Source organism: Solimonas flava DSM 18980 (assembly GCF_000426685.1).
Lineage (GTDB): Bacteria > Pseudomonadota > Gammaproteobacteria > Nevskiales > Nevskiaceae > Solimonas > Solimonas flava.
The window spans coordinates 285,752-343,422 of sequence record NZ_AUFV01000007.1; the positions used below are offsets into that span (position 1 = coordinate 285,752).

The 57,671-nt window shown below is 68.9% G+C and carries 46 protein-coding genes and 1 pseudogene (2 of these 47 running past the window's edge); 29 read left to right on the forward strand and 18 right to left on the reverse strand.

Annotated elements, in window-relative coordinates; all coding sequences use genetic code 11:
* Positions 1-344: the 3' end of an acetyl/propionyl/methylcrotonyl-CoA carboxylase subunit alpha gene (locus K343_RS0108740; protein ID WP_028007742.1), read on the forward strand. 1,663 nt of this gene lie to the left of the window's left edge; the window shows 344 of its 2,007 coding nt (coding positions 1,664-2,007); its start codon lies off the left edge, out of view; the stop codon is at positions 342-344.
* 170 nt (positions 345-514) lie between these two features.
* Here K343_RS0108740 and K343_RS23335 read toward each other — a convergent pair whose 3' ends face one another.
* Positions 515-1,378 carry a DUF7687 domain-containing protein gene (locus tag K343_RS23335; protein WP_028007743.1) on the reverse strand — a complete coding sequence of 288 codons (864 nt, stop codon included), beginning with the start codon at positions 1,376-1,378 and terminating at the stop codon, positions 515-517.
* The gene (locus K343_RS23955) at positions 1,365-1,643 is read right to left on the reverse strand and encodes a helix-turn-helix domain-containing protein (protein ID WP_211226192.1); all 279 of its coding nucleotides are present in this window, start codon (positions 1,641-1,643) and stop codon (positions 1,365-1,367) included. Before K343_RS23955 ends, K343_RS23335 begins: the two co-directional genes overlap by 14 nt.
* Between K343_RS23955 and K343_RS23960 the strand changes: the two genes are divergently transcribed.
* Positions 1,642-2,553: a DNA adenine methylase gene (locus K343_RS23960; RefSeq protein WP_084615792.1), complete on the forward strand. Its 912-nt coding sequence runs from the start codon at positions 1,642-1,644 to the stop codon at positions 2,551-2,553. The two genes, K343_RS23955 and K343_RS23960, sit on opposite strands and share 2 nt — an antisense overlap.
* 252 nt (positions 2,554-2,805) lie before the next feature.
* Here K343_RS23960 and K343_RS0108750 read toward each other — a convergent pair whose 3' ends face one another.
* Positions 2,806-3,951, reverse strand: coding sequence for an acyl-CoA dehydrogenase family protein (locus tag K343_RS0108750; protein ID WP_043112340.1), 1,146 nt, complete (start codon positions 3,949-3,951; stop codon positions 2,806-2,808).
* A gap of 98 nt (positions 3,952-4,049) precedes the next feature.
* Between K343_RS0108750 and K343_RS0108755 the strand changes: the two genes are divergently transcribed.
* On the forward strand, positions 4,050-5,744 hold the full coding sequence (locus tag K343_RS0108755; protein ID WP_028007745.1) for an AMP-binding protein: 1,695 nt from the start codon (positions 4,050-4,052) through the stop codon (positions 5,742-5,744).
* Between the two features lie 21 nt (positions 5,745-5,765).
* On the opposite strand, the gene K343_RS0108760 is transcribed toward K343_RS0108755, so the two are convergent.
* Complete coding sequence (locus K343_RS0108760; protein WP_051278078.1) at positions 5,766-6,875, reverse strand: BMP family ABC transporter substrate-binding protein; 1,110 nt, start codon at positions 6,873-6,875, stop codon at positions 5,766-5,768.
* A gap of 353 nt (positions 6,876-7,228) precedes the next feature.
* Between K343_RS0108760 and uraH the strand changes: the two genes are divergently transcribed.
* From uraH to K343_RS0108825, 13 genes are read left to right on the forward strand one after another with little or no spacing between them, the layout of a single operon-like run.
* Positions 7,229-7,579, forward strand: coding sequence for a hydroxyisourate hydrolase (gene uraH / locus K343_RS0108765; protein ID WP_028007747.1), 351 nt, complete (start codon positions 7,229-7,231; stop codon positions 7,577-7,579).
* The gene (gene xdhA / locus K343_RS0108770; RefSeq protein WP_043112341.1) at positions 7,579-9,048 is read left to right on the forward strand and encodes a xanthine dehydrogenase small subunit; all 1,470 of its coding nucleotides are present in this window, start codon (positions 7,579-7,581) and stop codon (positions 9,046-9,048) included. The genes uraH and xdhA overlap by 1 nt, the downstream gene beginning before the upstream one ends.
* The gene (xdhB, locus tag K343_RS0108775) at positions 9,045-11,387 is read left to right on the forward strand and encodes a xanthine dehydrogenase molybdopterin binding subunit (RefSeq protein ID WP_028007749.1); all 2,343 of its coding nucleotides are present in this window, start codon (positions 9,045-9,047) and stop codon (positions 11,385-11,387) included. Before xdhA ends, xdhB begins: the two co-directional genes overlap by 4 nt.
* Entirely contained in the window at positions 11,384-12,466 is a 1,083-nt protein-coding gene (gene xdhC, locus K343_RS21485) for a xanthine dehydrogenase accessory protein XdhC (protein ID WP_051278079.1), read from the forward strand. The genes xdhB and xdhC overlap by 4 nt, the downstream gene beginning before the upstream one ends.
* Complete coding sequence (locus K343_RS0108785) at positions 12,463-13,995, forward strand: ABC transporter ATP-binding protein (RefSeq protein ID WP_028007750.1); 1,533 nt, start codon at positions 12,463-12,465, stop codon at positions 13,993-13,995. Before xdhC ends, K343_RS0108785 begins: the two co-directional genes overlap by 4 nt.
* Complete coding sequence (locus K343_RS0108790) at positions 13,982-15,043, forward strand: ABC transporter permease (RefSeq protein WP_028007751.1); 1,062 nt, start codon at positions 13,982-13,984, stop codon at positions 15,041-15,043. The genes K343_RS0108785 and K343_RS0108790 overlap by 14 nt, the downstream gene beginning before the upstream one ends.
* Entirely contained in the window at positions 15,040-15,966 is a 927-nt protein-coding gene (locus K343_RS0108795) for an ABC transporter permease (protein WP_028007752.1), read from the forward strand. Before K343_RS0108790 ends, K343_RS0108795 begins: the two co-directional genes overlap by 4 nt.
* A gap of 13 nt (positions 15,967-15,979) precedes the next feature.
* Entirely contained in the window at positions 15,980-17,188 is a 1,209-nt protein-coding gene (locus K343_RS0108800; RefSeq protein WP_028007753.1) for a urate hydroxylase PuuD, read from the forward strand.
* A 40-nt stretch (positions 17,189-17,228) separates the two neighbouring features.
* Positions 17,229-18,551, forward strand: a complete 1,323-nt coding sequence (gene guaD, locus K343_RS0108805; protein ID WP_028007754.1) for a guanine deaminase — start codon at positions 17,229-17,231, stop codon at positions 18,549-18,551.
* Positions 18,548-19,294, forward strand: coding sequence for a GntR family transcriptional regulator (locus tag K343_RS0108810; RefSeq protein WP_028007755.1), 747 nt, complete (start codon positions 18,548-18,550; stop codon positions 19,292-19,294). The genes guaD and K343_RS0108810 overlap by 4 nt, the downstream gene beginning before the upstream one ends.
* Positions 19,291-20,223, forward strand: coding sequence for an allantoinase PuuE (gene puuE, locus K343_RS0108815; RefSeq protein WP_028007756.1), 933 nt, complete (start codon positions 19,291-19,293; stop codon positions 20,221-20,223). Before K343_RS0108810 ends, puuE begins: the two co-directional genes overlap by 4 nt.
* Positions 20,220-21,965: an allantoate amidohydrolase gene (locus tag K343_RS0108820; protein WP_028007757.1), complete on the forward strand. Its 1,746-nt coding sequence runs from the start codon at positions 20,220-20,222 to the stop codon at positions 21,963-21,965. Before puuE ends, K343_RS0108820 begins: the two co-directional genes overlap by 4 nt.
* 8 nt (positions 21,966-21,973) lie before the next feature.
* The gene (locus K343_RS0108825; protein WP_028007758.1) at positions 21,974-23,260 is read left to right on the forward strand and encodes a M20/M25/M40 family metallo-hydrolase; all 1,287 of its coding nucleotides are present in this window, start codon (positions 21,974-21,976) and stop codon (positions 23,258-23,260) included.
* Positions 23,261-23,289: 29 nt separating this feature from the next.
* On the opposite strand, the gene K343_RS0108830 is transcribed toward K343_RS0108825, so the two are convergent.
* Positions 23,290-24,312, reverse strand: a complete 1,023-nt coding sequence (locus K343_RS0108830) for an adenosine deaminase (RefSeq protein WP_028007759.1) — start codon at positions 24,310-24,312, stop codon at positions 23,290-23,292.
* A 101-nt stretch (positions 24,313-24,413) separates the two neighbouring features.
* On the opposite strand from K343_RS0108830, the gene K343_RS0108835 reads away from it, so the two are divergent.
* From K343_RS0108835 to K343_RS0108870, 8 genes are all read left to right on the forward strand, one after another.
* Positions 24,414-25,349 (forward strand): alpha/beta fold hydrolase, encoded by a 936-nt coding sequence (locus K343_RS0108835; protein WP_028007760.1) that lies wholly within the window; start codon positions 24,414-24,416, stop codon positions 25,347-25,349.
* A gap of 49 nt (positions 25,350-25,398) precedes the next feature.
* Positions 25,399-26,505, forward strand: coding sequence for a purine-nucleoside phosphorylase (locus K343_RS0108840; RefSeq protein WP_028007761.1), 1,107 nt, complete (start codon positions 25,399-25,401; stop codon positions 26,503-26,505).
* A gap of 9 nt (positions 26,506-26,514) precedes the next feature.
* Positions 26,515-28,074, forward strand: coding sequence for an adenosine deaminase family protein (locus tag K343_RS0108845; protein WP_028007762.1), 1,560 nt, complete (start codon positions 26,515-26,517; stop codon positions 28,072-28,074).
* Positions 28,075-28,121: 47 nt separating this feature from the next.
* Entirely contained in the window at positions 28,122-29,246 is a 1,125-nt protein-coding gene (locus K343_RS0108850; RefSeq protein ID WP_084615783.1) for a nucleoside hydrolase, read from the forward strand.
* Positions 29,247-29,803: 557 nt separating this feature from the next.
* Positions 29,804-32,317: a TonB-dependent siderophore receptor gene (locus K343_RS0108855; protein WP_084615784.1), complete on the forward strand. Its 2,514-nt coding sequence runs from the start codon at positions 29,804-29,806 to the stop codon at positions 32,315-32,317.
* A gap of 217 nt (positions 32,318-32,534) precedes the next feature.
* Positions 32,535-33,668: a purine nucleoside permease gene (locus tag K343_RS0108860; RefSeq protein ID WP_211226193.1), complete on the forward strand. Its 1,134-nt coding sequence runs from the start codon at positions 32,535-32,537 to the stop codon at positions 33,666-33,668.
* Positions 33,665-34,543 (forward strand): cupin domain-containing protein, encoded by an 879-nt coding sequence (locus K343_RS23340; RefSeq protein WP_028007766.1) that lies wholly within the window; start codon positions 33,665-33,667, stop codon positions 34,541-34,543. The genes K343_RS0108860 and K343_RS23340 overlap by 4 nt, the downstream gene beginning before the upstream one ends.
* Before the next feature lie 27 nt (positions 34,544-34,570).
* Positions 34,571-36,472 (forward strand): solute carrier family 23 protein, encoded by a 1,902-nt coding sequence (locus tag K343_RS0108870; protein ID WP_028007767.1) that lies wholly within the window; start codon positions 34,571-34,573, stop codon positions 36,470-36,472.
* A 37-nt stretch (positions 36,473-36,509) separates the two neighbouring features.
* Here the strand turns inward: K343_RS0108870 and K343_RS21495 are convergent.
* A pseudogene (locus K343_RS21495) lies at positions 36,510-37,414 on the reverse strand (IS1 family transposase).
* Positions 37,415-37,499: 85 nt separating this feature from the next.
* Here K343_RS21495 and K343_RS0108880 point away from each other — a divergent pair.
* Positions 37,500-38,504, forward strand: coding sequence for a P63C domain-containing protein (locus K343_RS0108880; RefSeq protein WP_028007768.1), 1,005 nt, complete (start codon positions 37,500-37,502; stop codon positions 38,502-38,504).
* Here K343_RS0108880 and K343_RS24435 read toward each other — a convergent pair.
* From K343_RS24435 to add (K343_RS0108915), 8 genes are all read right to left on the reverse strand, one after another.
* A complete protein-coding gene (locus K343_RS24435) occupies positions 38,494-38,751 on the reverse strand; it encodes a hypothetical protein (RefSeq protein ID WP_154662489.1) in 258 nt (85 codons plus the stop codon). The two genes, K343_RS0108880 and K343_RS24435, sit on opposite strands and share 11 nt — an antisense overlap.
* 240 nt (positions 38,752-38,991) lie before the next feature.
* Positions 38,992-40,077 (reverse strand): purine-nucleoside phosphorylase, encoded by a 1,086-nt coding sequence (locus K343_RS0108885; RefSeq protein ID WP_028007769.1) that lies wholly within the window; start codon positions 40,075-40,077, stop codon positions 38,992-38,994.
* 26 nt (positions 40,078-40,103) lie between these two features.
* Positions 40,104-41,207 (reverse strand): BMP family ABC transporter substrate-binding protein, encoded by a 1,104-nt coding sequence (locus K343_RS0108890; protein ID WP_245585150.1) that lies wholly within the window; start codon positions 41,205-41,207, stop codon positions 40,104-40,106.
* 48 nt (positions 41,208-41,255) lie between these two features.
* Positions 41,256-42,320, reverse strand: a complete 1,065-nt coding sequence (add, locus tag K343_RS0108895) for an adenosine deaminase (RefSeq protein ID WP_051278082.1) — start codon at positions 42,318-42,320, stop codon at positions 41,256-41,258.
* A gap of 7 nt (positions 42,321-42,327) precedes the next feature.
* Positions 42,328-43,773: an adenosine deaminase family protein gene (locus tag K343_RS0108900; protein ID WP_028007772.1), complete on the reverse strand. Its 1,446-nt coding sequence runs from the start codon at positions 43,771-43,773 to the stop codon at positions 42,328-42,330.
* Positions 43,774-43,796: 23 nt separating this feature from the next.
* Positions 43,797-44,639 (reverse strand): 5'-methylthioadenosine/S-adenosylhomocysteine nucleosidase, encoded by an 843-nt coding sequence (locus K343_RS0108905; protein ID WP_245585151.1) that lies wholly within the window; start codon positions 44,637-44,639, stop codon positions 43,797-43,799.
* A 42-nt stretch (positions 44,640-44,681) separates the two neighbouring features.
* Positions 44,682-45,779 (reverse strand): purine-nucleoside phosphorylase, encoded by a 1,098-nt coding sequence (locus tag K343_RS21500; RefSeq protein WP_043112342.1) that lies wholly within the window; start codon positions 45,777-45,779, stop codon positions 44,682-44,684.
* A 47-nt stretch (positions 45,780-45,826) separates the two neighbouring features.
* Positions 45,827-46,831 carry an adenosine deaminase gene (add, locus tag K343_RS0108915; protein WP_028007774.1) on the reverse strand — a complete coding sequence of 335 codons (1,005 nt, stop codon included), beginning with the start codon at positions 46,829-46,831 and terminating at the stop codon, positions 45,827-45,829.
* 281 nt (positions 46,832-47,112) lie between these two features.
* On the opposite strand from add (K343_RS0108915), the gene K343_RS0108920 reads away from it, so the two are divergent.
* Positions 47,113-48,168, forward strand: coding sequence for an isopenicillin N synthase family dioxygenase (locus K343_RS0108920; RefSeq protein ID WP_043112344.1), 1,056 nt, complete (start codon positions 47,113-47,115; stop codon positions 48,166-48,168).
* An 8-nt stretch (positions 48,169-48,176) separates the two neighbouring features.
* On the opposite strand, the gene K343_RS0108925 is transcribed toward K343_RS0108920, so the two are convergent.
* A complete protein-coding gene (locus tag K343_RS0108925; protein ID WP_028007776.1) occupies positions 48,177-48,992 on the reverse strand; it encodes a hypothetical protein in 816 nt (271 codons plus the stop codon).
* Between the two features lie 3 nt (positions 48,993-48,995).
* The gene (locus K343_RS0108930; RefSeq protein ID WP_028007777.1) at positions 48,996-50,315 is read right to left on the reverse strand and encodes a M20/M25/M40 family metallo-hydrolase; all 1,320 of its coding nucleotides are present in this window, start codon (positions 50,313-50,315) and stop codon (positions 48,996-48,998) included.
* Between the two features lie 236 nt (positions 50,316-50,551).
* On the opposite strand from K343_RS0108930, the gene K343_RS0108935 reads away from it, so the two are divergent.
* Positions 50,552-51,946 (forward strand): 8-oxoguanine deaminase, encoded by a 1,395-nt coding sequence (locus tag K343_RS0108935; protein ID WP_028007778.1) that lies wholly within the window; start codon positions 50,552-50,554, stop codon positions 51,944-51,946.
* An 80-nt stretch (positions 51,947-52,026) separates the two neighbouring features.
* On the opposite strand, the gene K343_RS23345 is transcribed toward K343_RS0108935, so the two are convergent.
* Together K343_RS23345 and K343_RS0108945 are read right to left on the reverse strand one after the other, a co-directional pair.
* Positions 52,027-53,037 (reverse strand): cupin domain-containing protein, encoded by a 1,011-nt coding sequence (locus tag K343_RS23345; RefSeq protein WP_084615785.1) that lies wholly within the window; start codon positions 53,035-53,037, stop codon positions 52,027-52,029.
* A gap of 67 nt (positions 53,038-53,104) precedes the next feature.
* Positions 53,105-53,560: an Lrp/AsnC ligand binding domain-containing protein gene (locus K343_RS0108945; RefSeq protein WP_051278083.1), complete on the reverse strand. Its 456-nt coding sequence runs from the start codon at positions 53,558-53,560 to the stop codon at positions 53,105-53,107.
* A gap of 124 nt (positions 53,561-53,684) precedes the next feature.
* Here K343_RS0108945 and putA point away from each other — a divergent pair, with 124 nt between their 5' ends.
* The gene (gene putA / locus K343_RS0108950) at positions 53,685-56,795 is read left to right on the forward strand and encodes a bifunctional proline dehydrogenase/L-glutamate gamma-semialdehyde dehydrogenase PutA (RefSeq protein ID WP_028007781.1); all 3,111 of its coding nucleotides are present in this window, start codon (positions 53,685-53,687) and stop codon (positions 56,793-56,795) included.
* Positions 56,796-57,016: 221 nt separating this feature from the next.
* A protein-coding gene (locus tag K343_RS0108955) for a DUF885 domain-containing protein (RefSeq protein ID WP_245585152.1) crosses the window boundary here: on the forward strand, positions 57,017-57,671 show its start. The gene runs 1,109 nt beyond the window's last position; the window shows 655 of its 1,764 coding nt (coding positions 1-655); the start codon lies at positions 57,017-57,019; its stop codon lies off the right edge, out of view.

Sequence of the window (57,671 nt, forward strand, 5' to 3'; positions counted from 1 at the left end):
GCGTGCAGGCGCGGGCGCGCTACGTGCGCGACGGCGACCAGCTGTGGCTCGACGCCGACGGCATCGCCGCCGGCTTCCGCGATCTGACGCTGGCGCCGGTCGAAGGCGCCGCCGCCGGTTCGGACGGCCGCCTGCTCGCGCACTCCGACGGCAAGGTCGTCGCCGTGCACGTCAGCGCCGGCGAGACTGTCGGCAAGGGTCAGACGCTGGTCGTGCTCGAAGCGATGAAGATGGAATTCCAGCTCGCCCTGCCGGTCGGCGGCCGCGTCGAAAGCGTCCACGTCCAGCCGGGGCAGCAGGTCAAGAGCCGGCAGCTGCTGGCGCAGTTGGTGCTAGCGGAGTGAATGCCGGAAGCAGGAAGAATCAATGAAGGCGGAAGAACGGGACGGAAATCATGATTTATTGCGCCCATGCGATCTTCTACTTCAAGCAGGTCTCCTGCCGGCAGGAAACGCTATCTTTTGCACGAAAATGTCTGCCTTGACGCCCCGCAGGGGGGGGCGTCGACCGAAATCTATTGTGGGGCGCGTTCCCGGCGATGTAACTCAGTGACCCAGCTGCGGACAATCTGGGGCAAACGCTCAACCACTTCACGGCCGAAAATCACTTCATCCAGGTAGCCCATGTGAAGCATGTCGATCATTCGGCAGAGGTATGACTTCCCACAATCCCACCAAGTAAAGTAGTCGTCGACGACGAGCAAGTGCTGGATCTTGCGACCTGCCGTTGTATGAAGATCTTCGAGTTCTAAACCGTCGAGCAGAGTCTCATAGACGCCATCAGCAACTCGGCTGCCGAACGTCGTTGTGTAGTAGTACTCTTTGATTTCCCAAATTGCTACGGGATTCACAGCCGATGGAAACGCCCCGTCGAATCGGCGCGCGAGCGTTCTAAGAGGCTGTCGATTATGAGTAACGGTCGTCAGGCTGTGGGGGTCATAGTCGCAGGGGGCATCGCCGATATTTAGGGCAACGAGCATGTTGACGATGCACGTTAAAAAGGCATGGTTTTTCTTCTCGCCTTTTTGTTTATTCATTGGAAATGGGCAGTTGAATGTAGATCGTCCTCGTAGCCGCTTGAACAGAGCCTCAGCTTGCTCTTTGTTCATTAAGTTCTGCCGGACCTGATTATTCAGGACGTCAGCTCTAAATGAGAAATAGTTGAGCAATGTTCTCCCAAACTCGGTGGCGCGTCCGTGCGCGTCAAAAACATGCGCAGTGGAGAGGTCGAGCTTGCCAAATGCTGCGTCAATCTCTTCGCGACTGGGAATCAAGATTTCACCGGTTCTGCGGCGGGTATAGCCAATTTCTTGGCTAATCGTGCGGACATGTGCCCAGAACTCCTTGCTTTGACGCAGGAATCGATTATCGGGTTGCAAGGTATTTATCCACAAAATCGAGTAGGGAAATGCCGACTACGTTGCAGATTTCCTCGATTTCCGTTAGGTCGAGGCGCTGCTCTCCGCTTTCGTACTTGCTAACGTATGATTGAGTCTGCCCAAGTTGCTGGGCAAGCGTGGCTTGCGTTAGGCCCGCATCCAGTCGAATTTGTCGGAGGACAGTGGTCAGTTGACGCTTGCTCATGGCCACGTACGGTATATTCCGTGTTAGAATATTCAAACTTAGAATGAACAGCAGAACCATGTCTGACACTCCTTCCATTCCGCTGGGCCAGCCAGACCTATTCGCTGCTTCAGAGGCCTCCTACGTGGGTGGAACTGCGTTCAAGACACAGTTGCTGAAGTGGGTGGGGAACAAGCAACGGCAGGCCCCTGAAATAATTCGGCACTTTCCGTCTAGGTTTGGAACCTACTTCGAGCCTTTTCTGGGCAGTGGAGGGGTGCTTGGTGTGCTAGCCCCACGGCTCGGCGTTGCTAGTGACGCATTTGAGCCATTGATAGAAATTTGGAGGACTCTCGGCAGCAAGCCGAGCCAAGTGAAGGATTGGTATGCAGGGCGGCATGCTCTTATTTTGGAGCATGGCAAGGAAGGTGCTTACGCACGAGTGCTTGAAAGCTATAACCGTTCGCCTAATGGCGCTGACTTGCTGTTTCTTTGCAGGGCTTGCTATGGGGGTGTTGTTCGTTTTCGTAAGGTTGACGGTTACATGTCAACACCCTGTGGCGTCCATGATCCCATCTCACCGGATAGCTTTAATAAGCGAGTGGACCTCTGGGCAGAAAGGACCAAGGGTACGAAATTTGTCCACGCGGACTTTTCCGAGGTGATGTCACAAGCAAAACCGGGAGACTTAGTCTATTGCGACCCTCCGTATGCAGATAGCCAGGCAATTTTGTACGGTGCGCAGGCATTCTCGCTTCGTCGACTGTTTGACTGTATTGCTGACTGTAGGGCGCGCGGAGTGCATGTGGCGCTCAGCATCGACGGATCAAAGTATTCCGGTGCGAAGCTCTGTGAATTGCCAATCCCGCCAGGTCTTTTCAAGCAGGAGCGCTTCATCGAACTTGGTCGCTCGATGCTAAAGCGTTTTCAGATGGATGGACGGAGTTTGGAAGATCATGAAGTTTCTGACCGACTCTTGCTGACCTACTAAAGCGCCCAACGAGTCTGTAGAAAACGCCTGGACAACGCTCGCCAGAGAGGTTCTGAAAGCGGCGAGCAATTTCGCTATTCGGGAGGCGATCTGGCGTCTTCGCGTGTTGCCTTCTGATCTTTCTGCGTGCTCCGACGCTGCCGCGCGGAGCGCCGCTTTCCAGACGCTTGTTCATGGTGCTTAGCCTTGCAACTTCTGTACGTTGTGGGCGATGGCGAAAGCTTCCATTGCGCATTGACTTCGAGATCGGCGCTAATACCCCATCTGCCGCGCCGCCAGATCCTTCATGACTTCGCGTGAGCCGCCGCCGATGGTCAGGACTTTGGTTTCGCGGTAGATGCGCTCGACCTTGCAGCCTTGCAGGTAGCCGGCGCCGCCGAAGACCTGCATCGCTTCGCCGGCGACCCATTCGAGCGTTTCGGTCGCCAGGTTCTTCAGCATGCAGACTTCGGCGACCGGCATTTGCTTGTTCGAGACCTGCCAGGCGAGCAGGTCGAGGTTCGCCTTCACGGCGTCGATGCGCATGCGCATGTCGATCAGCTTGTGTCGGATCACCTGATTGCGGATCAGCGGCCGGCCGAAGGTCTGGCGCTCGCGCGCGTACGCGAGCGCTTCTTCGTAGCAGACGGTGGCGAAGGCCCAGGCCTGCGCGGAGAGCATCAGCCGCTCCTGGTTGAAGTTGAGCATGATCGCCATGAAGCCCTGGTTCTCGGGGCCGATGCGGTTGGCGACCGGCACGCGGCATTCGTCGAAGTACAGCGTCGCGGTGTCCGAGCACCACCAGCCCATCTTGCGCAGCGGCGAGCGCGTCAGGCCCGGCGTGTCGCCTTCGATGATCAGCAATGAGACGCCGCCCATGCCGTCGCCGCCGGTGCGTACGGCGGTGGTGATGAAGTCGGCGCGCATGCCGGAGGTGATGAAGGTCTTGCTGCCGCTGACGACGTAGTGCTCGCCGTCGCGCCGCGCGCGCGTCTGCAGGTTGGCGACGTCGGAGCCGCCGCCGGGCTCGGTGATCGCCAGCGCCGCGACTTTCTCGCCGGCGAGCACCGGCGCGACGAAGCGGCGCTTCTGCTCGTCGGTGCCGACGTGGGCGATCGGCGGCGTGGCGATGCCATGCGACATCAGGCTGGCGATCAGGCCGCCGCTGCCGGCGCGCGCCAGTTCTTCGGTGACGACGATCATGTAGAACAGGTCCGGCACCTCGACGCCGCCATAGGCCGACGGAAAGCTGATCTGCAGCAGGCCGGCTTCTGCGGCGCGGCGGTGCAGGGCGCGCGGTAGTTCGCCGGCGGCCTCCCAGCGCTCGATGTTCGGCGTCACCTCGCGCTCGACGAAGCGGCGCACTTCGCGGCGCAGGGCCTCATGCTCCTCGGTGTAGAAAGGCGATGTACGGGTCACGTGAATTACCGGTTGATTTCCTGGTTTGAACGCTGATTCAATCGGCATCGCGAGGAGAAAATCGCGAGCGGTCCGACTATAAAACGAGGAAGAAAGTAATGGGCCTTACGCTGGCTGAGAGCGATCTGCCGCTGCAGCGGCTGTACCGCTGGGAGCGCGAGCGCGCGGAGCGCATTTACCTGACGCAGCCGCTCGGCGGCGGCGCGGTGCGCGACTACCGCTGGCGCGAGGCGATGGACGAGGCGCGGCGCATCGCCGCGTTCCTGCGCGCGCAGCAGTGGCCGGCCGGCTCGCGCGTGACGATCCTGTCGAAGAACTGCGCGCACTGGCTGCTCGCCGATTTTGCGATCTGGATGGCCGGCCACGTCAGCGTGCCGATCTATCCGACGCTGGCTGCCGATTCGATCCGCCAGATCCTCGATCACGCCGAGGCGCGGGCGATCTTCATCGGCAAGCTCGACGACTGGGCGGCGATGGCGCCGGGCGTGCCGGAGACCATGCCGCGCATCCGCCTGCCGCTGGCGCCGCCGCGGCTCGACGGCGAGCCGGCGGGCGAGTCCTGGGACGCGCTGCTGGCGCGCTACGCGCCGATCGCCGATTCGCCGACGCGGCCGGCCGACGATCTGGCGACGATCGTCTACACCTCGGGCACGACCGGCGCGCCGAAGGGCGCGATGCACGCGTTCGCCAACGTCGCCGGCTGCGCGAAGGTGATGGGCGAGACTTTCGGCTTCAGCAGCGAGGAGCGCATCCTCTCGTATCTGCCGCTCGCGCACGTCGCCGAGCGCATCGGCGTGGAGGCGAACTCGGTGCGGCAGGGCTTCCGCGTCTATTTCGCGGATTCGCTCGACAGCTTCGTCGCCGATCTGCAGCGCGCGCGGCCGACGCTGTTCTTCTCGGTGCCGCGCCTGTGGGTGAAGTTCCAGCAGGGCGTGTTCGCCAAGCTGCCGAAGGCAAAGCTCGATCGCCTCTGCCGCGTGCCGCTGCTCGGCCGCCTCGTCAAGCGCAAGATCCTGCGCCAGCTCGGGCTCGACGCGGTGCACTTCGCGGCGACCGGCGCGGCACCGCTGCCGCCGGCGGTGATCGAGTGGTATCGCGGGCTCGGCCTCGATCTGCTGGAGGTTTACGGCATGACCGAAAACTTCGGCCTCTCGCACACCTCACGGCCGCAGACGATGCGCGTCGGCTACGTCGGCACACCGTGGCCGCACGTCGAATGCCTGATCTCGGCGCAGGGCGAGGTGCTGGTGCGCGCGCCGTGGCTGATGCAGGGCTACTTCCGCGATCCGCAGCGCAGCGCCGAGGCGATCGACGCCGACGGCTGGCTGCATACCGGCGACGTCGGCGAGATCGACGAGATCGGCCGGCTGAAGATCACCGGCCGCGCCAAGGAACAGTTCAAGACCAGCAAGGGCAAGTACGTGGCGCCGGCGCCGATCGAGAACCGGCTCGGCGCGCATCCGCGCATCGAGGCGGTCTGCGTGGCCGGTGCCGAGCAGCCGCAGCCGTTCGCGCTGGTCATGCTGCCGGCCGAGCTGTCACAGGCGGCGGACGCCGACGCGGACTTGCGCGCGACGCTCGACGCCGAGCTGCGCAGCCTGCGCGAGACGGTCAACGCCCGGCTCGATCCGCACGAGCGTCTGGAGTTTCTGACCGTGGTGCGTGAGCAATGGACCATCGACAACGGCTTTCTCACGCCGACGATGAAGATCCGGCGCGCGCAGCTCGAAGACCGCTACGCGCCGGAAGTGCCGCGCTGGCAGGCGCGGCGCGAGCCCGTGGTCTGGGACTGAAAGGCCGCGCCGCGCGCCGGGTTACTTCGGCAGCGCGCCGTCGACGCCCTGCACGTACCAGTTCAGCGACAGCAGCTGCTGCGGCGTCGGCATCGTGCCGGCGGCGATGCGGACCGCGCCGCTCTGGTCCTTGATCGGGCCCTGGAAGACGTGAAAGCGCTGCGCGGCGAGTGCCTTCTTCTGGTCGTCGAAGATCTTGAGCGTCGGTGCCGGAATGCCGGGCAGCAGTGAGGCGATCTGCACCATGCCCTCGGCGACGCCCCACTTGGTGTCGCCGCTCTTCCAGGTGCCGGCGATCACGTCCCTGGCGGTCTGGATGTAGAACGGGCCCCAGTCGGAAACGCCGGCGGCGAGCTGCGCTTTCGGCGCGAAGCGCGCCATGTCCGAATCCCAGCCGCAGGCGTAGACGCCCTTCTGCTGCGCGACCTGCAGCGTCGCCGGCGAATCGGTGTTCTGGCACAGCGTGTCGGCGCCCTGCGCGATCAGCGTCTCGGCAGCCTGACGCTCCTTGCCGGGGTCGTACCAGGTGTTGACCCAGATGACCTTGGTCTTGATCTTCGGATTGACGCTCTGCGCACCGAGCGTGTAGGCGTCGATGTTGCGGATCACTTCCGGAATCGGGAACGAGGCGACATAGCCGAGCGTGTTGCTCTTGGTCATGCCGCCGGCGAGCACGCCGAGCAGGTAGGCGGCCTCGTAGGTGCGGGCCTCGTAGACGCCGACGTTCTTCGCGGTCTTGTAGCCGGTGGCGTGCATGAACACGGTCTTCGGGAACAGGCGCGCGACTTTGAGCGTCGCCTCCATGTAGCCGAATGAAGTCGTGAAGATCAGCTTGTTGCCGTCGGCGGCGAGCTGGCGGATGACGCGCTCGGCGTCGGCGCCCTCGGGCACGCTCTCGACGTAGGTGGTCTTGACCTGGCCGGGCAGGGCTTTTTCGAGCGCGAGGCGGCCCTGCTCGTGGGCGTAGGTCCAGCCGGCGTCGCCGACCGGGCCGATGTAGACGAATGCGACCTTCAGCGGCTCGGCGGCGACCGCGCCGGCGCCGAACAGTCCCGCCGCGGCGGCGAGCAGGGCGGCGAGGGCGGTCAGGCGCGGGCGCAGGGCGCGCCGCAACACGGCAAAATCGAGCATCGCTGGGTGTCTCCTTCGGAACGTCGTGGGGCGATTGCCTGCGGCGGGCAGGTCGCAGGGCTTGTCCGCAACCGCAAAGCCTGTGCCACGCGGGCGCCGTTGCCGCACAGGGTAGCGCCGGCGCCGCGGCCGTGCCGGCGCGGGCATTCATGCCCCGCTTTAGCGCGCCACGCACACAATCGGACGCACAGATTGCATGCAATCTTCAATGGCATCGCATGCAATCTCGGCCGCAAGCGCCGCCGCCATGCGCTATGGCGACATTTTCCGCCGATGGCACGCGCTTTGCTCCTACGGCGCTACGATGCTTGCAACAGCAGGCGCCGCCTGACGATTCCGGGGATGCTTCGGCAATGGGAAAACTGACCACACATGTGCTCGACACGGCCAACGGCTGCCCGGCGGCCGGCATGGCCCTGAGCCTGTATCGCTGCGGCCAGTCCTGCGAGCTCATCAAGCGATTGCATACAAACGCCGACGGACGTGTCGACGAACCGCTGCTGCAGGGCGAGGCCTTCGTCGCCGGCGTCTACGAGCTGCGCTTCGAAGCCGGCGCGTATTTCCGTGCCCGCGGCGAGACGCTGCCGGAGCCGTCGTTCGTCGATGAGGTGCGCCTGCGCTTCGGCGTCGCCGACGCCGCCCAGCACTACCACGTGCCTCTGCTGCTCTCTCCATGGAGCTATTCCACCTACCGCGGTAGCTGATGCCCACCCAGGATTCACGTTTCGCCGAGGCGACGGTCCGCTTCCTGCTCGACGGCAGGGCCGTCGAAGCGCACGCGCCGGCGCCGACCCGCACGCTGCTGCAGTTCCTGCGCGAGGACGCCGGCTGCACGGCGGTCAAGGAAGGCTGCGCCGAGGGCGACTGCGGCGCCTGTACGGTCGCGCTCGGCGAGCCCGACGGCCATGGCGGCCTGCGCTACCGCGCGATCAACAGCTGCATCCGCTTCCTGGCGACGGTCGACGGCAAGGCCGTGCTCAGTGCCGACGGCCTGGCCGATGCCGACGGCACGCTGCATCCGGTGCAGCAGGCGATGGTCGACCATCACGGCTCGCAGTGCGGCTTCTGCACGCCGGGCTTCGTGATGTCGCTGTACGCGCTGTACGCGCGCGAAACCGCGCCGGCGCGGGCGACGGTGGTCGACGCGCTCGCCGGCAACCTGTGCCGCTGCACCGGCTACCGGCCGATCATCGATGCCGGCCTGCACATGGGCGCTTACCCGGCGCCGCCGTCGCGCGACGCCGAATGGGCGGCCGCGCTCGACGGCCTGCGCCGCACGACGACGCTGGAGCTGCCGGGCTTCTGCGCGCCGCGCAGCGTCGACGAGCTGGCGGCGCGCTACGCGGCGGCGCCGCAGTCGCTGCTGCTCGCCGGCGGCACCGACGTCGGGCTCTGGGTCACCAAGCACCTGCGCGAGCTGCCGCCGCTGATCTACGTCGGCGAGGTCGCCGAACTGCGCACCATCGAGGACGGCGCCGACGGCCTGCGCATCGGCGCCGCCGTGCTGCTCGCCGAGGCCTGGCCGGCGCTGGTCGCCCGTCATCCGCCGCTCGCCGAACTGGCGCGGCGCTTCGCGTCGCCGCCGGTGTGCAACTCCGGCACGCTGGTCGGCAACGTCGCCAACGGCTCGCCGATCGGCGATTCGATGCCGGCACTGCTCGCGCTCGGCGCCAGCGTCGAGCTGCGCCACGGCGAGCGCACGCGGCGCCTGCCGCTCGACCAGTTCTATCTCGGCTACCAGAAGAAGGCGCTGCAGCCCGGCGAGTTCGTCGCCGCGCTGATCGTGCCGCCGCTGGCGGACGGCTGGCGGCTGGCCAGCTACAAGCTCGCCAAGCGCTACGACCAGGACATCTCGGCGGTCTGCGCCGCGTTCGCGCTCAAGCTCGAACACGGCCGTGTCGCCGATCTGCGCCTCGCCTACGGTGGCATGGCGGCGACGCCCAGGCGCGCCGAGAAGACCGAGGCCGCGCTGCGCGGTCGCGTGTGGGACGAGGCCGCGCTCGAGGCCGCGCTCGAGGCCGCGGTCGCCGCGCTGGCCGAGGACTTCCAGCCGCTCAGCGACATGCGCGCCAGCGGTGCCTACCGCCTGCAGACCGCCGGCAATCTGCTGCGCCGCTACGCGCTGGAGCTGCGCGGTGGCGCGGTGCTGCGCCTGTCGGAGCTGGACGCATGAGCGCGGCCGCGAAGGATGGCGAAATGAGCGGCGACGCGATCGGCCCGGCGGTCGGCGTCGCGACGCGACACGAGAGCGCGCATCTGCACGTCGCCGGCCGCGCGCCGTATGCCGACGATCTGCCGCTGCCGGGCAACGCCCTGCACGCGGCGTTCGGGCTGTCGACGCGCGCGCACGCGACGATCACCGCGCTCGATCTGTCGGCGGTGCTCGCGCAGCCCGGCGTGATCGCCGTCGCCACGCCGGCCGACGTGCCCGGCGACAACAACTACGGCGGCATCCTGCAGGACGACCCGATCTTCACCGACGCGCTCGTGCAGTACGCCGGCCAGCCGATCTTTGCGGTCGCGGCGACCAGCTACGAGGCGGCGCGCCGCGCGGTGCGCGCGGCGAAGATCGAATACGAGGATCTGCCGGCGATTCTCGATGCGCGCGACGCGATCGCCGCGCAGAGCTTCGTGATCCCGACGCGGACGATGCGCCGCGGCGCGCCGGAGACGGCGCTCGAAGCGGCGCCGCGGCGCCTACGCGGCAGCGCCGCGATCGGCGGCCAGGACCATTTCTATCTCGAAGGCCAGATCGCGATCGCGCTGCCGCAGGAAGGCGGCGCGGTGCAGATCATCAGCTCGACGCAGCATCCGACCGAGGTCCAGCACATCGTCGCGCACGCGCTCGGCGTGCAGGCGCACGACGTCGTCGTGCAGTGCCGGCGCATGGGCGGCGGCTTCGGCGGCAAGGAAAGCCAGCCGGCGCTGATCGCGGCGGCGGCGGCGATCCTCGCGCGCAAGACCGGCCGCGCCGTGAAGCTGCGCCTCGACCGCGACGTCGACATGCTGGCGACCGGCAAGCGCCACGACTTCATCGCCGACTACGACGTCGGCTTCGACGCCGACGGCCGCATTCGCGCGCTGAAGCTGATGATGGCCTCGCGCTGCGGCTACTCGGCCGATCTGTCCGGCCCGGTCAACGACCGCGCGTTGTGCCACATCGACAACGCCTACTTCCTCGAACACGTCGAGGTCGTCTCGCACCGCTGCAAGACCCACACCGTGTCGAACACCGCGTTCCGCGGCTTCGGCGGTCCGCAGGGCATGATGGTGATCGAGAAGATCATCGACGACATCGCCCGCGCGCTCGGCCGCGACCCGCTCGACGTGCGCAAGCTGAATTTCTACGGCATCGGCGAACGCGACATGACGCCGTACGGGCAGCGCGTCGAGGACAACGTGCTGCATGAAATCACCGGCCGCCTCGAAGCCGACGCCGAATACTGGCAGCGCCGCGCGGCGATCGCCGAATGGAACGCCGCCAGCCCGGTCGTCAAGCGCGGCCTGGCGCTGACGCCGGTGAAATTCGGCATCTCGTTCAACGCCACGCACTACAACCAGGCCGGCGCGCTGCTGCACGTCTACAGCGACGGCACCGTGCTGCTCAATCACGGCGGCACGGAAATGGGGCAGGGTCTCTACACCAAGGTCCAGCAGGTGGTCGCGCAGGAACTCGGCCTGCCGCTGACGGCGATCCGCGTCAGCGCCACCGACACCAGCAAGGTGCCGAACACCTCGGCGACCGCCGCGTCGAGCGGTTCGGACCTGAACGGCAAGGCCGCGCAGCACGCGGCGCGCCGCATCCGCCGCCGCCTCGCGCGGCTGGCGGCGGCGCACTGGGGCGTCGAGGCCGACGCGGTGCGCTTCGCGGCCGGCACGGTCAGCGCCGGCGCGCAGCACATGAGCTTCCAGCAGCTCGTGCAGCAGGCCTATTTCGCGCGCGTGCCGCTGTCGGCGACCGGCTTCTACCGCACGCCGAAGATCCACTGGGACCGCGAGCGCCTGCACGGCCGGCCGTTCTATTACTTCGCGTACGGCGCCGCCGTCGCCGAGGTGGCGATCGACACGCTGACCGGCGAGACGAAGCTGTTGCGCGCCGACATCCTGCACGACGCCGGCCGCTCGCTGAACCCGGCGATCGACCGCGGCCAGATCGAGGGCGGTTTCCTGCAGGGCGTCGGCTGGCTGACGTCCGAGGAGCTGTGGTGGAACGCGCGCGGCGAGCTGAAGACGCACGCGCCGTCGACCTACAAGATTCCGACCGCCTACGACTGGGCCGCGCGCACCACGGTGCGCCTGCTCGAACTGCCGAACCGCGAGGCCAGCATCCATCGCTCGAAAGCGGTCGGCGAGCCGCCGCTGATGCTCGGCATGTCGGTCTATCACGCGATCCGCGACGCGGTCGCCGCCTGCGGCACGTCCGGGCAGCCGGTCGAGCTGCCGGCGCCGGCGACGCCCGAGGCCGTGCTGCGCGCGGTCGCGCGCCTGCGCGGCGAGGCCTGGGCCGCATGAGCGCGCTCGCTCGCTCGGAGCTGTCGTCGACGCTGACGCTGCTGGCGCTCGGCGACTGGCCGCGCGCCGCCGCCGCGCTGCTGCGCCGCCAGGGCCCGTGCGTGCGCGTGGTGGTCGCCGTCGTGCGCGGTTCGGCGCCGCGCGAGCCGGGCGCCTGCATGCTGGTCGGCGCCGACGCGCTGCTCGGCACGATCGGCGGCGGTCATCTCGAATGGCAGGCGCTGCAGGCGGCGCGCGCGCTGCTCGACTCGCCGCGCGCGCCGCAGGCGCGCCTGCAGCGCTACGTGCTCGGCACCGAGCTGGGCCAGTGCTGCGGCGGCGTCGTCGAGCTGTGGCTCGAACGCTACGGCAGCGACGACATCGCCTGGCTCGACGATCTGGCGCTGGCGCTGCACGAACAGCCGGCGCTCGAACTGCGCAGCCGCCTGCAGCGCGGCGCCGTGCAGCGCGACTGGCAGGGCGTCGCCGCCAACGACGCCGGCGCCGCGACGCTGACGCGCCTCGCCGACGGCGTCGAGCTGCGCGAACGGCTCGCCAGCGGCGCGCCGCTGTGGCTGTACGGCGCCGGCCATGTCGGTCAGGCGCTGGCGCGCATCGTCGCCGAGCTGCCGCTGCGCCTGACCTGGATCGACGCGCGCGCCGAACTGTTCCCGCCGATGCTGCCCGGCAGCACCCGCGTGCTGGCGCCGCGCGATCCGGTCGAGACCGTCGCGCAGGCGCCGGCCGGCACCCGTTTCCTGGTGATGACGCACGATCACGAACTCGATTACCAGCTGTGCCGCGCGCTGCTGGCGCGCGATGACTTCGCCTTCGCCGGCCTGATCGGCTCGAAGAGCAAGGCGGCGCGCTTCCGCTCGCGGCTCGCGCGCGACGGCGTCGACGCCGCGCGCATCGCGCGCCTGACCTGTCCGGTCGGCCTCGGCGCGTCGCGCAGCAAGTGGCCGGCGGCGATCGCCGTCAGCATCGCCGCGCAGCTGCTCGACACGCTGCCGGAGCCGCCGCCGCGCAAGGCGGCGCCCGAGGACTGCGCCGGCGACGCGGCTCGCGACTGCGCCGGCTGCCGGAAGCCCGCGCCATGAGCACGCCCCGCCTCGCGCTGCACGGCATCAGCAAGCGTTACCCCGGCGTCGTCGCCAACGACGGCGTCAGCCTCGTCGTGCAGCCCGGCGAGATTCACGCGCTGCTCGGCGAGAACGGCGCCGGCAAGAGCACGCTGATGAAGATCGTCTACGGCGTGACGCGCCCGGACGAAGGCCGCATCGAGTGGGAAGGCCGCGAGCAGCGCATCGACAGTCCGGCGCGCGCCCGCGCGCTCGGCATCGGCATGGTGTTCCAGCACTTCTCGCTGTTCGAGACGCTGAGCGTCGCCGAGAACATCGCGCTGGCGATGGACGGGGCGGACTCGCCGGCGGCGCTGGCGCCGCGCATCCGCGAGGTGTCCGAGCGCTACGGCCTGCCGGTCGATCCGGACCGCCTCGTGCACAGCATGTCGGTCGGCGAGCGCCAGCGCGTCGAGATCGTGCGCTGCCTGCTGCAGGCGCCGCGCCTGCTGATCATGGACGAGCCGACTTCGGTGCTGACGCCGCAGGCGGTGCAGCAGCTGTTCGTGACCCTGCGCCGGCTCGCGGCGGAAGGCATCAGCATCCTCTACATCAGCCACAAGCTCGACGAGATCCGCGCGCTCTGCGACGTCGCCACGGTCTTGCGCGGCGGCCGCGTCGGCGGCCGCGCGCTGCCGCGCGAGGAGAGCAACGACAGCCTCGCGCAGATGATGATCGGCCGCGAGCTGGCGCCGTGCCGGCTGACGCCGCGCGAGGCGGGGCCGGTCGAACTCGAACTGACGCAACTCTCGCTGCCGAGCGCCGATCCGTTCGGCACCGCGCTGCAGGGCATCGACCTGCGCGTGCGCGGCGGCCAGATCGTCGGCATCGCCGGCGTCTCCGGCAACGGCCAGCAGGAACTGCTCGCGGCGCTGTCCGGCGAGAGCCGCGTCGCCGAGCGCGGCATGGTGCGCCTCGGCGGCCAGCCGGTCGGCGATCTCGATCCGGCCCAGCGCCGCCGCCGCGGTTTCGGCTTCGTGCCGGAAGAACGCCTTGGCCGCGGCGCGGTGCCGTCGCTGTCGCTGGCGCTGAACGCGCTGCTGACCGGCGCCGGCAAGGGTCTGGTGCGGCGCGGTCTGGTGCGGCCGGCGGCGGCGCGCGCGTTCGCGCGCACGATCATCGAGCGCTTCGGCGTCAAATGCCGCGACGAGCGTTCGGTCGCCGACAGCCTGTCCGGCGGCAATCTGCAGAAGTTCATCGTCGGCCGCGAGATCCTGCTCGCGCCCACGGTGCTGGTCGTCGCGCAGCCGACCTGGGGCGTCGACGTCGGCGCCGCGCAGCTGATCCGCCAGGCGCTGATCGACCTGCGCGACCAGGGCGCCGCGGTGCTGGTGATTTCCGAAGAACTCGACGAGCTGTTCGAAGTCAGCGACCGGCTCGGCGTGCTCGCCGGCGGGCGCCTGTCGCCGCTGTGCGATCCGGCCACGACCAGCGTCGCCGAGATCGGCCGCTGGATGGCCGGCGATTTCGGCACGGCCCACACGGAGGCGTCCCATGCTGCGGCTTGAGCGGCGCGCGCAGCCTTCACGCGCGATGCGCGTGCTGGCGCCGCTGATCGCGGCGCTGCTGATGTTCGTGACCGGCTTCGTGATCTTCACCGTGCTCGGCAAGGCGCCGCTGGCGGCGTTCGAGGTCTTCTTCGTCAAACCGCTGAGTTCGATGTACGGGCTCGGCGAGCTGCTGGTGAAGACCGCGCCGCTGCTGCTGTGCGCGCTCGGTCTGGCGATCGGCTTTCGCGCCAACGTCTGGAACATCGGCGCCGAGGGCCAGCTGGTGGTCGGCGCGCTCGCCGGCAGCGGCGTGGCGCTGGCCTGGGGCGAAACCGAATCGCACTGGGTGCTGCCGGCGATGCTGCTCGCCGGCGCGCTCGGCGGCATGGCCTGGGCGGCGATCCCGGCCTTCCTGCGCACGCGTTTTCGCACCAGCGAGATTCTCACCAGCCTGATGCTGGTCTACGTCGCGCAGCTGCTGCTGAGCTACTTCGTGCACGGACCGTGGCGCGATCCGGAAGGCTTCAACTTTCCGCAGTCGCGCATGTTCAACGACTGGGAGCTGCTGCCGCTGCTGGTCGAGGGCACGCGCGTCAATCTCGGCATCGTCTTCGCGCTCGCGGTCGCGGCGCTGTCGTGGTTCTTCACCGAGAAGACCTACGCCGGCTACCGTCTGCAGGTCGCCGGTCTGGCGCCGGCCGCCGCCGGTTACGCCGGCTTCAGCGAGAAGCGCAACGTCTGGCTGGCGCTGCTGATCGGCGGCGCCTGCGCCGGGCTCGCCGGCATCGGCGAGGTCGCCGGGCCGATCGGCCAGCTGCAGCCTTCGGTGTCGCCGGGCTACGGCTTCGCCGCGATCATCGTCGCCTTCGTCGGCCGCCTGCATGCGCTCGGCATCGTGCTCGCGTCGCTGCTGATGTCGCTGCTCTATCTGGGCGGCGAGCAGGCGCAGATCGATCTGGCGCTGCCGTCGGCGATCACCGGCCTGTTCCAGGGCCTGCTGCTGTTCTACCTGCTGGCGATGGACGCCTTCGTCACCTGGCGCATCCGCCGCGTGAGGCGCGCATGAGCCCCGAACTTCTCATTGCGATGCTGGCGAGCACGGCCGCGGCGGCGACGCCGCTGGTGTTCGCGGCGATGGGCGAACTGGTCACCGAGCGCGCCGGCGTCCTCAACCTCGGCGTCGAGGGCATGATGCTGGTCGGCGCGATCGCCGGCTTCGCGGTCGGCCTGCACAGCGGCAGCCTGCTGCTCGGCTATCTCGCCGCGGCCGGCGCCGGCATGGCGATGGCGCTGATCTTCGCGGTGCTGACGCTGCAGCTGCAGACCAATCAGGTCGCCACCGGTCTGGCGCTGACGCTGTTCGGCGTCGGCCTGTCGGCCTTCATCGGCAAGGCCTACACCGGCCAGCCGATCGCCGCGGTGCCGCATCTGTCGCTGCCGCTGCTCAGCGATCTGCCGCTGCTCGGGCCGCTGCTGTTCCGTTTCGACGTGCTGGTCTACGCCTCGTTCGCGCTGTTCTTCGCCGTGCAGTGGTTCCTGACGCGCACGCGCGGCGGCCTGCTGCTGCGCGCGGTCGGCGAATCGCCGGCGGTCGCGCACGCGATCGGCCACCCGGTGCAGCGCGTGCGCTACGCGGCGGTGCTGTTCGGCGGCGCCTGCAGCGGCATCGCCGGCGCGTATCTGTCGACGGCGCTGACGCCGATGTGGGTCGAAGGCCTGTCGGCCGGACGCGGCTGGATCGCGCTGGCGCTGGTCGTGTTCGCAACCTGGAAGCCGCTGCGCGTGCTGGCCGGCGCCTATCTGTTCGGCGGCGTCACCGTGCTGCAGCTGTACGCGCAGGGCTTCGGCCTGCACATCCCGTCGGAGTTCCTGTCGATGCTGCCGTACCTCGCGACCATCGTCGTGCTGGTGCTGATCTGCCGCGACGGCCGCACGATCCTTCTCAACCAGCCGGCCTCGCTCGGCAAGAGCTTCCACCCGGACGCTTAAGTCACAGATACCCATGGAAGCCTATCTGCTCGAATGGCTGAACCTGCTCGGACGCTGGGCGCACGTCATCGTCGGCATCGCCTGGATCGGCGCGTCGTTCTACTTCGTCTGGCTCGACAACCATCTGCTGACGCCGGCCGATCCGGCCGCGGCGCGGCGCGGCGTCGCCGGCGAGCTGTGGGCGGTGCACGGCGGCGGCTTCTACCACTCGCAGAAATATCGCGTCGCGCCGCCGCAGCTGCCGGCGCAGCTGCACTGGTTCTACTGGGAGGCGTACAGCACCTGGCTGACCGGCTTCTTCCTGCTCTGCGTGCTGTACTACGGCGCGCCGACGCTGTACCTGATCGACCCCGCGGTGCTCGCATTGGCGCCGTGGCAGGCGGTCGCGATCGGCCTCGCCACGCTGGCCGGCGGCTGGCTGGTCTACGACGGCCTGTGCCGTTCGCCGCTGGGCCGCCACGAGCGCGCGCTGGCCGCGGTGCTCGCCGTGCTGCTCGGGCTCGCCGCCTGGGGCCTGTGCGCGGTGTTCAGCGGCCGCGGCGCGTACATCCACTTCGGCGCGCTGCTCGGCACGATGATGGTCGCCAACGTCTTCTTCGTGATCATTCCCGGCCAGCGCCGCTCGGTCGCGGCGATGCGCGAGGGCCGCGAGCCCGATCCGCGCGACGGCGCGCGCGGCAAGCAGCGCTCGGTGCACAACACCTATTTCACGCTGCCGGTGCTGTTCACGATGATCAGCAATCATTACGCCTCGACCTACGGCTCCGAGCACAAGGTGCTGGCGCTGATCGGCCTGGCGCTGGCCGGCGCCGCGATCCGCGCCTGGTTCGTGATGCGCCACAAGGCGCACGAGCGCGGCGGCCGCACGCCGCTGTGGCCGGCGCTGCTGGGCCTGGCGGCGATCGCCGCGGTGATCGTGCTGCTGCGCCCGGTGCCGGCCGCCGCCACCGCCGGCGCGGCCGCGGCGCCGCCGTTCGCGCAGGTCGAGGCGATCGTCGTGCAGCGCTGCGCCGGCTGCCACGCCGAGCATCCGAGCTTCGCCGGTTTCGTCGCGCCGCCCAAGGGCGTGATGCTGGAAACGCCCGAGCATCTGCAGCAGCACCTGACGACGATGCGCCAGCAGCTGCTGGCCAGGACCATGCCGCTCGGCAATCTGACGCAGATGACGGACGCCGAACGGCAGACCGTGCTCGACTGGATCGACCGCGGAGCGCCGCAATGACGGCGCGCATGGAACGTCGCGGCGGCGCGGAGGGTGGGGCATGAGCCTGCAGGCCCACCGCGGCGCGCTGCTGCATTTCTCCGGTGACCCCGGCGATCACGACGACGCCGGCCGCTACCACTACCACGAGGACGGCCTGCTGCTGGTCGAGGACGGCCGCATCGCCGCCGCCGGGCCCGCCGCCGAACTGCTGCCGGCGCTGCCGGACGGCACGACGATCGTCGATCACGGCACCGATCTGCTGCTGCCCGGCCTGATCGACACGCACATCCACTTTCCGCAGACCGAAGTGATCGGCTCGGCCGGCCGCGATCTGCTCGACTGGCTGGAGCACTACATCTTCGCCGTCGAGGCGCGTTTCGGCGATTACGCCTACGCCAGCGAGGTCGCCGAGGTCTTCCTCGACGAACTGCTGCGCAACGGCACGACCACGGCGCTGGTGTTCTGCACCGTGCACAAGGCCTCGGCCGAAGCGTTCTTCGCCGCCGCCGAGCGCCGCGGCCTGCGCATGATCGCCGGCAAGGTGCTGATGGACCGCAATTGCCCGGACAACCTGCGCGACACCGCCGGCGACGGCGAGCGCGAGACGCGCGAGCTGATCGAGACTTGGCACGGCCGCGGCCGCCTCGCGGTGGCGATCACGCCGCGCTTCGCGCCGACCTCGACGCCGGCGCAGCTGGCCGCCGCCGGACGCCTGGCGCGCGACTATCCCGACACCTATATCCACAGCCATCTGGCCGAGAACCTCGGCGAGATCGCCTGGGTCCGCGAGCTGTTCCCGGAGCGGCGCAGCTACCTCGACGTCTACGACCACTACGGCCTGCTGCGCGAGCGCGCGATCTACGCGCACTGCATCCATCTCGACAGCGTCGACCGCCGGCGCATGGCCGACTGCGGCGCCTGCGCCGCACATGCGCCGACCTCGAACCTGTATCTCGGCAGCGGCCTGTTCGACTTCGCCGCCAGCGACGAGGCCGGCCTGCGCTTCGGCGTCGCCACCGACGTCGGCGGCGGCACCAGCTTCTCAATGCTGCGCACGCTCGGCGAGGCGTACAAGGTCGCGCAGCTGCGCGGCCAGCGCCTGACGCCGCTGCGCGCGTTCTATCTCGCGACGCTCGGCAACGCGCGCGTGCTGCAGCTGCAGAACCGCATCGGCTCGTTCGCGGCCGGCTGCGAGGCGGATTTCATCGCCATCGACTGGCAGGCGACGCCGCTGCTCGCGCGGCGCATCGCCGGCTGCCGGACCTTGAGCGAAAAACTGCTCGTGCTGATGACGCTCGGCGACGAGCGCGCGGTGCGGCGTACCTATATCGGCGGCACGGAAGCCGCCGCCAGAGCCGGACAGGACGGGGGAGTGGCATGAGCAAGACAACGACAAGCGGACGCAAGCCCGCCAGGCGCGTGGCAGTGGCCGCGCCGGTGGCCGCAGTGCCGGGCGCCAGCGCCATCGACGTGGCCTACGAGCGCATCTACGCGGCGATCATCGACCACAGCCTGCCGCCGGGCGCGCGCCTGGTCGAGAATCGTCTGTGCGAGATCTTCGGCCTCGGCCGCACGCGCGTGCGGCAGGTGCTGCAGAAGCTCGCCAGCGAACGGCTGGTGACGCTGCTGCCGAACCGCGGCGCGATCGTGACCCTGCCGACCGTGCAGGAAGCGCTCGACATCTTCGAGGCGCGACGCCTGATCGAACCGGCGATCGTCGCGCGCTTCGTCGAGAAGGCCTCGCGCGCCGACCTGCAGCGCATCCGCGATCACCTGCAGAAGGAAAAGGCCGCCGCCAAGCGCAACGACCGGCGCATGGCGATCCGCCTGTCCGGCGAGTTCCACCTGATCATCGCCGAGTGCGCCGGCAACGCGACGCTGCTCGAACTGCTGCGCGAGCTGGTCTCGCGCTCATCGCTGATCATCGCCGTCTACCAGGAAGCGGCCACCACCTGCTGTCCGCCGGACGAGCATCAGGAACTGGTCAGCGCGCTCGAGAAGCGCAGCCCGGACGCCGCCCAGCACATGCTGCATCACCTCGACCACGTGCTCGCCGATCTGCGCCTGCAGGAGCCGGCGGCGCCGGGCGTCGATCTGCTCGCCGTGCTCGGGGAGCCGGCATGAGCGCCTATCCGCGCGATCTGATCGGCTACGGCCGGCGGCCGCCGCATCCGCGCTGGCCGGGCGGGGCGCGCATCGCGCTGCAGTTCGTGCTCAACGTCGAGGAGGGCGCCGAGAACTGCGTGCTGCACGGCGACGCGGCGTCGGAAACCTTCCTGTCGGAAATGTTCAATCCGCCGGCGTTCCCGATGCGCCACCTGAGCATGGAATCGCTGTACGAGTACGGTTCGCGCGCCGGCTTCTGGCGTGTGGTGCGCGCCTTCGAAGCGCGCGGCCTGCCGCTGACGCTGTTCGCGGTCGCCAAGGCGCTGGCGCGCACGCCGGACGTGGTCGCCGTCGCCAAGGAACTGGATTTCGAGATCGCCTGCCACGGCCTGCGCTGGATCAGCTACCAGACGATGGACGAGGCGAGCGAGCGCGCGCACCTGCACGAGGCGGTCGCGCTGATGCAGGAGCTGACCGGCGAGATGCCGCTCGGCTGGTATACCGGCCGCGACAGCCCGAACACGCGGCGTCTGGTCGTCGAGCACGGCGGCTTCGTCTACGACGCCGACTCCTACGCCGACGACCTGCCGTACTGGACCCGGGTCGAGACCGCGCGCGGCAGCGTGCCGCATCTGGTCGTGCCGTACACGCTCGACAGCAACGACATGCGCTTCGCCTCGGCACAGGGCTTCGCGACCGGCGCCGAATTCTTCGACTACCTCAAGGACGCCTTCGACACGCTCTACGCGGAAGGCGATCCGGACGGCCTCGACGCGCCGAAGATGCTGTCGATCGGCCTGCACAGCCGTCTGGTCGGCCGGCCGGCGCGCATCGCCGCGCTGCAGCGCTTCCTCGACTACGTGCAGGCGCACGACAAGGTCTGGATCTGCCGGCGCATCGACATCGCCCGCCACTGGCAACAGCATTTCCCGGCGCCCGCCGCATGATCGATCTCGACGTTCTCAACCGCTGTCCGCTGCCGGCGTTCGTCGCGGCGCTCGACGGCATCTTCGAACACTCGCCGTGGATCGCCGAACAAACCGCCGCGCGGCGTCCGTTCGCGACGCGCTTCGCGCTGCTCGACGCGCTGTGCGCAACGATGTTCGAGGCGCCGCGCGAGGCGCAGCTGGCGCTGGTAGGCGCGCACCCCGAGCTGGCCGGCAGCGCGGCGATGCGCGGTGAGCTGACCGCGGCCTCGACCTCCGAGCAGGCCGGCGCCGGGCTGACGCGGGCGCCGGCCGACGCGCTCGGCGAACTGCAGACGCTCAACGCCGCCTACCGCGAGAAGTTCGGTTTTCCGTTCGTGATTTCGGTCAAGGGCCGGCAGCGCGCCGACATCGTCGCCGAGCTGCGCCGCCGCCTCGCGCACGAAGCCGAGGCCGAGCTGCGCACGGCGCTGGTCGAGATTGCGCGTATCGCCGATTTCCGGCTCGCCGAGCGCTTCGCCGTCGACGACCTGGCGGCGGCCGGGCGCGAGATTCTGGCGATGGCCGAGGCGCTGGCGCGCTACAGCGAGCGCGACGACGCGCTGTGCTGCACCTATTTGTCCGCTGCGCATCAGGCCACGGCGCGCAAGCTGCGCGACTGGATGTTGCAGGCCGGCCTCGATGCGCAGATCGACGACGTCGGCAACGTCGTTGGCCGCTGGGCCAGCACGACGCCGGGCGCGAAGACGCTGATCAGCGGCTCGCACTACGACACCGTCACCGATGCCGGCCGCTACGACGGCCGGCTCGGCATCCTGCTGCCGATCGTCGTCGCCGGCCTGCTGCGTCGCCGCGGCGTCGCGCTGCCGTTCGATCTGGAGATCATCGGCTTCGCCGAAGAGGAGGGCGTGCGCTTCAAGTCGACGTTCCTCGGCAGCAGCGCGGTCGCCGGCCGCTTCGATCCGGCGCTGCTGCAGCGCACCGACGCCGCCGGCGTCACGCTCGCCGAGGCGCTGCGCGGCGCCGGTCACGATCCGGCGCGGATCGCGGCGCTGGCCCGCGATCCGGCGCAGCTGCTCGGCTACGTCGAGGTGCATATCGAGCAGGGCCCGGTGCTGCTCGACGAGAACCTCGCGCTCGGCGTCGTCACCGCGATCGCCGGCAGCCGCCGCTTCCGCGTCGCGATCCGCGGCCGCGCCGGACATGCCGGCACGGTGCCGATGTATCTGCGCCAGGACGCCGCCGCCGGCGCCGCCGAGATCGTGCTCGCCGTCGAGCGCCTGTGCAGCGGCACGCCGGGCCTGGTCGGCACCGTCGGCCGTCTCGAAGTGCCGGACGGCGCCGTCAACGTCGTGCCGGGCCGCTGCGAACTGAGCATCGACATTCGCGCGCCGAGCGACGCGACGCGCGACGCCGCGGTCGACGCGGTGCTGGCCGAGATCGCCGCGGTCGCGGCGCGGCGCAAGCTGCGCATCGAGCCCGAGGAGATCGTGCACGCCGACGCCACGCCCTGCGCGCCGGCGCTGCAGCGACGCCTCGACGCGGCGATCCGCGCCGTCACCGGCGCCGCGCAAAGCCGCCATCTGCCGAGCGGCGCCGGCCACGACGCGATGATGATGGCGACCCTGACCGGGATCGGCATGCTGTTCGTGCGCTGCGGCGCCGGCGGCGTCAGCCACAACCCCGAAGAAAGCCTCAGCGCCGACGACGCCGCGCTTGCCGCGGCGGCGTTCGCGCACTTCCTGCAGGACGACACGCCCTGAATCCCGACATGACTTCCGTTTCTCTTCCGTCTTCCGTCCAGGCCGCGCTCGGCGCCGCCGTCGACGCCGAGTTCGACGCCGCCTGCGCGTTTCTCGCCGAGCTGGTGCGCGTGCCCAGCGACAACCCGCCGGGCGATTGCGCTGCGCACGCCGCCCGCACGCAGCAGCTGCTCGAAGCGCTCGGCTATGCCGTCGAAACCGATCCGGTGCCGCAGGCCGAAGTCGAGGCGGTCGGCATGATCGCGGCGACCAATCTGATCGTCCGCCAGCGCTTCGGCGACGGCGGGCCGTGCATCGCGCTGAACGCGCACGGCGACGTGGTGCCGCCGGGCCTGGGCTGGAGCGAGGACCCGTACGGCGCCGTGGTGCGCGACGAGCCGGGCCACGGGCCGACGATGTACGGCCGCGGCGTCGCCGTCAGCAAATCGGATTTCGCGACCTACACCTACGCGCTGCGCGCGCTGCAGCGCGTCGCCGCGAGCTGGCCGCTGCGCGGCCAGGTCGAGCTGCACTTCACCTATGACGAGGAGACCGGCGGCGACATCGGCCCGCGGCGCCTGCTCGAACAGAAACTGTCGCGGCCCGACTACGCGATCTGCGCCGGCTTTCCGTACGCGGTGACGACCGCGCACAACGGCTGCCTGCACCTCGAAGTGACGGTGCACGGCAAGCAGGGCCACGCCGCGATGCCGGCGTCCGGCGTCGACGCGCTCGAAGCGGCGACGCGCCTCCTCGGCGTGCTCTACGCCGCGCGCGCCGAGATGGCGAAGATTCATTCGCAGACGCCGGGCATCGACCATCCGACGCTCAACGTCGGCCTGATCTCCGGCGGCATCAATACCAACGTGGTGCCGGACCTCGTCCGCTTCCGCCTCGACCGCCGCATCATTCCGGAAGAGTCCTTCGACACGGTCGAGGCCCAGCTGCGCGCGCTGATCGGCGATACCGCCGCGGCGCTGCCAGGCATTCGCGTCGAGATCCGCCGCGTGCTGCAGGCGCTGCCGCTGGTGCGCCTGCCCGGCGCCGACCGGCTGATCGACGCGCTGGAGCGTTACGGCAGCGAGATCTTCGCCACGCCGGTCGGCGAGCATGGCGTGCCGCTGTATACCGACGCGCGTCACTACGCCGCCGCCGGCATTCCGACCGTGCTCTACGGCGCCGGCCCGCGCACGCTCGGCGAGGCCAACGGCCACGCGGCGAACGAGAAGCTGCGTCTCGAAGACCTGCGGCGCGCGACCAAGGTCGTCGCCTGCACGCTGGCCGAACTGCTGGCCGCAGCGGGCGCCGCGGCGTGAACGCCGCGGCGCGCCGGATGTCGCGGCGCCTAGGGCGTGGCCACGCCGTGGGCCGTCGCGACTTCGGTGATGCGCGCCAGCCAGCGCTGCTTGGCGGCGGCGTCGAGGAACGAGGCTTCGATGCTGTTGCGCGCCAGCTGCACGATCTGGGCGTCGGACAGGCCGAGCGCCTGCTGCATCGCGCGGTAGTTGTCGCCGACGTAGCCGCCGAAGTAGGCCGGATCGTCGGAATTGACGGTCACGCACAGGCCGCGTTCGAGCAGGGCCTTGAGATTGTGGTCGGCGGCGCGCTGGAACACGCGCAGCTTGACGTTCGACAGCGGGCAGACGGTGAGCGGAATCCGCTCGCGCGCCAGGCGTTCGACCAGCGCCGCGTCTTCGACGCAGCGCACGCCGTGGTCGATGCGGCGCACGTGCAGCAGGTCCAGCGCCTCGACGATGTAGGCCGGCGGGCCTTCCTCGCCGGCGTGCGCGACGCTCAGCAGGCCGAGCGCGCGGGCGCGATCGAAGACGGCGACGAACTTCGACGGCGGATGACCGCGCTCGGACGAGTCGAGGCCGACGGCGGTGATCGATGCGCGCCAGGGCAGGGCCGCTTCGAGCGTCGCCATCGCCTCGTCGGCGCTCAGGTGACGCAGGAAGCACAGGATCAGGCGCCAGCTGATGCCGTACTCGCGCTCGCCGTCGGCCAGCGCGCGCAGGATGCCGGACATGAAGACCTCGAAGCCGATGCCGCGCGCGGTATGCGTCTGCGGGTCGAAGAACGGCTCGACGTGCACGACGCCGTCGGCGGCGGCGCGCGCCAGATAGGCGCGCGTCATGTCGTAGAAGTCCTGCTCGTCGCGCAGCACGTCGGCGCCGGCGTAGTAGAGGTCGAGAAAGCTCTGCAGATCGGTGAAGTCGTAGGCGGCCCGCAGCGCCTCGACGCTGTCGTAGGCCAGCTTCACGCCGTGCCGGGCGGCGAGGCGGAACACCATCTCGGGTTCGAGCGTGCCTTCGATGTGCAGGTGCAGCTCGGCTTTCGGCAGGGCGGTGATCAGATCGGTGGACATGGCGGTGCAGGAGTGGCGGTCGCCGATGATCGGCGTTGCGTCGCTGCTTCGGCAAGTCGCGTGATCCAGATATTCCCATTCTTCAGCAGGAGCGCAGCACGATGAAACAGTCGTATTCATGGCGTCGCGGCCTCGCGGCGCTGCTCGCGTGCACGGGCATCCTCGCGTGGATCGCGCCCGCCGTCGCGGCCGAACCGCAGGCGCAGACGCTCAAGGTGTTCGGCGTCGACATCCGCTACTACGAGATGGGCCCGAGCGATCCGCAGGCGCCGACCGTCGTGCTGCTGCACGGCCTCGGCAGCAACGCGCTCGGCAACTGGGGCGCGGTGATGCCGCAGCTCGCGCAGACGCATCACGTGATCGCGCTCGACCAGCTCGGCTTCGGCGGCTCGGCCAAGCCGATCGTCGACTACAGCATCCAGCTCTGGGTCGATACGCTCGGCGAGTTCCTGCGCGAGAAGAAGGTCGGCGCGTTCACGCTGATCGGCGAATCGCTCGGCGGCTGGATCGCCGCGCAGTACGCGATCCAGTCGCTGCAGGGCATCGCCGCCGATCCGGCGTTCACGCTGCCCAGGCCGGTCAGGCTCGTGCTCTGCGACGCCGCCGGTCGCCGCGCGACGATGGCGGGCATGTTCACGCCGCCGCCGGACGGCCGGCGCGGTCCGCCGCCGGTTTCGCTGGCCGGCGTCAAGGCCAGCGTCGGCGCGGTGTTCTACAAGGCGCGTGTGCCGAGCGCCGGCGACGTGCGCGCGAGCCTGCAGTGGAACCTCGACAAGGACGACGGCTGGACCGTGCATTCGGTGACCAGCAATCCGGCGCTGCTCGACGAGGCGGTCGACGGTCAGCTCGGCGCGATCCGCATTCCGACACTGGTGATCTGGGGCGAGCACGACGAGCTGGTGCCGGTCGACGACGGCCGCTGGTACGCGGCCGGCATTCCCGGCGCGAAGCTGGCGCTGATCGCCGAGACCGCGCACGTGCCGATGACCGAGGCGCCGGAGGCGTTCCTGAAGGTGCTGCTGCCGTTCCTGCGCTGAGCGGCACTGCGCCGCCGTTCGAAGTCGAGCCCCACGACCGGAGAAACCGATGCGAATTTCATCCCGTTCCGCTTGCGCGGCAGCGTTGCTGCTGCTCGGCGCCAGCGTCGCCGCCGCGGCTGCCGAACCGCCGCTGCCGCCGCCGGCGCAGCCCGCCGCGCGCATCGCCGTGCGCATGGTCGTCGTCGCCAATTTCGAGAACGGCCAGGATCGCGGCGACAAGCCCGGTGAATACCAGCTGTGGGTCGAGCGCGAGCATCTCGACGAAACGATCAGCGACGTGCGCGGCGCGATGCGCGGCATCCGCCGCAACGCCGACGGTCTCTACGGTCTGCTGCTGCGCGATCTCGACGCCTTCGTGCTCGATCCGCGCTTCGACCTGACCCGCACCTACTGGCTGTTCACCGGCATCTCCGGTGTCGATCCGAACGTCGCCTCGGTCGGCAGCGCCGCGTGGGCGCGCTGGGTCGTCAACGGCGACGAGCTGCGCGAGTTCGACGATCGCGAGATTCCGGCCGACTGGCCCTACGGCTTGTTCGCGATCGGTGCGTCGAAGCCGAACGCGCTGCCGAGCGATCCGAACAGCTTCGGCGAAGCCGAGTCCGCCGACGATCTGGGCATGGCCTACCGGATGAATCCGGCGCTGACGCAGTGGGCCTACGCGCTGACGCGCGCGGTGAAGATTCCGGACACGCCGGCGCTCGCCGGGCAGCGCAAGGCCTGGAAGGGCTATCCGAACGCGCAGAAGCCACCGTTCGTGCTGCTCGGCGAAACGCTCGGCGCCAAGCGCTACTGGCACGGACCGGCACGCACGCACTGGGCCGAGGACTGGGTCAAGCTGTGGACGCACGGCCAGGGCCAGTTCGTGATGACCAACATGGAGAGCCAGGACGCGGCGCGGATGATGGACGAGTTCGGCAAGCTCGGTTACGTCGATCCGCAGCGCGTGCTGGTGCTGCGTACGGCGAGCAATCCGTCGATGCCGCCGCCGGGCGTCGATCCGCTGGCCACCATCGGCGACGAGGCGCCGGGCCAGCTCGCCGCGTACGAGGCGAACTATCGCGTCGGCGTGCCGGTGATCCGCGAGATCCTCGCGCACTGGGATCGCTACGAGAACACCGTGCCGGGCAGCGCGCCGGCGAAGAAGAAGGATTGAGGTCCGATCATGAAGACTCGTTCCCGCTCCCGTTTTCGGCGCTGCGCCGCGCTCGCCGCCGCGGCGCTGCTCGGCGCCGCCGCCTGCGCCGCGCAGGCCGCCGACGACGCCGCACGTCGCGAGCAGCGCGTCGCCGCGCAGTTCCAGACGCTGGTCGGCCAGAGCGCAAGGCTGCGCGCGTTCCTGCAGCAGATGCCCAAGGGCGGCGATCTGCACAACCATCTGGTCGGCAGCGTCTACGCCGAGGATTACCTGCGCTGGGCCGACGAGGACGGCTACTGCGTGAAGCTCGCCGACAAGGGCCTGGTCGCGCCGCCGTGCAAGGCCGGCGAGGCGCCGGCGCGCGGCCTGGCGACGCGCGATCCGGCGCTTTACGAGCAGGTCGTCGACGCGCTGTCGATGCGCAACTTCGTGCCCGGCGTCGGTTTCGCGAGCGGGCACGACCGCTTCTTCTCGGTGTTCGGCAAGTTCATGCCGCTGGCCGCGACGCGGCTCGGCGACACCGTCGTCGAGACCCTGAAGCTCGCCGCCCACGACCGCGTCGGCTACGTCGAGATCATGGTCAACCCGAGCAATGCCTATAGCTTCGCGCCACGCGCGGCGAAGAAGCCGTGGCAGGCCGGTGACTATGCGGCGAACTACCGGCAGATCGAGGCCGAGCTGCCGAAGCTGGTCGCCGAGGCGCGCGTCGAATTCGACGCCGCCGACGCCGTGATCCGCGAGCGCCTGCGCTGCGGCACGGCGCAGGCCGACGCCGCCTGCGTCGTGCAGTTCCGCTATCTGGCCTACGTCGACCGCGCGATGCCGCAGCCGTTCGCGTTCGCCGAGATGGCGCTCGGCTATGCGCTGGTGCAGGCCGATCCGCGCTTCGTCGGCATCAACATCGTTGACCCGGAAGACAACCCGATCGCGCTCGCCGATTACCGCGCGCACATGGACATGTTCCGCTTCTTCAGCGCGCGCGCGCCGCAGGTGAAGAAGACGCTGCACGCCGGCGAGCTGACGATGGGCCTGGTGCCGCCGGCGGATCTCGGCTTCCACATCCGCGACGCGGTGATCGCCGGCGCGCTGCGCATCGGTCACGGCGTCGACATCGCCTACGAGGCGGACGCGCCGAAGCTGCTCGCGGCGATGGCGCGCGACCGCATCGCCGTCGAGATCAATCTGACGAGCAACGACGTGATCCTCGGCGTGAAGGGCCGCGACCATCCGCTGCCGCTGTATCTCGCTGCCGGTGTGCCGGTGGTACTGTCGACCGACGACGAAGGCGTGTCGCGCAGCGACATGACCTGGGAATACATCCGTGCCGCGCAGGAGCAGGGGCTCGACTACCCGACGCTCAAGCAGATCGCGCGCAACGGCCTGAGCTATGCGTTCATCGCCGGCGACAGCCTGTGGCAGGCCGACGGCCGCACGCCGGTCGCGGCCTGCGCGGCGAGCCTCGCGGCGCTGAAGGCCGACGCCGGCTGCGCCGATTGGCTCAAGCGCAGCGACAAGGCGCGGCTGCAATGGCAGCACGAACTCGACTCGGCCTCGTTCGAGGCCCGCGTGCTGCAGCAGCGGCTCTGAGCGTCGGACGGAGAAACGACGATATGTCCCCGATGCGACCCTTGCGGATGTCCCGCCGCTTCGGCCTGTTGCGCTGGCTGGCGCTCGGCCTGCTCGCGTTCGCCGTGCAGGCGCAGGCCGCCGGCAAGCGTCTCGTGATCCTCGACGACGACGTGCCGAGCCTGGGCCTCGCGCAGTTCATGGCGGTGCTGGCGCCGGACGTCGAGGTGCTCGGCGTCACCATCGTCAGCGGCTCGACCTGGCGCGACGAGAATGTCGCGCACATGCTGCGCATGCTGGAGATCGCCGGTCGTCCGGACATTCCGGTCATGGCCGGCGCCGAGCTGCCGCTGCTCAATACCGAGGCCGAGACCGAGCACTGGGAAGCGCTGTACGGCAAGCTGATCTGGAAAGGCGCATGGATGAAGCGCTGGGTCGAGGACACCGTGCAGACGGCGCCGAACTACCACGCGCCCGACGTCGTGCCGCCGCTCGCCGAGGGCATGCCGGCGATCAAGGCCTCGGCAGAGAACGCCGTCGACTTCCTGGTGCGCAAGGTGCGCGAGTTCCCCGGGCAGGTCAGCATCGTCGCAACCGGTCCGATGACCAATATCGCGCTCGCGCAGCAGCGCGATCCGCAGTTCGCCTCGCTCGCCAAGGAACTGGTCTACATGGGCGGCAGCCTCAATCCGCAGCGCCGGCTCGACACCGTGTCGGCGCGACAGTTCGCGCGCGAATTCGTCAACACGCCGCGCCGCGAGTTCAATTTCCGCTGGGACCCGGAAGCGGCGCGCATCGCCCTGCGCGCGCCGTGGCGGAAGATCGTCATGGTGCCGGTCGATCCGTCGACCGCGACCGAGCTGTCGGCCGATCTGATGCGGCGCATGACGGCGCGCGACACGGTGCTGGCGCGCCAGCTCAAGTCGCACAAGGAGCTCGGCTTTCCGCTGTGGGACGAGATCGCCGCCGCCGTCTGGCTCGATCCGTCGCTGATCGCCGAAGCCGACTCGCTCTACATCGACGTCAACACCCAGTTCGGGCCCGGTTACGGCGACACGCTGTCGTGGGCGCCGCATTACCAGCCCGGCGTCGGCGAGCGCATCGAAACCGTCGTGCGCGAGGTCGATGTGCCGCGCCTCGAGCGGCTCATGGTCGGGCTGATGACGCGTCCGCTGCCGCCTTCGGCGCACTGACACGGTCCGCGGCTGCCTGAATCCGGCGCGCTCCGCTTCACGGCGGGGCGCGCCTTTCTTGTTGGCGCACCGAGACCGGCGTGCACCGCGCGGGCGCAGGCTGGTCCGGGTCTGACGATCGCACACAATCCATGCGCAGATTGCATGCAATAAGTCGGGGCATGCGCGCCAAAAAGCGTCGCGTCTGCTCCGCGCTCGAACATCGCCGACGCAGGCAGCGGGCTCCGCATGCCCCGCAATCGCCTTTTGTCGCGGGATTTCCCCCATTCGACGTTGAACTTTTCCATGGCATGACCTTTGCGGAATGTCAGTCCCGAGTCTGTATGCAATGTCTTTTTGAACTGCATACAGCGGCGTCCTGATCTTCCGGAGCTGAAGCGCGCGCAGTCCGTCGTGCGGCGCAGCGAACGAGAGGGCGCGCAGGCAGACCGCGCTTCGATGCCCGGCGCTTCGTACGGCAGACCGCATCGTCCGATGGGGATGCCGCGATGGGCTCTCTGGATCCGACTTACGCAATTGGGAGTGGTGTAATGAAACGTGCAGTACCGGCTTTCAAGATGCGCGCAATCGCGCTGATGGCTCTGGGTGGCGGCTTCGCACTGCCGACGCTGGCATCCGCGCAGGAACTTGCCCAGGCGGCTGCGCCGACCGAGGTGGCAGCGGCCGAGGCGGCTCCCGAAGCGGCGGGCGACGATATCGAGACGGTCGTCGTCAAGGCGCGCGTCAACAAGGAGGTCAACATCCTGTCGAACGAACCCGTCGACTCGGTGTTCGGCTTCGACAAGAGCATCAAGGACACGCCGCGTTCGATCACCTCGATCAGCAATGAGACGCTCAACAAGCTGAACATCAACGAGCTGGACGATCTGGTTGCGCTGTCGCCGGGTTCGTTCACGCAGTCGTTCTTCGGCGTCGCCGGTTCGCTCGACGTGCGCGGCACCCCGGGCGAGGTCTACTTCCGCGGCGTGCGCCGCATCGACAACCCGGGCAATTATCCGACGCCGATCGGCGCTTCCGACCGCATCGACATCGTGCGCGGCCCGGCCTCGCCGATCTACGGTCCGTCGAAGATTGGCGGCTACCTGAACTTCGTGCCGAAGTCCGGACGCGCCGAGGACGGCGCGTACATGAAGCAGCCGGTGGGCGAGTTCGGTGTGACCCGCGGCAGTTGGGACAAGGACGTGATCCACGGCGAAGTGGGCGGTCCGGGCAAGATTTTCGGCAAGGACTTCGGCTACTACCTGTATGCCGAGACCGAGGACTCCGGCTCCTACTATCAGAATACGTCGACCGACCAGAGCATCTATCAGGCGTCGATCGACATGCAGCTGACCGAAAAGTCGCGCATCGAGTTCGGCGGCATGTACCAGAATTACGAGGGCAACCAGGTCGCCGGCTGGAACCGCGTGACCCAGCAGCTCATTGACCACGGTACCTACATCACTGGCAGCCCGACGTCGCTCGATACCAACGGCGACGGCAGGATGTCGGCCACCGAGTCGGCGGCGGGCAACTTGGCAATTTTCTATCCATTCGGCAGCAGCGATCCGAATGTGGCGTTCGGCGACGTGAGCCAGCAATCTGCCAGCACTGTTCTGGCAGATCTGGCGGCGCATCCGAACATGGCGCTGCAGAATCCGGGTACCGCGCACATCAACGGCAGCCAGGTTCTGGTCTCGCCGGACGACGAGCTGACCGATGAGGTCACCACCTTGTACTTCGATTTCATCCATGAGTTCGGAAACGGACTCAAGATGACCAACAAGTCGTTCTACGAGTCGCTGAAGAACAATAACGAGAACGCCTACGGCTTCTCGCAGTTTGCCGATACCTGGGTGTTCGAAGATCAGCTGATCTTCTCATTCGCCCATGACCTCGGCGACTGGGGCAAGGCTGCCTACCAGTTCAGCCCGTCGATCCGCCACCAGGACTTCGAGCACGGCGACAACTTCGCCTACGAGTATTTCGATCGTCGCGATATCACCAAGCCGTATACGCCGGCCTCGTACCGTACGCTGTCTACGCGCGACGGCTCGGCGCTCGAGCCTTACTCGACTCATACGGTCGGCAACTACACCGATCTCGGTGCCGCGCTGCTCGCCGACTACACCTTCCTCGAATCGATCCACCTGCTCGGTGGTGCCCGCTACGACTCCGTCGATGTCGACTCGAAGTGCGTCGAGGGGGTCGATTGCGGCGGTGCCGGCGATCCGGTCATTGGCAAGAATTACAACAGCAAGGACGACGCCTTCTCGTGGTCGGCCAGCCTCTCGTACGACATCCCGATGACGGGTCTGACGCCGTACGTGACGCGCGCCAAGCAGACGACGCTGATCGTGGGCCAGGGCGGTGAAGTGCCGACCTCGTCGGTGATGGCGGGCAAGGCCGTCGCCGACTCCAAGCTCGAGGAGTACGGCGTCAAGGGCAGTTTCTGGGACGATCGCCTGTACTTCACGCTCGACTACTTCAAGCAGGAGCGCCTGGACTACTCGGCCCAGAACACTGTCACCAACAACACCACGCAATCGAAGGGCTGGGAGTTCGAGTTCCGTGGCGTCGTCACCAACAACCTCGCGATCACGGCGGCCTACACCAACCTGAAGGTCTACAACCTGACGGCCAAGGAGAACGGCAACCAGTTCAGCTTCGCCGGCGCCGGCGACCTGCCGGCCGGAGTCGATCCGTCGCTGATGTTCGGCGGCGTCATCAATGGTCTCGTGTTGACCGACGACGGTCGCAAGCAGGGCGTCCCGGAGAATATCTACAGCCTCTACCTGATCTACAACTTCGACGAGCACTATGGCTTCCTCGATGGCCTGACGACGACGGTCGGCGTGACGCACGTCGATTCGACCTACTCGGGCTTCTCGAAGGCGATCGAGCTGCCGTCGTACACGTTGTGGAATGCTGGTCTGAACTACGAGACGAAGCGCTGGAAACTCGGTCTGCAGGGCAAGAACCTGACGAACGAGAAGTACTTCCGCTCGAACTTCCCGGACCTGTTCGGCTCGTCGGTGGTGCTGCCGGAACTGCCGCGCAACTACCTGGCGTCGGTGTCGTACAAGTTCTGAGCCCCGGCGGCGGGACGGAGCCCAAGCCGTCCCGCCGCAGCAAAGATCGACGCACGGTAAGAACGCCGCCGCCAGCGCTTCGCTGCGGCGGCGTTCTTTTTCTCGCATCAGGAGGTGCGATGAGGTTTCCGACGATTTGCACGCGCATGCCGGGTATCAGAGACGTGCAGCGCTTTCACCCCGCAACGACCAGCGCTTCCGGGCGCGAGACCCAGCCATGACCCCCATGTTCCAGCGCATTCCATCCGTTCTGATCGGCCTCGCGCTCGCCGCCGGCCTCGCGGCCTGCGCGAGCGCGCCGACCCCTGTTCCTGCGGCCGCGACGTTGCCGCTGCCGGCCGTCGCCGCGGCGCCGAAGCCGATCGAGGTCAAGGTCGTGGTCGTCGCGATGTTCGAGATCGGCCAGGACAGCGGCGACGCCGCCGGCGAGTTCCAGCTGTGGAAGGAGCGCCAGAAGCTCGATCAGCGTTTCGCGTTCGCGCATCACCACGATCTGTGGTTCAACCCGCAGACCGGCGTGCTCGGCATGGTCACCGGCATGGGCACGGCGAACTCGGCGACCGCGGTGATGGCGCTGGGCCTCGATCCGCGTTTCGATCTTTCGCACGCGTACTGGCTGGTCGCCGGCATCGCCGGCTTCGATCCGGCCGACGCGTCGATCGGCTCGGCGGCGTGGGCCGAATATCTCGTCGACGGCGATCTCGCGCATGAGATCGACGCGCGCGAAATGCCCAAGGACTGGCCGACCGGCTACTTCCCGCGCGGCACCAAGGGGCCTTACGGCCTGCCGAAACCGGACCCGACCGGCGAGATGTTCCATCTCAACGGCGCGCTGACCGACTGGGCGTTCCAGCTGACCCGCGACGTCGATCTCGGCGACCATCCGGTGCTGCAGAAGCGCCGCGCGCTCTACAAGGGCTATCCGAACGCGCAGAAGCCGCCGTTCGTGCTCAAGGGCGACAATCTGGCGGCGATGACCTACTGGCACGGCAAGCTGCTCAACGAGTGGGCCAACCGATGGACGAAGTACTGGACCGACGGCAAGGGCGAGTTCGTGTCCTCGGCGATGGAGGACACCGGCACCGCGCAGTCGCTGAGCTACCTGTCGCCGACCGGCAAGGCCGACTACCAGCGCCTGATGGTGCTGCGCACGGCGAGCAACTACACGATGCAGCCGCCGGGCCTGACCGCCGCGCAGAACCTGCTCGAAGACCACAGCGGCGCGCCGGGCGAAGGCTACGCGGCGCTGAACATGTCGGTCGAGGCGGCATACAAGGTCGGCTCGAAAGTCGTCGACGAGATCGTCTCGCACTGGGACGTCTATCGCGACCGCGTGCCGGGCACGCCGTGAGGCGGGCGCTGCGCAAAGTCCTCTTCGCGGCGGCGCTGTGCGCCGCGCCGGCGGCGATGGAGGCGTCCGCCGCGGCGCCGCCCGCAGCGCCGCCCGCAGCGCCGCCCGCAGCGGCGGACGCGCGCCGCGACGAGCTGATCGAGCGGCTGGGTCTGGTGCCGCTGAACGGCGAGGCGGGGCTGTTCCGCGTGCTGCGCGTTTCGGATCTCGAGGTCACGGCCGGCGACGGCCGTTCGCCGGTCAGCAACGCGATCTATTTCATGCTGACGCCGGCCTCGCCGCAGAACCATCTGCACTGGCTGTACTCGGACGATTACCAGTCGCTGATCGAGGGCGGGCCCGCCGACTACTACCTGTTCCTCGCCAACGGCAGCGTCGCGCACTACGTGATGGGCCGCGACCTCGCGCACGGCCAGACGCCGTTCGTGCCGGTGCCGGCCGGTACCGCCAAGGCCATCGTGCTGCGTCCGGAGGCGCCGTACCTGCTGGTCGGCTCGGTGGTGACGCCGGCCTGGAGTCCGGGCCGCGAGCGCATCGGCGGCGATGCGGCGTTCATCGAACGCTATGCCGGCAAGGCCGAGTGGGCGACGCCGGCGTTCCTGCGCGAGCTGATCGGCCCGAACTTCGGCCAGGCGCTCGGCGCCGAAGGCCAGGACCTGTCGCTGACGCTCGACGCGCAGGGGCAGATCCTCTGGGCCGGGCTGCAGCTGACCGAGCAGCAGGCGGCGATCGAGATCCGCCGGCATGCCGGAGCCGGACCGTCGCGGCCGCTGCACATCCGCGTCGAACGCGGCGCGCCGGACGCGCTGCTGCAACGCCTGCGCGGCGTCGCGCGCGACGCCGGCATCGAGGTCGATCTCCAGAAGGCGCCCTGAACGGACGCCGCATCGCAGGGGCTGAGCATGAGTGCGCGCATCCATCCGGTCGACGAGGTTCTGCCGCTGCCGAAGCTGGCGGCCTACGGCCTGCAGCACGTGCTGGCGTTCTACGCCGGCGCGGTGCTGGTGCCGATCCTCGTCGCCGGCGGTCTGGGCCTGTCGACCGGGCAGCTGATCCACCTGATCAACGCTGATCTGTTCACCTGCGGCATCGCCTCGATCATCCAGTCGGTCGGCCTCGGCCCGAAGATCGGCGTGCGCCTGCCGCTGCTGCAGGGCGTGACCTTCACCGCGGTCGGGCCGATGATCAGCATCGGCCTCGCCGCCGGCGGCGGCACCGCGGGGCTGGCGTCGATCTACGGCGCCGTGCTCGCCGGCGGTCTGTTCGCGTTCTTCGCGGCGCCGTATTTCGCGCGGCTCGCGCGCTTCTTTCCGCCGGTCGTCACCGGCACGGTGATCCTCATCATCGGCATCGGTCTGCTGCCGGTCGCCGCCAACGACGTCGTCATGGGCCGCGGTCCGAACGCGATCCAGAATCCGGTGCTGCTCAAGAACCTGCTGTACGCGTTCGGCACGCTGGCGCTGATCGTCGCGATCCAGCGTTTCTTCCGCGGCTTCATGGCCACGATCGCGGTGCTCGCCGGGCTGGTCGCCGGCACGCTGGTCGCGTGGCTGCTCGGCGACGCGCACTTCGACGCGGTCGGGAGCGCGGCGCCGCTCGGCTATACGCTGCCGTTCTACTTCGGCTGGCCGAGCTTCAGCGTCACCGCGATCCTGTCGATGATCGTCGTCATGCTGATCACCATGGTCGAGAGCACCGGCGACGTCTACGCGACCGGCGAGATCGTGCGCAAGCGCATCCGCCGCGAGGACATCGCGCGCACGCTGCGCGCCGACGGTCTGGCGACGATGCTCGGCGGCGTGCTCAATTCGTTTCCGTACACCTGCTACGCCGAGAACGTCGGCCTGGTGCGCCTGACGCAGGTCAAGAGCCGCTGGGTCGTCTGTGCGGCCGGCGTCATCATGCTGATCCTCGGCTCGATGCCGAAGGCGGCGGCGATCGTCGCCGGCATTCCGCATCCGGTGCTCGGCGGCGCCGCGCTGGCGATGTTCGCGGCGGTCGCCGTGGTCGGCATCCAGACGCTGGCCAAGGTCGACTTCAACGATCACCGCAACCTCGTCATCGTCGGCACCAGCCTCGGCCTGGCCATGCTCGTCACCGCGCAGCCGTTCGTGTCGACCGGCCTGCCGGACTGGGCGCAGATCATCTTCGGCAGTGGCATCACGCTCGGCGCGATCACGGCGATCCTGCTCAACGCGCTGTTCCATCACGTCGGCGGTGCGCACGCCGCCGTCGCCGGGCGGCCGGACAGCGGGCTCGTCACGCTCGATCAGGTCAACGCGATGTCGTACGACGCTTTCGCGCGCACCTTCGGCGGCCTCGTCGAGAGTGTGCCCTGGGTGCTGGAGCGCGCCTGGGCGCAGCGCCCGTACGCCGATACGCGCGCGCTGCGCGCGGCCTTCGGCGAGGCGCTGCTCGCCGGCGACACCGCGCAGCAGGTCGAACTGCTGAACGCCTATGCCGATCTCGGCAGCGAGGCCGATGCCGACAATGCCTACGTCCTCGATCACGACGCCGCCGGGCTCGGCACGCTCGGCGAGGACGCGCATCACGAGGTGCGTGAACTGGCGCAGGCCTACCGCCGTCATTTCGGCTTTCCGCTGGTGGTCTGCGCGCGCGAGGTGGAGCGCTACGAGCGCGTGCTCGCGCAGGGCTGGGAGCGGCTCGCCAACTCGCCGGCGGTCGAGCGCGCCGCCGGCGTCGTCGAAGCGGCGCGTATCGCCAGCTACCGTTTCAACGATCTCGTCGCCGATGCCAACCCGATCGATGCCGCGCGCGAGATCCGCTTCATGCAGGCGGCCTGAACCGGTTCCGTCGCCGGCGCCGGACGGCGGGTAGTGCTCAGTTTGAAATCGCTTCGGCTTGATTTTCGATAGGGCGTTTTTTGTGCGGGCCGCGCTTCTTCGGCGCCTCGTCAGCGACCAGCGCCGCGATTTCCTCCAGCGACCAGATGTGATCGGCGATCCTCGCTTCCATCGCCGGGGTGACGCGCAGACTCTTATGCGCGCGGCCGAAGTTGTAGAACATCATGTGCAACGCCACCGCGTAGGCATGGTGCTCCGCCTTCTTTGAGAACGCATTGGTCAGGCGCGTGAAGCGGCGTATGCCTATCCGCATCGTGAGGTTGGCGCACTCTACATAGGACGTGCTGACGTGCTTGACCTCCGGGTAGCTAGACACTGGCGTCTTAACGATGCCGCAGCACTCGCCGGGGCTGTAGCGAGCGGCCGCGCCGGCGCCGTTCAGGGTGGGGCCGTGGAGCTTCACGAGCTGAGCGTAGTCAATCTGATTGCCGAAGGCGTTCGGCACGGCGCAGAGATACACCTTGTGGCCGTTTGTGGTGAGCTGCACGCGATTGGTGAGGCGCGAAGCTAAGTCATCCGTGAGCAGATTGGAGAAGCCGGAGTGCTGGCCGCCGACCATCCAGCAGGGGATGCGCCTGGTATCGGCGTTGACGGCGGTCCAGGTCTGCACGTCGCCGGCAGTCCCAACGGCCTTGTCATCTTCGCTGGTGTTCTGGGCCTTGCTGCCGACGAAGGCCCAAATCTCATCGCACTGAACCCGCTTGCCGGGTAGGTTGCGCAGGGTGCGGTTCTGGTAGTCAGAGCGGGCCGCGCCGACATCCACCAGCAGCTTGGTCACAGTATTGATGGAGCATCCGTCATCCGCGAAACCGTGCGTAGGCTGTTGCCCTCGACTAGCACGTCGATGATCTGCGCCCGCTTTTGGATGGTCAGCTTGTTGATGCAAGCATTATCTATATTTTTATGCTTGCTTTCTGAGATATGCTTATTGATAATGCAAGCACATTTAATAAATAGGATGCTTGCAATGAAAAAAAAGAAAGAGGTGAAAGGCCGCGCGAAGGGAGGCCTAGCTGTCGCGGCCAAGATGACTCAGGAGCAAAAGTTGGAGCGCGCGAAGAAAGGAGCGCTCGCGCGATGGGGGGCCAAACCAGTGCGGGCTCTTAGCAAGGGGAACTTCAAAGATGACTTCGGCGTCGATGTGGATTGCTATGTCGTTGATGACACCCAGCGCACCGCGGTTATAAGTCAGACCGGCATGGCAACGGCGCTCGGCCTATCGCCACGCGGCAACGCCTTCCCGCGCCTCATCAATAGTCAAGCAATGGCCGACTCGGTCAGCGCCGAATTGCGCGAGATGCTCGATAAAACCCTAATAATTCAATGGGGATCTGGCGGTGCCGAAGCCCCGCCAATTACTGTAAAAGGACACGACGCGGCTCTGCTCATTGAAGTCTGCAATGCCATCGCGGACGCTGACAGGAAAGGCAAGCTGAGCGCGCGCTACAAAAAGGTCGTTCAGCAGGCGGCCATCATCAACGGCGCCTCTGCTAAAGCTGGAATCAAGGGTCTTGTCTACGCTTTGGCCGGTTACAGGCCGGAGGTCGAGGAGGTCATCCAGGCTTTTAAGGTCTTCGTTCAAGAAGAAGCAAAAAAGTACGAGCAGGAGTTCCCCAACGAGCTTTATGCTGCATGGCAGCGTCTCTACAAAATCCCCCTGCCAGTCCGAGGCAAGCCGTGGCAATTCATGCACCTCACTCGGAAGCACATTTACTTCCCACTGGCTAAGAGCAACGGGAAGCTCCTCGAATTGTTACGCGCTCTGCGCGCGAAAGACGCTGACCAGAAGCGCTATCTATTTCAGTTCCTCAACGACATCGGAGCGCGTGGGCTGCGCATGCAGATCGGTCGCGTACTGGAAATGGCTGAGTCTTCTGGGGATGACGCGCATGCCTACGAAGAAAAAATCATTAAGAGATTTGGCGGGCAGCACGAACTTGATTTTGCAGTACCAATCCCGCCTAAGGCTTAGCCTTAGTCTCTCGCAAAGGCGCTGCCTTCTTGGCTGGCGCCTTCTTCTTTTCACTCTGGCCGGCTGCAATGTCCACTATTGGCTTCGCGTGCTGGTTCGCGTCGCGCTGGCGCTTGAAAGAACTTACCGGGAGTACCGCATCCTTTTGGCGCAAAATGGCTTTGTTGCGAGCCTGCTTTCCAGAAAGAAGCTCGGTCTTGCCTGGGGCTATCAGTTGCTTAGCGGCCGGAGGGCGATCTTTGTCCATGCTTCGAGTGTTCCACGGTCATCCTGACCATTCAAGCATGCTGAAATTCAAATTGGCCACTGCCGAGGTCGAGGTCGGCGGCGTCGTTGATGGGGCTTCGATCGCGCATGGCTCTTTCCCGATCGGGAAAAATCGATCCAATTGCCGAATTCAGGCTGGTGATTTTCCCTATTGGGAAAAGGCCGCACCGCCTGCGGCTGCCGCCGCAAGCCCGCCACGTGCGAATGCCCCGCCGGCGCCTTACGGCGCGAACGATCCGTCGCGGTACTTCGCCCAGTTCGCGGTCAGCTCGCGGACGACCGCGCTGCCGACGCGCCAGTGCGTCTCGCAGGCGGGCTGCATCGCGCCGAAGCCGTCGAGTTCGCGCGCGAGGCTGTCGGCGGCGCTCAGGCCGGGCGGCTGCATGCTGAAATTGCTCGCCGTGCGCAGCAGCATCACGCGCGAGAAATCGGCCTTGCCGCCGGCGTCGAGGAAGCGGATCGCTTCGAGAATGCCGCTGTCCTCGACGGCGGTCGTCACGAACTCGCCTTCGCCGCGCGTCCAGTACTTCACCCAGTCGTTGGCCCAGTCGTTGAGCAGCCGGCCGTGCCAGAAGGTCCCGGCCGACAGATTGTCGCCGCGCATGACCTTCGGCGCCTCGCGCGCGGCGGCGTCCTCGGTATAGGCGGCGCGGATCGCGGCGATCTTGTCGTCGTCGTCAAGCTGGATGTCGCGGGTCAGGGCGTAGGCCCAGTCGCGCAGCGCGCCGTTGAGCGCGTAGACCTTGCCGTAGTCGTTGCCGACCGGCTGCGCGTACGGCGTCTTGCGCTCGAACGGCAGATAGCCGGTCTTCCAGTCCTTCGGCATTTCGCGGGCGTCGATCTCATGCGCCCAGTCGCCGTTGACGACCCAGCGGCCCCAGACCGCCGAGCCGAGCGTGCCGTCGTGCGGGTCGATGCCGGCGATGCCGCCGATCAGCCAGTACGCGTGGCGGAAGTCGAAGCGCGGGTCCATACCCATCGCCATCACGCTGGCCGCGGCGCGGTCGGCGGTGAGGCCGGTGTAGGTGACGAGCACGCCGCGTGCGCGGTCGAGGCAGGCGGCGTGCGTACTCTGCGGCAGCGGCACGCAGTCGAGCGGCCCCTTGCCGTCGATACCGCGCTCGTACCAGCGCTGGAACTCGCCGGCCGCGTCGCCGGTGTCGGCGCCGATCTCGAAGTTGACGAGCACGACGGCGCGGATCGGCATCGGCGCGGACGCGGGCGGCGCAGCCGGTGGCGTCGCGGCGGATGCGGACGTCGCGGCGAAGGCCAGCGTGAGAGCGGCGAGGGCGGTGTGCGGTTTCATCACGGTCTGGTTCCGGAATTCGGGGTTTATCGCGGCAGCGGCGCGTCGACGCCGTGCACGTACCAGTCGAGCGCCATCAGCTGTTCGGTCGTGAGCTGACTGCCGGCGGCGACGCGGAGCGCGCCGCTCTGATCCTTGATCGGGCCCTGGAAGACCTCGAAGCGATGTTCGGCGAGCGCCTTCTTCTGGTCGCCGTAGGCTTTCAGCGTCGGTGCGGGCAGGCCGGGCAGCAGCGCCGCGACGTCGACCATGCCTTCGGCGACGCCCCATCGGGTCGATGCGCTCTTCCAGGTCCCGGCGATCACATCCCGGGCGGTCTGGATGTAGAACGGACCCCAGTCGACGATGCCGGCGGCGAGCTGCGCGCTCGGCGCGAAGCGCGACATGTCCGAGTTGCGGCCGCAGGCGTAGACGCCTTTCTGCTGCGCGGTCTGCAGGACGGCAGCGGAATCGGTGTTCTGGCTCAGCACGTCGGCGCCCTGCGCGATCAGCGTCTCGGCGGCCTGACGCTCCTTGCCCGGGTCGTACCAGGTGTTGACCCAGATGACCTTGGTCTTGATCTTCGGATTCACGCTCTGCGCACCGAGCGTGAACGCGTCGATGTTGCGGATCACTTCCGGAATCGGGAACGAGGCGACGAAGCCGAGCGTGTTGCTCTTCGTCTTGCCGCCGGCAAGCACGCCGAGGAGATAAGAAGACTCGTAGGCGCGCGCCTCGTAGACGCCGACGTTCTTCGCGGTCTTGTAGCCGGTGGCGTGCATGAACACGGTTTTCGGGAACAGGCGCGCGACTTTGAGCGTCGCCTCCATGTAGCCGAACGAAGTGGTGAAGATCAGCTGGTTGCCGTCGGCGGCGAGCTGGCGGATGACGCGCTCGGCGTCGGCGCCCTCGGGCACGCTCTCGACGTAGGTGGTCTTGACCTGGCCGGGCAGGGCTTTTTCGAGCGCGAGGCGGCCCTGCTCGTGCGAGTAGGTCCAGCCGGCGTCGCCGATCGGACCGACGTAGACGAACGCGACTTTCAGCGGCTCGGCGGCGAGCGCCGGCAGCGACAGCAGACCTGCGCCGAACGCGAGCACGGCGGCGCCGTGGCGGAGCAGCGCGCGGCGCGTGGCGGAGAGAAACATCGACATCGTGAACTCCTGGTTTCGAGTGGGACGCCGTGCGGCGCCCGTGACGCATCAGGCCGGCATCGGCTCCGGATGCGCGGCGACGTAGGCATCGAGCCGCGCGAGGCAGGCTTCGCGTTCGGCGTCGGGCAGCCAGGCGGTGACGAAGCTGTTGCGCGCCAGCTGCACGAGCGCGGCGCGCGACACGCCGGTGGTCTGCTGCACGCGCAGCATCAGATCGCCGACGTAGAGGCTGCGCTTCATGCCCGGATCGTCGGAATTCACCGACACCAGCAGGCCTTCGTCGAGCAGGCGCCGGATCGCGCCGGCGCGATACTCCATGCGCCCGGGAATGTCGGTGTAGAACAGCGTCGGCGCCGCGGTCAGGCCGATGCGCCGCGCGCGCACGGCCTCGACCAGCTTCGGATCGTCGAGCACGTTGAGGCCGTGGTCGATGCGTTCGACGCCGAGCACGTCGAGCGCGCCCCAGTGGTGGGCGACGGTGTTCGGCTGGCCGACGTCGCAATGCGTGGTCAGGCGCAGGCCCATCGCCCGCGCCTCGGCGTACACGGCGGCGAACTTCTGCGGAAAGCCGTCGACCTCGGGATTGTCGAGGCCGATGCCGATGAACTCGTCGCGCCACGGCGCGCTGTCGCGCAGCACCTGCAGCGCGTCCTCGGCCGGGCGGTCGCGCAGGAAGCACATGATGTAGCGCGCCGCAAAGCCCAGCGTCTGCGCCGCTTCGAGCCGCGCCCGTTCGAGGCCACCGAAGATCGCCGCCAGCGGCACGCCGCGTTCCAGGTGCAGCTGCGGGTCGAAGAACACCTCGGCGTAGATCACGCCCTGCGATTGCGCCTTGGCGTAGAAGGCCATCGCCAGATCGCGGAAGTCCTGGGCGCTGCGGATCGCGCCGATCAGCTCCTCGTAGATGCGGATGAAGCTCGGCAGATCGCGGGCCTCGCGCAGACGCTGGCGCACCGCCTCGGCGTCGGCGTACGGCGTGGCGAGACCGTTGCGCGCCGCCATCGCCAGATACAGCTCCGGCTCCATCGTGCCTTCGAGATGCACGTGCAGCTCGGCCTTCGGCAGTTCCATTACGAAGCGCCGCAGTTCGGCGCGCGGATCGTTCGGATTCATCGGTGCCTCACTCGCGCGGCAGGCACAGCTGGTAGTGCTTGCAGGTGAACGAATAGCTGACCGGCTTCACGCCGGCCAGCGAGGCGATGCCCTGCTTGCGGAACTGCGCGGCGAAGCGCGCGACGCGCGCGTCGTAGTCCTTCAGCAGTTGCTGCTTGACCGGTTCCTGCACGAACGAATACTGCAGCGAGTTGCGGCCGATCTTGACGATCTCGTCCCACGACAGATTGAACTCGCGGACCGCGACGAAATACTCGTCGGTGAGGTTGGAGTCCCACATGCCGCGGTCGTCGGTCGACAGCGCGACCGGGATGCCGATGCGCAGGTATTCCGGGAACGGGTGCTGCTGGAAATTCTTCACGTATTCGAGCAGCAGGTTGCTGATCAGGTTGATCTCGATCATGTACGGGCCGTTGCGCATCAGCACCGTGGTTTCGGGATCGCTCAGCAGGTTGACGCCGTGGCCGATGCGTTCGGCACCGAGCAGCAGCGTGTCGCGGATATGGAAGTTCGGTTCGTCGACCTCGCCGGCGTGGATCGACAGGTGGATGTCCGGGTAGTGCTTGCGCAGCTCGCGCAGCGTCGGCAGGAAGCGCAGCGGATAGCCCTTGTCGTTGTCCTCGCGGCCGACCATGTTGATGCCGACGTAGAGGTCGCGGTGCCGGTCGGTGAAGGCGTACAGCGTCTTCAGGTACTGCTCGGCGTTCGGCGCGAAGCGCAGGAGCGAGCTCTGGAAGCGCACGGTGACGCCGGTCGCCTTGGCGTCCGGCGCGGCGAGGCGGCGGCGCAGGATGTCCGCGGTCTGCTCCGGCGGCAGCGTGCTGCCGTCGGGCCCGAGGAAGCCGAACGCGCCGTCCTGCGTTTCCAGATAGGCGAGCCCTTCCTTGCCGAAGGCCTTCATGTTCTGGAACAGGATCTCGGCCGTCACGTACGGGTTGCGGTCGAGATCGCCGAGACGCTCCCAGTGCGTGCTGAAGAACTCGTCGCGGCCTTCGTACGGGCGGTCGAGACGGATGCTGTTGAGCCAACCGTCCTTCTCGTGGGCGTCGAGCGCCTTCAGCGGCTTGTATTCGGACTTGCGGCAGTCGTCGAGCCGGGCGTAGCTCGACTGCTGGAGGGTGTGGAACAGCAGGTAGTACGGCTGGCCGCCGTACTCGTTGCTGCTGCCGTACTCGATGCAGTTGTTGATACGGACTTTCGTGTAGTACGTGTAGCCGTCCTTCTCCGACGCCACCGCCGCATCCCACCACCATTCCGACAGGCCGGCGCCCGACAGGTGGTTGTGCAGGTCGCCGCCCTTGGGCAGTGCATAGAGGAAGCGGTACAGCTGCTCCGGCGTCGCACCGGCCTTGAACGATTCGAACCAGGCGCCGTCGTCCGTGTCGGCGGCGCGGGTGGTCGTGGCAGCCAGCAGCAGGCTGGCGGCGAAAAGGGGCGTGGCGAGGCGGCGCATGGCGTTCGGTTCCGGTTCCGGCTTTACAGGTACTTGAGCAGGTGCAGGCTGAAATAGGCGGCCTGCTTCGCGGCGATCGGGCCGAGGCGCAGGTAGTCGTCGTTCGGCGCTTCCTGTGCAACATTGCTGCCAGCGCGGACCACGATGTACGGCACGCCGAGAATCTGCAGCGTGTGCGCCATCGGCGCCGACTCCATTTCCATGATGTCGGTATGGAAGTCCTGGCGCAGGTGCTCGATGCGCGTTTCGGTGACGCCGAACAGATCGGACGAGGACACCACGCCGCGGCGCACCTTGACCGGGTAGGTCGCGCCGTTGGCGGTGACCTGCGGGCCCTGGTAGGTCTTCATCGCCTCGTCGGCGCGCGCCAGCAGCGCCGGCGACGGCGAGAAGTCGTTGGCGATCTCCTGGCCGTCATCCGGGCCGTTGAACGGGCGGTAGACCATGTCCTGGCGCGTCAGGCTGCCGTAGTCGTGCTCGTTCATGTGCGCGGCGACGATCACGTCGCCGGTGCGCAGCGACTGGTTGATGCGCGCGCCGGTGCCGCTCATCAGCACCAGACGCGGCTTGAACTGGCTGACGAACAGTGTCGTCGTCATGCCGGTCGAGGTCTTGCCGATGCCGGTGATAGCGACCACGACCGGCTTGCCGCCGATGTGGCCCTGCCAGTACGGAATGCCCCAGAGGTCTTTTTTCTGCGCGTCCTTCATCGCCTCGACGAACGGCGGGATTTCCTGCGGCACGGCGCCGAGCACGACGATGGTGTCGGTCGGCGTGTAGTGCAGCGGCGCGTCCGGCGCATCGAGGGCTTTGGCGGCGCCGCTCGCCAGCAGCGCGGCGGCGGCGAGCATCTTCAACAGTTTCATCGGCATCGTTCCTGTGTCGAGAGAGGGGAGAATCGGGCCCGCTTATTCGGGCAGATGGTCGCGGTACTGGTCCCAGCCGCCGAGCAGCTTCTGCACGACGATGTTGCCGACCTGATAGGCCGCTTCGATCGCCGGGCGGCCGCCTTCCGGATACTCGGCGGTCGTGCTCCAGGCCGCGTCCTTGCCGGGCGGCTGCTCGCTGTAGTTGCTGGCGGTGCGCAGCACCAGCACGCGGTCGAGATCGACGCGCTGCGCGCGCGACAGGCGGCGCAGCGCCGTCAGCGTGCCGCTGTCCTCCATCGCCGACATCATGAAATTGGCGTCCGGCCCGGCCTGCAGCTTCATCCAGTCGTTGGCCCACTTCGTCATCAGGTCGCCGTGGAAGTAGGTGCTCGACGACATGGTGTCGCCGATCGTCACGAACGGCGGCTTGACCGCGTTCGGCAGGCCCGCGAACTGCTGGCGGAATGCGGCGATGCCTTCGCTGTCGGCGACCGGGTGGTCCTTGGTCAGCTGGTAGGCCCACTCGGTGAGCTTCGGGTTGAGCGCGTAGTGGATGGTGTCGACCGTCCAGCCGTCGGCCTTGTCGTTCGGCTTCTTGGCGCCGAGCGGCAGCAGGCCGTACGGCCAGTCTTTCGGAATCTCGCGCGCGTCGATCTCGTACAGCAGGTCGCCGTCGACGACGTGCTTGGCCCAGGCCGCGGTGCCGAGCGAGACGTCCGCCGGATCGCCGCCGGCGATGCCGGCGATCAACCAGTAGGCGTGTGTGAGGTCGAAGCGCGGATCGGTGCCGAGCGCCATGATCGAGGTCGCGGCGTTGGTGATGCCGCCGCCGGTGCAGATCGCCAGCACGCCGTCATCGTTCATGCGCAGCTCGTACTCGCCCATCGGGAAGGCGAACGCGCGGTCGAGCTTCTGGCGCTCGACCCAGAGCTGGAATTCGCCCGGCGCGTCGCCGGTGATCGCGCCGGTCTCGAACATGCTGACGACGACGACCTTGACCGGAATCGGCTGCGCCGCGACCGCGGTCTCGGCGACCGGCGCGGGCGGCGGCGCGCCCTTCGAGCAGGCGCCGAGCAGGGCGAGGGCGGCGAGCGGCGCCAGCAGCGCGCGGCCGGTACGGTGGAAAGCGTGCGTCATGGGGATGTGGTCCTTCTGGTTTGTTGTGACGGTCGTGCCGCGGCGCCTCAGGCGGCCTGCCGCAGGTACTGCTCCAGCGTGTCGAGGTATTGCGCGCGGCGTGCGTCCGGCAGCCAGGCGACCGCGAAGGCGTTGCGCGTCAGCTGCGCGAGTTCGTCGCGCGTCATGCCGTCGTCGGCCAGCGCCTGCAGGTTCTCGTTCATGTAGGCGCGGAAGTAGGCCGGGTCGTCGGAATTGACGGTTGCGCGCATGCCGAGCTCCAGCATGCGGCGGATCTCCGCCGTCGTCAGGTTCTGCACGACGAAGCGGTTCGACACCGGGCACACCGTCAGGCCGAGGCCGCGCTGCGCGACTTCCTGGTACAGCACCGGCTTGTCGAGCGTGTTGATGCCGTGGTCGATGCGGTCGACGACGATCTCGTCGAGCACCTGGCGGATGTGCTCGTGCGTGTTCAGCTGGTGCACGTCGCAGTGCATCGTCAGCTTGTAGCCGTTCTCGCGCGCCAGCTTGAAGACCTCGGCGAACTTGCGCGGCGGGTTGTGCTTCTCGTCGGAGTCGAGGCCGACGCCGACGATCCAGTCCTTGAACGGCAGCGAGGCGAGCAGCGTTTCCATCGCCGACTCGGCGCTCATGTCGCGCAGGAAGCACAGGATCAGCTGCGATTCGATGCCGAGTTCGGCGCGCGCCGCTTCCTGAGCCTTGTGGATGCCGGTGATGACGGTCGCGAACGGCACGCCGCGGCTGGTGTGCGCCTGCGGATCGAAGAACGGCTCGCAGTACAGCACGTTCTGCTCGCGCGCCTTCTTCAGATAGGCATAGGTCAGCTCGAAGAAATCCTGCTCGGTGACCAGCACTTCCATGGCCTTGTAATAGATGGCGAGAAAGGACGGCAGGTCGTGGAAGTCGTAGGCGGCGATCAGCGCCTCGGGCGTGTCGTAGTCGAGCCTGACGCCGTTGCGCGTGGCGAGCGCGAAGCTCAGTTCGGGTTCGAGCGTGCCTTCGAGGTGCACGTGGAGTTCGGCTTTGGGCAGCTGGGCAATGAAGTCGGACATGCGCGGGTTCCGGACGTGTCGGATGAACGAAAAGGGCCGTCGGCGGGCGGCGGGCGCCGGCCGGCGGGCGGGCACTGGCGGGCTCCGGTGCGGCGGCCGCCAAAACGGCAGGCCAATTGCATAGCGAACCGGGGCCGGCAAAAGTGCATGCAATCCATAGCAAGGATTGTGCACAACCGGCCGGGAGCCCGAATTCAGCAGCCGCGAGCGCGGCGGAGGATCTTGTGACGAAGCACGATGAACGGTCGGCGAAAGGGCAGGCGCGCCCCTTTGCGGTGCCTGTGGTCGATATCACGCCATACGTGGCCCAGAGCGGTGCAAGCACCGAGCCGATCGCGCGCGCGCGTGTCGCCGCCGAACTCGGCATGGCCTGCCGCGAGGTCGGCTTCGTGCAGATCCGCGGCCACGGCATCGCGCCGGCGGTGCTCGCCGGGCTGGCCGGCGCGATCGACGCCTACTTCGGACAGCCGCTCGAAACCAAGCGCCGCGACCGCGCGCCGCCGCAGATCAACCGCGGCTACGCGCCGCCGCAGAGCGAATCGCTGAGCCTGTCGCTCGGCCTCGAATCGGCGTCGCGGCTCAACGATTACTTCGAGGCCTTCAACGTCGGCACTGCCGCCACCGAGTTTCCGCAGCTGGCGCTGCCGGCCGAGGTCTACGCCGAGAACCTCTGGCCGCAGAGCGGCGCGGGCTTCGACGGTGCGCGCTTCCGGGCCGCGGTCTCGGCCTATTTCAGCGAAGCCGGCCGCGTCGCGCGCACGCTGTGCCGCATCTTCGCCGACGCCCTGCACGTGCCGCCGGACACCTTCGCCGCCGTCACCGACCACTCGGTCGACGTGCTGCGCATGATCAACTACGCGCTGCCGGAAGGGCTCGACGTGCAGGACGAGACGCCGACCGGCATGGGCGCGCACACCGATTACGGCATCGTCACCGTGCTGTGGGCCGATCTGGTACCGGGCCTGCAGGTGCTCGGCGGCGACGGCGTCTGGCACGACGTGATGCCGGCGCCGGGCGCCATGCTCGTGAACCTCGGCGACCTCACCGCGCGCTGGACCAACGACCGCTGGCGCTCGACGCTGCATCGCGTGCGGCCGCCGGTCGTCGACGGCAAGGTGCAGCGCCGCCGCTCGGCCGCCTACTTCCACGACGGCAACTTCGACGCGCTGATCAAGACGCTGCCGTCCTGCGTCGGCGCCGACGGCAGCGCCTATCCGCCGATCACGATCGGCGCGCACCTGGCCGCCAAGCTCGCCGGCTCGCGCGCCGGCATCGCCAACACCGCCGCCGGCGAGGAAGCCGAACGCGTGCTGGCGGCCGAGCAGGCCGCAGGCTGACCCGGGTTTCAGTCGCCGCGCGTGCCGGGCGCGGCGAGGAAATCGAGCAGCGTGTCCGGCATGCCGTCGACTGGTTGCGGCGGCGGCGTTTCGGCGCGCAGCCGCAGGTACAGCGCGGCGCACGCGGCGAGCGCCGTGCGCACGGCGGCGGCGTCGTAGCCGGCGACGGTCGGCAGCAGGCGTTCACGCAGCGCCGGCACGAAGTCGAGATGGCGGACGCCGCGCTGCCGCTCGCCGGCGTGGCGGCGCAGCAGCGGGCCGAGCACCTGCTCGCGCAGATGCGCGAGCATGCCGAGCGCTTCGAACAGCTCGCCGCGGTGCAGCTTGATCGCGCCGTAGTGCAGCCAGATCCAGACGCGGTCCTCGAACCACTGCGGATCGCGCTCCGGCCAGTGCACGCGGGCGGCGGCCAGCATCGCGGCGAGCGACGCCGGATCGCGCGCCCACAGCACGGCCGGCGTTTCGACCAGCGCATCGAGCATTGCGGCGGTGACGAACTTCAGATCGACATGAATCAGTGGTGGACCATAGAGGCAGATCAGCAGGCGCGGCTCGCCGACGTGCTCGCCGCTGAAGGCGCTGAGCAGCGGCCCGGCGCGGCCGGCGATCGCGCGGCGCTCGGCCATCACCGCCGGGTAGTCCGCGTCGCGCACGACGACGACAAGGTCGAGGTCGGAATGCGCGTCGAGCGCGCCGTGCGCGAGCGAGCCGCCGCCGAGCGCGGCGTCGAGGCGCGGATCGGCCCGCAGGCTGGCGAGCAGTGCCTGCAAGGTCTGCGCGTGCAGCGGCGGCAGCGCGGCGGCGAGGTCGTCTGCTGCGGACATGGCTCAGCGCGCCTCGCGGCTGAGGCGCGTCATCAGCAGCGCGGCGCGCTGGGCCTGGCGCGGCAGCGACGACAGATCGGCGGTTTCTTGCGCGGCGTGGCTGCCGCTGCCGGCGATGCCGAGGCCGACCAGGCCGTCGGTGTCGGCGGCGACGAACGAAATGTCGCCGGCGCCGCGCTGCAGCGGATCGAGCTCGCCCATCGCCGGCAGGCCGAGGTCACGGTTGACGAGATTGAGCTGCGCGAGCAGCGCGCGGTTGCCGGCGGTCGGCGGCATCGGCGGATAGCTTTCCTCGAACTCGATCTGCGCGTCGGTGCCCGGCAGATGCGCGGCGACGATCGCCTGCATCTTGTCGCGCACGCGCGCGGTCTGCTCGGGCGTGAGGGTGCGAAAGTCGCCGCGCGCGACGGCGAGCGGCGCAACGATGTTGGTCTTGCCGGCGGCGGCGACGCGCACGCCCTCGGCATCGAGCTCGGCACTCTGGCCGCCGCCGATCAGGCCGACGTTGAAGGTCAGGCTCGGCTCCGGCAGCTGGGTGCGGAAGGCATCGAGGATGCGCGCCAGCTCGAAGATCGCGCCGTCGCCGACCTTCGCCGAAAAGATGCCGGAGCTGTGCGCCGATTTGCCGCGCGTGCTCAGCGTCCACGAATTCGACGAGCGCCGCGCGATCGCGCCGATGTCGGCGCCGTTGTCCTGCGACAGGTTCTCGAAATCGAGCGCGACGTCGGCGCGCCTGCCGGCCGCGATCAGGTCGGCGCGGGCGAGCGCGGTCGGCTGGCCGACGCTTTCCTCGTCGCCGGTGAGCACGACCTCGATGCTGGCGTCCTTCAGCGTGCCGGCCGCCTGCATCGCGCGCAGCGCCGCGAGCATGACGACGATGCCGCCCTTGTTGTCGGTGACGCCGGGGCCGCGCGCGCGGTCGCCGTCGCGCTCGAAGCGCTGGAACGGCGAATCCGGCTCGAACACGGTGTCGAGGTGGCCGATCAGCAGCAGGCGCTTGCCGCCCTTGCGGCCGGCGTGCGTGGCGATCAGGTGCCCGGCGCGGCCGGTCTGCGGCAGCGGCTGCCACTGCACGCTGAAGCCGAGCGCCTCGAACTCCGGCCGCAGCATCGCGGCGACGCGCGTGACGCCGTCGAGGTTGTGGGTGCCGCTGTTCTGGTTGACCAGCGCTTCGAGCAACTGCAGCGCGCGCGCCTGCCCGGCGTCGACGCTGGCGACCATCGTCCGTTCGGCGGCCGACAGCGCGGCGTATGCCGGCGTGGTCGCGGTGAGCGACAGGCCGAGCGACAGGCAAAGTGCGGGCAGCAGGAGCGTGCGGGACATGAGCGAGGCGGCAAGTTGCGCAGGGGAGACGCGACTTTACGGCAGCGCGCGCGACGCTGTCGCGCGGCGCGAACGACACGCGGCGCACGATCGTGTCTTGCGCCGCGCCGCCCGGCGGCATGGCCGGAAATCTTGCGCCGGTACGCCGTGTCGCGGCGCGCCGGCCGGCCGCGGCGCCGAGGCGTGCCGCGCGTGCGACATATACCTTTGAACGATGGTCCTGACGGAGTTGAATCTTGACGAAGTTGCTGCTGACGGGCGCTGACGTGCTCGTGACCCATGACGATGCCGGCCGCGAGATCCGCGACGGTGCGGCCTTCCTGCGCGACGGCTGGATCGAGCAGATCGGCACCGGCCGCGAACTCGATGCCTGGATCGCCGAGGCGCCGGCCGAGCGCACCCCGGATCGCCGCTTCGATCTGGCCGGCTGCGTGCTGATGCCGGGCCTCATCAACGGCCATCATCATCTCTACCAGACGCTGACGCGCAGCGTCGGCACCGCCGGCGGCCTGGTGCTGTTCGACTGGCTCAAGAAGCTCTATCCGATCTGGGGGCGCATGGACCCGGAGGCGGTCTATCTGAGCGCCAAGCTCGGCCTTTGCGAACTGCTGCTGTCAGGCGCGACCACCGTCGCCGATCATCTCTACATGTTTCCCAACGGCGCGCGGCTCGACGACGAGATCCGCGCCGCCGCCGAACTCGGCGTGCGCTTCCATCCGACGCGCGGCTCGATGAGCGTCGGCGAGAGCCACGGTGGCCTGCCGCCGGACCGGCTGGTCGAGGACGAGGACGCGATCCTCGCCGACTGCGAGCGCGTGATCGGCCGCTTTCACGATCCGGCGCCGGGCTCGATGCTGCGCATCGGTCTGGCGCCGTGCTCGCCGTTCTCGGTCAGCGGCGAGCTGATGCGCGAGAGCGCGCGTCTGGCGCGCCGCCACCGCCACGTGCGCCTGCACACGCACCTCGGCGAAACGATCGACGAGGATCGCTACTGCCTGGAGAAATTCGGCATGCGCCCGGTCGACTACGCCGAGTCGGTCGAATGGCTCGGCGACGACGTCTGGTTCGCGCACATGGTGCATCCGAGCGACGGCGACATCGCCCGGATGGCGCACACCTGCAGCGGCGTCTGCCACTGCCCGAGCAGCAACATGATCCTGGCGTCCGGCATCGCGCCGATCCGGCAGATGGTCGACGCCGGCGTGCGCGTCGGCCTCGGCGTCGACGGCTCGGCGAGCAACGACGGCAATCACCTGCTCGGCGAGGCGCGCCAGACGATGCTGCTGCAGCGCGTCGGCTGGCCCGGTTTCGAGTCGCGCGCCGACCGCATGTCGGCGCGCGAGGCGCTGCGCCTGGCGACGCGCGGCGGCGCGTCGATTCTCGGCCGCGACGAGCTCGGCAGCCTCGAAGCCGGCAAGGCCGCGGATCTCGTCGCGTTCCGCGTCGACGGCCTGCAGCACGCCGGTGGCCAGTCGGACCCGGTCGCCTCGCTGCTGACCTGCGCGCCGGCGAGCGCCTGGCTGTCGGTCATCAGCGGCCGCGTCGTCGTCGAGGACGGCCAGATCGTCGGCGTCGATCTGCGCGAGCTGGTCGCGCGCCACAACCGCGCCGCGGCGAAGCTGTTGGACTGAATCGGGCACGGCGGGCGATGCGGCGGCCGGCCCGCCGCCGTATCGCGCAGCCGCCGGCTCCGCGTCCGGGCCGGAACGTGCTACTCGACGCGCACGTAGTCGTCGGGGCTGAACGCGGGCAGCGTCACGGCGTAGAAGTCGAGGCCCTCATGCGCGCTCGCGTCCAGCGCGTGCTTCACGCCGGGCTTGATGACGACGACGCTGCCGGCCGCGACCGCCGAGCGCGCGCCGTCGAGTTCGACCGTGCCGCGGCCGGAGACGATCAGGAAGAATTCCTCGCCGACGCGGTTGTAGCTGCGTCCGGTGCTCTTGCCCGGCGCCAGCGTGAAGCGCGCGACGCTGTAGTCGGCGCTGCGCGCGTGCGCCTGCCGGCCGATCAGCTCGCGCAGCGTCACGCCGGCGGCGATCTCGACCGCCGCGACGTCGGCCGTGGCGAAGACGGTCGGCGACGGTGCCGGCACGGCGGCGGTGCCCGTGGCGGCTTGCGGCGCCTCCGCGAATTCGGCGCGCGTCAGCGCGGCGACGCGCGGCGCCTGCGCCGGATAGGCGCTCTGCAGCGCGTCGCGATAGCCGGGCTCGTAGTCCGCGTAGTCGAAGCCGGGCGCCAGCGAGCAGCCGAACAGCGTGTACGCGTCCGCCGCGTCGCGCAGCGGCCGCGCGCCCATCCAGGTGCCGGCCGGCACCGTGTACTGCGGCCGCTGCCCGCCGAGCACGTCCGGGCCCATGACGACGAGTTCGCTGGTGCCGTCGGCGCGCAGCAGCAGCAGTTCGAGCGGATCGCCGGCGTACCAGTGCCAGGTTTCGTCGATGCGCAGCCGGTGCAGCGCCGAGAAATCGCGGCGCGTCACCAGCGCGTAGATCGAGCTGCCGAGATCGCGCGTCGCCGCGCCGTAGCGTTCCGGCAGCGCCGTGCCGGGCAGCCGCACCGCGGAGCGCCAGCCGGGCGCGAACCACGCGCCCTCGTCCGGGATCTTTTCCATCTTCAGCTTGGCGATCAGTGCGTCGGCGGTCATGGTCGTTTCGGTCGCGAAGGCGGCGCCGGACAGGGCGAGGCAGAGCAGGGCCGCGGGCAGGGCGGAGAAGGCGCGCATGGGGTGGGCGAGTCGGTGGGCGATGTGCCGGGACGGCAAGTTTCGCGCCAGCGCCGGCCGCAGATCTTCAGATCGGCAGCGCCACCGTCGACTTCACTTCCTCGAGCACGGCATAGGTTCGCGTCTCGCGCACGCCGGGCATGTTGACGAGCGTGGCGCCGAGGAAATCGCGGTAGGCGGCCATGTCCTGCACGCGCGCCTTGATGAGGTAGTCGAAGCCGCCGGCGACCATGTGGCATTCGAGGATTTCCGGCGTGCTGCGGACCGCGGCGGCGAAGGCCTCGAAGACGTCGCCGGTCGTCCGGTCGAGCAGGATCTCGACGAAGATCAGCAGCGCGCGGTCGAGTTTTTCCGGATCGAGCAGGGCGGTGAAGCCGGTGATGTAGCCGCGCTCGCGCAGGCGCTTGAAGCGCTCGTGGCAGGCGGCCGGCGACAGATTGCAGCGCTGCGCGAGGTCCTGGTTGGTGATGCGCCCGTCGCTTTGCAGCGCGCGCAGCAGGCGGCGGTCGGTTTCGTCGATCATGGCCGAATCATCGTTCGATAATGACAGCGATCCTTATATTCGTCTTCGGCAAGCCTCGTCAAAATACCAAGCACATTCGGCGATGCCATGAATACGATGTGGATTCTTCATTGAATCAGAAGCCATGTCGCCGTCCGTGCCCCTGTCCGCCGATCTGGCCGCCGCGAGAAGTCGCCTGCCGGGCCTTTATCGCCGCGCCGAACCCGAGCTGCTCGCCGAACTGCTGCCGGCCGCGCGCCTGAGCGCCGAGGCGGCGGCGCGGGCCCGCGCCGAGGCCGGCGCGCTGCTGGCCCGCCTGCGCGATCCGCGCCACGGCGGCTGGATCGACCGCTTCCTGCAGCAGTACCCGCTGAACACCGCCGAGGGCGTCGCGCTGCTGGCGCTGGCCGAGGCCTATCTGCGCGTGCCGGACGCGGTGACCGCCGACGCCCTGATCCGCGACAAGCTGGCCGGCGGCGACTGGGCCGCGCAGCGCGGCGCGTCGGATTCGTTCCTCGTCAATCGCGCCACCGACGCGCTGGCGACGGCGCGGGCGCTGCTCGGCGACGGTCCGCAGGCGGGCGCGCTGCGGCGCGCCGTCGCGCGGCTCGGCGAGCCGGCCGTGCGGCAGGGCGTCGCCGTGGCGATGAAGATCATGGGCGAGCAGTTCGTGCTCGGTCGCGACATCGGCGAGGCGCTGCGCACGGCGCGACGCAAGGACAACGCGCGCTTTCGCTACTCGTTCGACATGCTCGGCGAGGCGGCGCGCACGCGCGACGACGCACAGCGCTACTTCGAGGCCTACCGGCGCGCGATCGACGCCGTCGGTGCCGCCGCACACGCGGATCGCGAGCTGCCGGCGCGCGACAGCGTGTCGGTGAAGCTGTCGGCGCTGCACTGCCGTTACGAGGTCTTCCACGCCGCCGAGGCGGTGCCGGAGCTGACGGCCAGGGTCGTCGAGCTGGCGCGCGCGGCATCGGCGCGCGGCATCGGTCTGACGATCGACGCCGAGGAGAGCGAGCGTCTGGAGATGTCGCTCGACATCGTCGCCGCCGTCGCCGCCGATCCGGCGCTCGCCGGCTGGGACGGCCTCGGTCTAGCGGTGCAGGCCTACCAGCGCCGCGCACGCGCCGTCATCGACTGGGCCGATGCGCTCGGCGCGGCGACGCGGCGCCGGCTCACCGTGCGCCTCGTCAAGGGCGCGTACTGGGACAGCGAGATCAAGCGCGCGCAGGAACGCGGCCTGCCGGACTATCCGCTGTTCACGCGCAAGGCGGCGACCGACGTCAGCTATCTGGCCTGCGCGAAGGCGATGCTCGCCTCGCCGCATCTCTATCCGGCGTTCGCCACGCACAACGCGCTGAGCGTCGCGACCATTCTCGAATGGGCCGGCGCACGCCGCGACTTCGAGTTCCAGCGCCTGCACGGCATGGGCGTCGGTCTCTACGAAGCGCTGATCGACGAACGCGGCTACGCGGCGCGCGTCTACGCCCCGGTCGGCGGCCATCGCGAGCTGCTCGCGTATCTGGTGCGCCGCCTGCTCGAAAACGGCGCCAACAGCAGCTTCGTGCACCAGCTCGCCGATCGCGCGCTCGACGACGATCAGCTGCTCGCCGATCCGGTCGCCGCCGTCGAGGCGGCGCAGCTCCAGCCCAATCCCGGAATTCCCATGCCCCTGCAGATCTTCGGCACCCGCCGCAATTCGTCCGGACTTGATCTGTCCGACGCCGCCACCCTCGACGCGCTGCAGGCGGCGATGCGCACGGCCTGGGCGCGGCCGTGGCGCGCGGCGCCGTGGATCGGCGCGGCGCGGCGCGACGGCGCTGCACAGGCGTTGCGCGATCCGGCCGACAGCGGACGCGTCGTCGGTGAAGTGGTGGCGGCGACGCCGGCCGACGTCGCCGACGCCGTTGCCCTGGCGGCGCGCGCGCAGCCCGCCTGGGACGCGACGCCGGTCGAGGCGCGCGCGGCCTGTCTCGAACGCGCGGCGGACCTGCTCGAACATGAGCGCGAGACGCTGATGGCGCTCGCCGTGCGCGAGGCCGGCAAGAGCGTGCCCGATGCGCTCGCCGAGGTGCGCGAGGCGGTCGATTTCTGCCGCTACTACGCGCAGCAGGCGCGCGCGCAGTTCGCGCAGCAGGCGCTGCCGGGGCCGACCGGCGAGCGCAACGAGCTGCGTCTGGCCGGACGCGGTGTGTTCGCCTGCATCAGTCCGTGGAATTTTCCGCTGGCGATCTTCATCGGTCAGGTCGCCGCGGCGCTGGTCGCCGGCAACACGGTTGTCGCCAAGCCGGCGCCGCAGACGCCGCTGATCGCCGCGGAAGCCGTGCGCCTGCTGCGCGAGGCGGGCGTGCCGGCCGATGCGATCCATCTCGTGCCGGGCGGCCCGGAGGTCGGCGCGGCGCTGGTCGCCGAGCGCCGCGTCGCCGGCGTCGCCTTCACCGGCTCGACCGCGACCGCGCGCCGCATCGCGCGCACGCTGCTCGACGACGAGACGCGGCCGCTGGTGCCGCTGATCGCCGAGACCGGCGGCCTCAACGCGATGTTCGTCGACTCCACCGCGCTGCCGGAGCAGGTCGTCGCCGACGTGCTGGTGTCGGCGTTCCAGAGCGCCGGCCAGCGCTGCTCGGCGCTGCGCCTGCTGTGCCTGCAGGACGACATCGCCGACACCGTGCTCGACATGCTGCGCGGCGCGATGGCGGCGCTGGCGATCGGCGATCCGGCGCAGCCGGCGACCGACGTCGGGCCAGTGATCGACGCTGCCGCGCAGGCGCGCCTGCTCGCGCATCTCGACGCGCAGCGCGAGCGCATCGTCGCGCAGTGCGCGCTGCCGGCCGGCTGCGAGCGCGGCCACTTCGTGCCGCCGACGGTGATCCTGCTCGACGCGGTCGAGGATCTGCGCGACGAGGTGTTCGGCCCGGTGCTGCACGTCGTGCGCTGGCAGGCCGGCGAGCTCGCGCAGATGGTCGAGCGCGTCAACGCCAGCGGCTACGGCCTGACGATGGGTCTGCACAGCCGCCGTTCGGGCGCGCTCGATGAGGTTCGCGCTCACGCGCGGGTCGGCAACCTGTACGTGAACCGCACCATGATCGGCGCCGTCGTCGGCAGCCAGCCGTTCGGCGGCGAGGGCCTGTCCGGCACCGGGCCGAAGGCCGGCGGTCCGCACTATCTGCTGCGCTTCGCGACCGAGCGGACGCTGTCGGTCGATACCACCTCGGCCGGCGGCAACGCTGCGCTGCTGAGCCTCGACGCCTGAGGACGCGTACGCTGTAATGCAAGATCGCGCAGGAATTCCACGTCCGTCATGGTGTGGCGCATAGCGGCGAAGCCATCCGGTCCGGGCCCGGTCCGGGGCCCGGTCCGGCGGCGCCAGCGGATTGCCTCCTGCGAGGGGCTGGGCTGCGCTACGCACGTCATGACGAAAGTGGGCGCAGGACTTCCGCCTGTGACGCGCACGGAAAAAAGAAGAACGCGAGCATGCTGATAAAGATCGTCTGCTGTTGGTTGCTGACCATGGCGTGGGTCGCCGCCGCGTACGCCGCGCCGCCGCCGTCGCTGCAGGCCGCCGTGCAGGCCTACGAGGCCGCCGACTGCGTGCGCGACGAGGACGAGGACAGCCCGGACGCCGCCGAGCCCGGCCGCCGCCAGCTGCCCGACGTGAGCCCTGCCGCCGAGCGTGCCTGCACGGCGACGCTGCGCGAGGTCGACGCGGCGCTCGCGACGATCGAGCCGGCGGCGCTGTCGGCCGACGAGCGCCTCACGCACGAACTGCTGCGCTGGACGATCGCCGGCTGGCTCGATGCCTTGCCGTTCGACGAAGCGCGCTTGCCGTTCAACAGCGACGGCGGCTTCGACGTGACGCTGCTGTATCGCGCCAGTCAGCCGCTCGCCGACGAAAAGAGGGCGCAAGCCTGGCTGCAGCTGCTGTCCGAAGTGCCGCGCTGGTACGCGCAGAACATCGCCAACGCGCGGCGCGGCATCAAGACCGGTTTCGTGCAGCCGCAGCCGACCGCCGAGGCGGTGCTGAAGCGCGCGCGCAGCGCCGCGGCGTTGGGCCCTGACGACGATCCGCTGCTGGCGCCGCTGCGCGCGCTGCCGGCGAGCCTGTCCGAGGCGCGGCGCGCCGAACTGC

Excerpts from the sequence above, each read along its gene's own strand:
- K343_RS0108850 (WP_084615783.1), top strand. The coding sequence starts at position 28,122 with ATGTCCCGCCGCTTCGGCCTGTTGCGCTGGCTGGCGCTCGGCCTGCTC.
- K343_RS0108840 (WP_028007761.1), top strand. The coding sequence starts at position 25,399 with ATGCGAATTTCATCCCGTTCCGCTTGCGCGGCAGCGTTGCTGCTGCTC.
- putA (WP_028007781.1), top strand. The coding sequence starts at position 53,685 with ATGTCGCCGTCCGTGCCCCTGTCCGCCGATCTGGCCGCCGCGAGAAGT.
- add (WP_051278082.1), bottom strand. The coding sequence starts at position 42,320 with ATGAATCCGAACGATCCGCGCGCCGAACTGCGGCGCTTCGTAATGGAA.
- K343_RS0108845 (WP_028007762.1), top strand. The coding sequence starts at position 26,515 with ATGAAGACTCGTTCCCGCTCCCGTTTTCGGCGCTGCGCCGCGCTCGCC.
- K343_RS0108825 (WP_028007758.1), top strand. The coding sequence starts at position 21,974 with ATGACTTCCGTTTCTCTTCCGTCTTCCGTCCAGGCCGCGCTCGGCGCC.
- xdhB (WP_028007749.1), top strand. The coding sequence starts at position 9,045 with ATGAGCGCGGCCGCGAAGGATGGCGAAATGAGCGGCGACGCGATCGGC.
- K343_RS0108755 (WP_028007745.1), top strand. The coding sequence starts at position 4,050 with ATGGGCCTTACGCTGGCTGAGAGCGATCTGCCGCTGCAGCGGCTGTAC.
- K343_RS0108830 (WP_028007759.1), bottom strand. The coding sequence starts at position 24,312 with ATGTCCACCGATCTGATCACCGCCCTGCCGAAAGCCGAGCTGCACCTG.
- guaD (WP_028007754.1), top strand. The coding sequence starts at position 17,229 with ATGAGCCTGCAGGCCCACCGCGGCGCGCTGCTGCATTTCTCCGGTGAC.
- K343_RS0108785 (WP_028007750.1), top strand. The coding sequence starts at position 12,463 with ATGAGCACGCCCCGCCTCGCGCTGCACGGCATCAGCAAGCGTTACCCC.
- K343_RS0108870 (WP_028007767.1), top strand. The coding sequence starts at position 34,571 with ATGAGTGCGCGCATCCATCCGGTCGACGAGGTTCTGCCGCTGCCGAAG.
- K343_RS21500 (WP_043112342.1), bottom strand. The coding sequence starts at position 45,779 with ATGACGCACGCTTTCCACCGTACCGGCCGCGCGCTGCTGGCGCCGCTC.
- xdhC (WP_051278079.1), top strand. The coding sequence starts at position 11,384 with ATGAGCGCGCTCGCTCGCTCGGAGCTGTCGTCGACGCTGACGCTGCTG.
- K343_RS0108800 (WP_028007753.1), top strand. The coding sequence starts at position 15,980 with ATGGAAGCCTATCTGCTCGAATGGCTGAACCTGCTCGGACGCTGGGCG.
- K343_RS0108835 (WP_028007760.1), top strand. The coding sequence starts at position 24,414 with ATGAAACAGTCGTATTCATGGCGTCGCGGCCTCGCGGCGCTGCTCGCG.
- K343_RS0108760 (WP_051278078.1), bottom strand. The coding sequence starts at position 6,875 with ATGCTCGATTTTGCCGTGTTGCGGCGCGCCCTGCGCCCGCGCCTGACC.
- K343_RS0108930 (WP_028007777.1), bottom strand. The coding sequence starts at position 50,315 with ATGTCCCGCACGCTCCTGCTGCCCGCACTTTGCCTGTCGCTCGGCCTG.
- xdhA (WP_043112341.1), top strand. The coding sequence starts at position 7,579 with ATGCCCACCCAGGATTCACGTTTCGCCGAGGCGACGGTCCGCTTCCTG.
- K343_RS0108855 (WP_084615784.1), top strand. The coding sequence starts at position 29,804 with ATGCGCGCAATCGCGCTGATGGCTCTGGGTGGCGGCTTCGCACTGCCG.
- K343_RS0108890 (WP_245585150.1), bottom strand. The coding sequence starts at position 41,207 with ATGTCGATGTTTCTCTCCGCCACGCGCCGCGCGCTGCTCCGCCACGGC.
- uraH (WP_028007747.1), top strand. The coding sequence starts at position 7,229 with ATGGGAAAACTGACCACACATGTGCTCGACACGGCCAACGGCTGCCCG.
- K343_RS0108810 (WP_028007755.1), top strand. The coding sequence starts at position 18,548 with ATGAGCAAGACAACGACAAGCGGACGCAAGCCCGCCAGGCGCGTGGCA.
- K343_RS0108925 (WP_028007776.1), bottom strand. The coding sequence starts at position 48,992 with ATGTCCGCAGCAGACGACCTCGCCGCCGCGCTGCCGCCGCTGCACGCG.
- K343_RS0108790 (WP_028007751.1), top strand. The coding sequence starts at position 13,982 with ATGCTGCGGCTTGAGCGGCGCGCGCAGCCTTCACGCGCGATGCGCGTG.
- K343_RS0108820 (WP_028007757.1), top strand. The coding sequence starts at position 20,220 with ATGATCGATCTCGACGTTCTCAACCGCTGTCCGCTGCCGGCGTTCGTC.
- K343_RS0108860 (WP_211226193.1), top strand. The coding sequence starts at position 32,535 with ATGACCCCCATGTTCCAGCGCATTCCATCCGTTCTGATCGGCCTCGCG.
- K343_RS0108905 (WP_245585151.1), bottom strand. The coding sequence starts at position 44,639 with ATGAAACTGTTGAAGATGCTCGCCGCCGCCGCGCTGCTGGCGAGCGGC.
- K343_RS0108945 (WP_051278083.1), bottom strand. The coding sequence starts at position 53,560 with ATGATCGACGAAACCGACCGCCGCCTGCTGCGCGCGCTGCAAAGCGAC.
- K343_RS23960 (WP_084615792.1), top strand. The coding sequence starts at position 1,642 with ATGTCTGACACTCCTTCCATTCCGCTGGGCCAGCCAGACCTATTCGCT.
- K343_RS0108795 (WP_028007752.1), top strand. The coding sequence starts at position 15,040 with ATGAGCCCCGAACTTCTCATTGCGATGCTGGCGAGCACGGCCGCGGCG.
- add (WP_028007774.1), bottom strand. The coding sequence starts at position 46,831 with ATGTCCGACTTCATTGCCCAGCTGCCCAAAGCCGAACTCCACGTGCAC.
- K343_RS0108880 (WP_028007768.1), top strand. The coding sequence starts at position 37,500 with ATGAAAAAAAAGAAAGAGGTGAAAGGCCGCGCGAAGGGAGGCCTAGCT.
- puuE (WP_028007756.1), top strand. The coding sequence starts at position 19,291 with ATGAGCGCCTATCCGCGCGATCTGATCGGCTACGGCCGGCGGCCGCCG.
- K343_RS0108900 (WP_028007772.1), bottom strand. The coding sequence starts at position 43,773 with ATGCGCCGCCTCGCCACGCCCCTTTTCGCCGCCAGCCTGCTGCTGGCT.
- K343_RS23345 (WP_084615785.1), bottom strand. The coding sequence starts at position 53,037 with ATGCGCGCCTTCTCCGCCCTGCCCGCGGCCCTGCTCTGCCTCGCCCTG.
- K343_RS23955 (WP_211226192.1), bottom strand. The coding sequence starts at position 1,643 with ATGGTTCTGCTGTTCATTCTAAGTTTGAATATTCTAACACGGAATATA.
- K343_RS0108885 (WP_028007769.1), bottom strand. The coding sequence starts at position 40,077 with ATGAAACCGCACACCGCCCTCGCCGCTCTCACGCTGGCCTTCGCCGCG.
- K343_RS24435 (WP_154662489.1), bottom strand. The coding sequence starts at position 38,751 with ATGGACAAAGATCGCCCTCCGGCCGCTAAGCAACTGATAGCCCCAGGC.